The following is a 57,671-nucleotide window of genomic DNA, read 5'->3' on the forward strand; positions in this document are numbered from 1 at the left end:
CGGTATTTTTTGCCATGAAGTAACCTTGGAAGCCTTTAATCTTTTATGAAACGCGGGCAGCCTCATTTTATGAAGTTCAACCTGTGAGGCCCAACCTGTGAGGTCCAACCTACGAGAACCAAATTATATTAGTACTTATACGCTAAAGTGTCGTTGGTCGATTACTTCTTAATTTTTCGTATATTGCTTAGCTAAATAGTGCTGCATTAAGGTGTTCGAAACTATTTGTCGTATTGTCGGTGCTCGCACTATCAGTGTTTAGACTATCTGAGCTAACATTTGTAGTATAAGGCCAACTACGCTGCCTATTGCGAACCCTACCCAGCCATTTTTTGTCATATAGCGAAATAGTGCCGCGCCAAATATGCCACACCATAGCATGGCTGAATATACCGCTATCATGCCCTCACCCGTGCCGCTGTTAGGTAAAAACATCATAACAATGAAGGTAAGTGCCATGGCGCCGCTAAGTAGCACCCACATAATATTTTTGTTATTGGAAAACGCATTGGTGGTTGTATTATCGCTCATGGAAAGTCCCCATGGTGTGAGTTAAAAGCATGCCCTTACTTGTCCCTTTTTCGTAAAAATCGATATTCATTTATTGATATAAACCGATTGTTCTATAAACAGGGTATTAGGTTAACTTAGGCGAGATTAACGCAAATGGGAATAAGACTTCAGGGGGATATAAAAAAGCACTGCGAAGTGGCAGTGCTTTTTAATGAGGCTTTTGAAGCGAATAGATATGTGTAATATCACAAGCGGCTTAATGATGGTCGCTAGCAAATTCCACTTCAAGCAAGGTAACGTTGTCGGTGAAGGTCAGGGTTTTTAAAGGCCCATTACCTTCTACGTTTAACGTATTTACTTGTGTTGGCCACAAATCACGTAAGGCATCGTGACGAATCATCAAACCATCTAATTCTGGCGGTTGAGCGGTTTCTTGGTACACCCAAAAGTGATTACCATCCAACTCAAAACCGACCAAACCTAAATCTAATGACTTTTCCTCACCGTTTAACAACGCAAAATGGTTGCTCACGTAATCAGCGAAGGCTTGTTGGGTTTTCTCTTCTTCCATAATATCGGCGTGCTTATCAAACAGCACTTTTACAGCATGTTCGGCATCGTGCAGATTAAAGCGGTGCATTACTTCAATGTTTTGCGTTCTAGGGTTGAACAACACTGTTGTGATAGCGGCTTTAACTTGGTGCGCGTTAGCCCAAGTACTGAATAAACCGGTACATAAAAAAACAGCCACAAGCAGCGCCGTTAGGCTCTGCTTGTGGTTTTTAGCAGATAACTTAAAAGGCATAACCTTAGTTGTCATCTTCGTCTTCGTCATCGTCATCGTCGGTCTTTAGCTCGGTTTTTACATCGTTCATAAGATCGCGATACTCGTAAGTGTTACGAGGCTTAGACTTGTACGCTTCAATACGTGATGGAATAATTTGACGCGGATAGTGGTTGTTTTCAACATCTACGTCTGCGGTTTCCCAATGTGGGTCAACCGTTACGCTCACTAGCTCTTTGCCTTTTTCAGTGACAATTAGCTTGCTTACCGCTTTCGGTGTACGACGCCAAATTTCAGCAGGAATACGCATCTCTTCTGTAGTGCCGTCTTCGAATGCTAGCTCAAGAATAATCGGCATAACCAAGCCGCCCTTGTTGCTAAAGTCGAGCACGTAGTAGTTTTTGTCCTCACGTACCGCACGTTCAAACGCTTTACGTTCCCAAGGCTCAAGTTTCTTCAAGAAACTACGGTACTTGTTGCGCTCTTTGTTAGTTACCGTGTAACGGTCGTTTTCGTCATAGAAATCTTTGATATCTTCGAAACGGTCTACCCAAAGTTCTTTCCCTTCTTCTTTGTTGCGAATATCGGTAAGTGATTTAGGTTTATCAAGTTCGGCTTCACGCTCACGGGCGAAATCAATATCAGGATCTTCAGTGTTCAAACGAAGCTTGTAAACGCTATCTAGGCTGATATCAACGTGATCGGTAGTGTAAAACCAACCGCGCCAGAACCAATCTAAATCAACACCAGAAGCTTCTTCCATAGTACGGAAAAAATCAGAAGGTGTAGGGCGCTTGAACATCCAACGTTGTGCATACTCTTTAAAGGCGAAATCGAACAAATCACGGCCAAGAATAGTTTCACGTAATATGTTTAGAGCAACGGCTGGCTTGGTGTAAGCGTTGGGGCCTAACCTAAGTACTGAATCAGACTGGGTCATAATTGGCACTTGGGTTTCAGACTTCATGTAGCTAACAATATCACGCGGCTCAACGCCCCACGGAATAGTTGGATCCCATTCGCGTCCTGCAACACCGTCTAGAAAACTGTTTAAGCCTTCATCCATCCATGTCCACTGGCGCTCATCAGAGTTAACCGTCATTGGGAAGTAGATGTGACCCACTTCATGAATAACTACGCCAATCAAAAAGCGTTTTTCAGCCAAAGAATAAGTACGAGAGCCATCGTCGCGAAGCTCGGTACGTGGACCGTTGAAGGTAATCATTGGGTATTCCATGCCGCCAACAGGTCCATTTACTGACTGGGCAACAGGGTACGGATAATCAAAGCTAAAGCGGCTATAAACATCCATAGTATGGATGATAGATTCAGTAGAGTACTTTTCCCAAAGCTCGCCACCTTCTTTCGGGTAGAAAGACATCGCCATGACTAATGGCTGAGTGTCGCCACCTTGGTGGTAGCCACGCGCATCCCACATAAATTTACGTGACGAAGCCCATGCGAAATCACGCACGTTGTCGGCTTTAAAACGCCATGTTTTTTGCTTATTAGTGCCAGCTTTTTCGTTCTCTAGCGCTTCTTCAGCAGTAACCACGAATACAATACGGTCAGCATCTTTAGCTTCTTTTAAACGTTTACGCTGCGTGCTGGTTAGCACGTCGTCCGCGTTTTGTAATTCACCGGTAGAAGAGACGATATGATCGGCCGGAACTGTAATATCAACTTCGTAGTTACCGAATTATAACGTGAACTCACCACGGCCAATAAACTCTTTGTTTGTCCATGCTTCGTAATCGGTGTAAGCCGCTAGGCGAGGAAACCATTGGGCAAGTAAGAAAATATCGTTACCGCCTTCACGTTCGTCATCTGGGAAGTGTTCGTAACCCGCTCGAGCAGAAACGGCATCTTCTTCAACAATGTTAAACGCAAAATCGATATCGAAAGTAACGTTGTTCTTAGGTTGAAGAGGTTGCGCTAAATCTACACGCATTAGCGTACCAACGATAACGTGGTGTAAATCGTTACCTGCACTGTCTTGAACTCGTGAAATGGTGTAACCCAATTCGTTATCGTCAACAAACTGTTGGCGGCGAAGTGCGGCCATGCTCAGTTGTGCAGGTTTACTGCCACTGGCTGTTTTTGTAGCAGGTCCACGATTGCCAATGCCACCAAAAGTGGTGGTAAGGGCAGACATAGAATCGTCGCGGAATTTATTCTGATCCAATTGGATCCATAAATACTTCAACGTATCTGGTGCATTGTTGTGATAGGTAATGGTTTCACTGGCTTCAATACGGCGCGTATCTTCAATCAGCTTAACGTCAATTTTGTAGTCTACTTGTTGTTGCCAGTATTGATGACCTGGCTCACCCGCTGCATTTCGATATACATTGGGGGTAGGAAGAGATTCGTCTAGCTGACGGAACTTATCTTCAAAATCGCCTTTAGTTTGATTTATTGCTGCGTTGGCGAATGGAAGGTAAATCAGCATAGACAGCACTGGCGCAAGCCAGAAAAGATGTCGTTGGTGCTTATTCATGGAGTTTCCCAGTTATTTTTATAATAAAATAAGCGAACTAGTATATAAGCCCTTTTGCTTTTATCCCAGTTTTTGGGCGTAAACTCACCCTATTTTAACGCAAAAAACTGTAACATAACGTTTGTTTAAAAAGCGAAGTGTCGTATTCTTAACCCCCTGTTTTCTTGCATCATCTTCTTATGAACCGTCTCAATTGGCAGCGTGCCGTAATTAAAGTAGGTAGCGCCCTTATTGCGCCAAATGGCGATGAGTGTAGCGCCCGATTTTTGTTAGCACTGGCGCGCTTTATCACGATAAGCCGTGAATCTGGCAAAGAAATTATTTTGGTTTCCTCGGGCAGCGTGGCAGCAGGGCGAAGCAAAGTGAAGATTCGTCACAATGCGTCTATTGCTGAAAAGCAAGCCATGGCTGCCATTGGTCAAACCCAAATGATGGCAAATTGGCAACGCTTTTTCGATTTTCCTTGTGCGCAGGTTTTACTTACTGCCGACGATCTTCGCGACCGCACTCGCTATGTAAATATCAAAAACACCCTTAGAGAGCTGCTAAACCATAATGCGCTTCCCATTGTTAATGAGAACGATACCGTCGCTGTAAACGAGCTGAAAGTAGGTGATAACGATAACCTTGGTGCATATACCGCGCTAGTCGCTCAAGCCGATACGCTGATTATTTGCTCAGATATTGACGGCTTGTACACGGCCGACCCTCGTAAAGATCCAGACGCCACGTTAATCAGTGAAGTACACAATATTGACGAGTCGATTTATAAGTTGGCGGGCGGTGCTGGCACCTCAGTAGGTACTGGCGGTATGCGAACGAAAATTGAAGCGGCTGATAAGTGCACCAGTAGCGGTATTCAAACCATTATTGTGAACGGTAGAAAAGGGGCGTCTTTCGATGCCATGCTAAACGGCTCTATTCCTGGTACCTTATTTCACGCCAGTAATTCCCCTAAAAAAGCACGACGTCTGTGGTTAACGCATACGCTTAAAACGTGTGGCCGTATTCATGTCGATGAAGGTGCGAAAGCTGCTTTGGTTGACCGCGGGGCGTCACTGTTACCTTCAGGGATAACGAGCATAGAAGGTAATTTTAACCAAGGGGAAGCGGTAGATATTTGCTTTGAAAAACAAGTTATTGCAAAGGGCTTAGCCCTTTATAACGCCCGAGACTTAATGCTTATAAAAGGGAAAAAGTCGCAGCATATTGCGGATGTGTTAGGTTATGAAACGACCGACGTAGTTGTACATCGCGACGACTTGGTATTGCTTTAGTTTCCACATTTTTAACTTTTGGGATAACGCCACGCATGACAGACATTACACCATCGCTCAACGATTACCCTTATCACCTTGAAATTGCCACTCGCTGGCAAGACAACGACGTTTATGGCCACATTAACAATGTGATGTATTACAGCTTTTTTGATACCGCCGTAAATCGCTTTTTAATTGACGAGGGCGGCCTTAATATTCAAGAAAGCAGCGCGGTGGCTTATGTAGTCAGTAGCCAGTGCCAATATATTACGCCAGCCGCTTATCCAGAAACGATTTATGTTGGGTTAAGGGTGATAAAGTTAGGTAGAAGTTCAGTGACATACGGTTTGTCGGTTTATGCTGGTGAGGCTAAACGCTGCGTGGCGCACGGTCAGTTTGTACATGTATTTGTTGATAGACTGTCTGACAAAGCGGTGCCTATACCTGTTAATATAAAAACTGCCCTTGAGTCTATTTGCGAGTCTATCGGCGAGGCAGACAATCAAGGAAATGCCGGTGACCAATAGTCAAGCGGCCCAAGCAGGCACTAAAAGCACGAAAAACCTTACTCAGAACAAGCTAACAGGGGTTTTTCTCGATGCTGAAACGTTTAGTGCAGATTTACTGAACTCTGACTCAATAGATACGTCATTGCTTAATAACGTAAATGTTGAGCTAACTTGCTATGACAACACCCTTCCAGAAGAGGTCGTTGCCAGAATAGCGAAAGCCGATATCGTACTTACCAACAAGGTAGTATTAGATAGCGAGGCGCTACAACACGCCAAGTCGCTAAAGTATGTGGGTGTAATGGCCACAGGTACTAACAATGTAGATACTAATTACTGCCAAACGCACAATATTACCGTGCAAAATGTGGAAGGTTATGGCACCGACAGTGTGGCCCAGCATACTTTAATGTTGCTGCTTAATTTGGCCACAGCGTTTCCTCAGTACCATAACGATGTAAACCAAGGTAAATGGACTACATCGCCGCACTTTTGCTTAACCGAGCACCCCATTGTGGAGCTTGCTGGAAAGCACGCGGTTATAGTAGGTCATGGAGAGTTGGGAAAGCGAGTTGAAGCGCTATTTATCGCAATGGGTATGAAGGTGAGTATTGCAGCGCGGCCAGGGGGGCTTTCTACAGAAGAGCTTTATGATAATAAGCGAGACATTCGACCTTCATTAGAATCATTATTACCTAGCGCCGATGTGGTTAGCCTGCATTGCCCACTAACAGACGATAATTATCACCTTTTTAACGAAACCCGGTTGTCGTTGATGCAACCTACCAGTTTTCTTATTAATACCGCCAGAGGTGGGCTAATTGATGAAGACGCACTGGTGTCTGCGCTACAATGCGGGAAAATAGGCGGCGCGGCGGTTGATGTTATATCCCAAGAGCCTCCCCCAGCCGATCATCCATTGCTAACCGGTACTATCCCCAATCTTATTGTTACCCCCCATACGGCGTGGATGGCGAATGAGTCTCGTCAGCGGCTGTTTAACATGGCTATAAACCATCTAATTCAGTTTATAGATGCTCACCCATGAGCAATGGCGTGCTGTTTGCCATTTGTACACTCATTTGGGGTTCAACCTGGATAGCCATTACGTATCAGATAGGGCATACCGCTGAAACCCTGGCCGTAGCATGGCGCTATACGTTAGCTGCACTGTGTTTAGGGCTATTTTGTATGGTGCGCGGCTTGCCGTTTAAGTTACCGCTACACATTCACATTAAAATGGCCGGAGTAGGCTTCTTCCTATATTGCCTCAACTATACCCTGCTATATATGGCGCAGGCGCATATTATCAGCGCGTTACTCGCCCTTATGAGTTCCAGCATTATTTACTTTAATGTGGTTCTTCGACGATGGTGGTTAAAGCAGCCTATTAGATTGGAAGTGGTGGTGGGCGCTACGTTTGGGCTTGCGGGTATTATTTGCTTGTTTGTGCCCGAGTTTTCAAAAGTATCGATGGACGCTGCGTTAGCGGCGGGCCTTTCTATTGCATTTGTTTCTTTTTTTAGTGCATCAATTGGTAACGTGATATCAGAGCGGATCCTCACCTCGGGCACACCGGTTATTCAAATGAATTTTTACGCCATGAGCTATGCCATGGTGATACTCTATGTTACCGCGTGGTTCACAAACGACACCTTGGTCATTCCTACTGCCCCTGAGTTCTATATTTCGTTGCTTTATTTGGCTATTTTCGGTTCGGTGCTGGCGTTTGGCTCTTACATGAAGCTACTAAAGCAAATAGGCGCAGACAAAGCCGCTTATGTGGTACTGGTTTACCCCATTGTGGCGCTTGTTATCTCCACTTTTTTTGAAGGTTATACGTGGAGCTGGCTGTCTGTACTTGGCGTAGTAGTGGTGCTGGTGGGCAACGCCATAGCTATGGGTAAAGTGCCCATTTTTATGCGTCGACCACCCCTAAGTAGCTAAGTATGAAGTAGCTAGCGTTTACTTTAGCGCATTAATTTTTTGATTAAGCTCGTATGCGGGCTCGGTCACTATAGCTTCAAGTGTTTCTACCCGTTCAATCAAGGCCTCAATTTGCTTATCTTTTTTTGCAATAAGCTGTTGTTGCTGTGTCGCTTTGCTAGCAATGAAAGGATTGCTACAGGTGCCGTTCATCCAGTCGTTGAGGCGCCATTGAAACTTGGCATCTAAGTAACTTGCGGCAAGGGCAATAGTGGCAATAAAACCAATAAGTAAAAAAATGCTTAGCGTAGACATAGTGTGCTCCGAGGTAAAGGTGTCGTAACCGATGAAGGTGTTTTCATCACCCTCTTCACCATTACTAGTCTTTGGCTTTCGAAAAAAATTACAGATAGATGTAATTTTTTTCGAAAGCCAAAGACTACACAAAATAAGCACGAATGATTTCTATCATCACATGCATGTAAGAAAAGTAAATGAGTGGCTTTTACCGTCATAGTTGGCAATGCAGCGCAGTTAATAATAAGAAATACTGAGGACGAGAGATTGGGGCAAGGATTTGAAGATGTGTTTGCGCAGTACGGCAGTCTATTAAGCCGTGTCGCAAACAGTTACGAGGCTAACCATGCGCTACAGCAAGAGTTGCTACAAGAAATAGCCATAGCTGTGTGGCAGGGGCTTACTCGTTTCAAAGGCGATAGCAGTGTAAAAACTTATATTTTAAAAATAGCCCATAACCGCGCCGTTACTCACGTGGCCAATCAGGTGAAGCGCATCGATACCGATGAATACAATGATGACGTTGTTGTTGAGCAATCGTCGCAAATTTCCCCTGAAACGGCCACCAGCCAGCAACAATCGCTATCGCGATTACTCGTTAAAGTACGCGCTCTCGCGGTACAGCCACGCCAAGTACTTACCCTTTCTTTAGAAGGCTTATCTTACGATGAGATTGCGGATATTTGCGGCCTCACTAAATCTCATGTAGGGGTTATTTTAAAGCGTGCTAAAGCAAGTGTATTGGAAGGAAACTCTGATGAATGATAATAACAAAAGCACTGATAATAGCCGTGACAACGACCTCAGCGCGCTATGGCAAGCCCAACCCGTCTCGAATGTAGATGTGGATGAGGTAAAAAAAACCTTTAAAAGCCAAACAAGAAAGCAGCGTCTTTACATAATGGTAGATTGTCTCTCACTTATCCCGATGGCATGGATGTTTATAGATTACTGGAATGAATTTCCTCCATTGGTTCGCATACTCAATATTGGCCTCATTGTTTTCATTTTACCATTGCTAGGCTATCAGCTTTGGCTTAGAAGAGTAGCTGCGTTTGGCAGTAATGCGCAAACTAGCAATCATGTACAACAATTGAAAAAGCAGTTTAAAAACAATGCGCGTATTGCTTTTATCAACAAACACTCTGCATGGTTAGCCGTACTTATTGTTATTGCGTTTAATACCATCTTCACCTTGGCTAAGGCGGCTGAAGAAAGGGAGTATGGGGTAGTGCTATTGGTAACGGCAGTCACCGCCGGCATAATGGCGGTGTGGTATGTTTGGGCCCATCGTAGACAAAAGCAATTTGAAAAAAAATTAACGGCATTAAATGATATGAGTGATGGTGACTAGCCTTTCGTGAAAGCTTATTGAATGGATGCCAACCAACAAAGTCCATTAATAACGATAGCCATTTTCTTATTCAGTTAAGGCGTGGCGCACGCTATTGATGAGTAATACTGGGCTGAGCCTGCCGCCCTCGTCAATATTAGTTACCTAATGTATCGCTATTCGCGGCTTTTGGGGTGGCAGCTTCGCCGTTAATGGCATCGCTGCTTGCATCGTTTGCATTGTTTGCGTCGTTCCCGTCCCCTGCCCCGTCCCCGTCCCCGTCCCCGTCCCCTTCATTTTCACTATCACCTTCATCATTATCTTTTTCTTCACCTAAGAAGAATTCATAGTATAAATCTAAGGCGAATTCAGACTGATCTTCAATGGTGGTTTGTACCGCTTCTAAAAATAAACGAGGCAATAAACGGTATCGCAAGGCTAAATCGGGTGGGTCTTGCCTACGACGCAAAGTGCTGCTGGAATCATTATTACTCAATCCCACATCCACATTATATTCAGCCGTTAATCTGTCATTAATCTGGCCGGTTACTGACAGTTTGTTCTCGTTAGTACTTAAGCTGAAATCATCAATACCCAAGGCATTGCCTACTTGACCGGTTAGGGTTTTAGTATTTGAAAGCCCAAAACCTACCAGTAATGCAGCGTAGTTAGGATCTTCGCTTTCAGCGTCAGGCCCCGACCCTGTAAGTAGGTACGAAAGTACGTTTTGCTGATCCATGGCGGGTTCAGAGAATAAATTAATGCTGGGAGAATCGGCTGCCCCGTCTATCCTAATACCGGCAATTACATCATCGTCAGTTTTATCTGGGTCGCGAATGGCTTCAATCAGCAGCATAGGTTGATCGATAGGACCATTAAACTGCACTTCACCCGTTTGAATAACAAGCTGCTGCCCATAGGCGCTATAACGGCCGTTAAGTATTTGCAAATCACCAAAGCCCACCAAGGCGGGTTGGTTATTCACTTTTACACCACCGTGTAAGCTCGCGGTTAAACCAAATGCTTCAAGCTTAACCTCACCGGTTTTAGCCTTGTCGATATTGACCATCACAGACGCATGTACAATATCAAGGGGCTCTTCTTTTGGGGGTTCGCCGCGAAGGTGAACATCTTTAGACGGTGACACCGCGCTTTCAGGTAATGATTCAACTTCAATACGCGCCCACGGTATATTTACACTGCCTGTTACATCAACCTTGTCGGCAGTTGCCGCTACTTTCAAATCTGGCGATATCCGTAAACGCATGTTTGGTTGGCGCACCTCAAATTTGTCACCTTTCAAATTAATGTTCGCGCTTGGTACATCAGACCAATCTAGATCGCCGTTTAGCGCCCCCTTACCACCGCCCAGTAAAAATGTGCCGTCGAAGTTGGCTTGTTGGCCGTTTAACGTAATTGATTGGCTCCAGTTTTCTAATGATACCGGTGTGTCCTGAATATCAATGGCGCCGTTTTCTATTTGTAGTTTTCCGGATAGTTCGGGCGAATCTACAAACCCTGCCAAGGTGATATTTCCATTCATAACACCCGTAAGTGTACGAATGGCAGGAGACAGTGGTTTAAGCGGTGCTACGTCTATATTAACAACCTCAAGATTACCGCTTATAGGTTTGCGGGTTTCAAAGGGAGACGTATTTACATTTAGGGTCGCATTGCCTAAGTCTTCACTGGCAATAAGCGACTGAGACTTAAGTTCTCCTTGCTTAAAAGTACCGGTTGTTTCCACAGAATTAATCGTTATTGCTAGTGGTCGCTCTTTTCCTAACTGCCACGTGGCAGGCGATAAAGAGGCCGTAAAAGTGGCATCGATAGGGTCGGCTTGAGAATATTGCCCTTGGCTTTTCACCGACAAGGTTGCCGGTGCGGCTGCCGCAACCATATCCGGCGCAAGTTCGTGGGCCCATAACCCTACAGGTAATGCTTTGGCCCATACATTCCATTTCGCTTTATTCTCTTGGTAGTTCAAGCTGGTGATGCAAAGCTCGCCTTCTTCCCTAGAGTGCCAGCAGTGTTCGCCCACGCTTGCGCTAAAGGGGGCGGTGCCAAGATTTAGAGTAAAAGGAGAAGAAAGCGCCCATTGCATGTTTGCCAGCTTCAGTTTGCTCTGCTCTACCTGGCCTGACCAAGTGTTGTCTTGCCATTTTCCTGCAACGCTTAGGGCAACACTATGCTCCGGTAAGGTTACATCTAGGTCGGCCTTATGATTTGTGTATGAGCCGTCAATGATAAGCTTGCCGTTGAATTCGCCTTGTTGGGCTGCCGCATTTGAAAGTGAAGGCGACACCGCAAGATTTGAAAAATTAATTGCGCCTTTGGCAACGGGGTTAATCCACGGGCCTGTAGCTTTTATATTGCCAGATATGGCCCCAGCTACTTCAGGGTAAAGGTCGGCAATGGCAGCTACATCAAGGCCGATATCAGCATTAACGTAACGTTTATTAAGTAGTTGACCTACCACATTAATTTTATTTTCGGCTTGTTCAACGGCCAAAGAGGCAACCAATAAATCGCTTGGACCTGAGTACACAAAAGATCCTGCCACCGAGAAGGGTTTGTTTTGCAAGATGCCTTTAAGATCTAATTCCCGAATACTGACTTGGGGGCCTTTTTCTGTGTACTGCATCACACTGGTAAAACCGCCCTCTAATTGCTCTGGCGCGTACTTGGAAAACTGAACCCCTGAGACATTGGTAAAGGTGGTGTTTCCTTCCCAAGAAATAGCCTCATCTAAATACAATGTACCGGTATTACTAATACTGCCTTCCAATGCTTCAATTTTGGCTTCGTTCACGTAGATATTGTGTTCTTTTAGCACCACATTTAGCGCCACAGGCACCTTGCCGATATCAGGTATGGTAGCTGCTGCGCTGCCATCTAATAGGTAGTCGCCCATGGTGCCATTAAGGGTTAGCGCGCCATCGTGCAAGGTGCCGGATTCCATAGTGGGTAGGGGTTGTTCTTTCCATGTTGCGCTAAATGAAATGGGCAGGTTGTCGCTAAGTACATCGGCTGACAAATTCACTTTTGCATTCATCGCCCCTTCAGTTTTAAGGTCAGCTTCAAGCTCTGCTAACGACCCTGATGCTTGAAAGTCTACTTGCTGCTGGCTGTCGCTTATTATACCGCTACCGTTCAGTGAAACTGACAACGGATAGGCACCATCTAGGGTGATGGCAATGTCGCCAATGAGTGTTCCTTGAGGGTGTTCCACATTCAAATTGGCCAAGGACACACTGGCATTCGCAAATTCAAAATCCTCAAAGGCAAATACCGATAAGGTTTGGGCTGAATCGCCTTGATTTAATGTGCCATTGGCCAATGAAAACTCATCAATACTTATTGGAATAGGCGATGAAATCGTCGGCAGTTCTGGGGCGGTGTACGATAGCGAATAGGACTTTGGCAGTGACTTGTTCGTGGCACTATTGTCAGTGCTACTTTCAGAAGCAGCATCATCCTTGTTCGCGTTAGTCGAAGAAGCTGTAGCTTGAGTGGACGCTTCGGTTTGGTGGAGCGTTACGGCCAAATCTTCAAGTGATAACGATGAAATCGCGAGCGTCTCGTTACCCAAGAAATCATCTAAGCTTAATTTTCCTAATTCAACCGTCTGCGCCAGCATTTTTAGCGTAAAGCGCTCAACCTTGGCTTGGTTGACCTCTACAGGTAAAGGCAGCGTAAAACTTCCCGTTTCTTCGGTTGATTCAGTTTCAGGCGCAGCGCTTAACTGCTCAACAACAATATCGTTGGCGTTAACTTCATTTACGCAGACTCTAGGTTCAAAAATACAGCGCCACGTGACATCAAGGTACGCATAATCTGTGTTTACCCGCCACTGCGCATTTTCCCACTCAACGTTTGTAATAGTTAGGTTGTCAGCTAGGCCGCCCTCAATGCTTTCAATACTTAGCCCACTCACTAGGTTATTGGCAACAAGGCGAATGGTTGGCCCACCTAATGGGCTAATTAATAAACCGTAAACAAACACCACGATAAGCACAGGTGTTAGTAAAATAGTTGAAATCGTGCGCTTTCTCATAGCTCAGGCCCCAGCAGAAGGTGCAGCTGCCATGTTTTTTCATCTGGTGCAAAGCCGCGAGCCACGTAAACGCGAACAGGGCCTATGGGAGACAGCCAGTGAAAACCGGATCCCACGCTGTAAGTTAATGTGGTATCTAAATCATTAGTTGCCGTACCCGCATCAGTAAAGGCCGCAATACGCCAATTTGGCGCAATGCGATAGGCATATTCCACGCTAGCAGTGGCTAAGTATTTTCCACCAATAGCATCATTTACTGTTTCACCCGTTTCAGGGTCGATAACGTCTTCAGTGGGAGATATTTCTCGGTAGTCAAAGCCGCGAATGCTTTGGTCACCACCGGCATAAAACCGTAGTGATGTCGGAACTTGCGAAAAGTCATTGGTTTTAATTGCACCAAGTTCGCCGCGAATAGAAAACCGATGTACGTCGGAAAAGGTACGAATGACCATGCCTTCCATTACAGATTTTACGATATTGATGTCAGAGCCAAGATTATCTCGCCCTACTTGGGTCAAAAACTGAAAATAATTGCCGTTGTTAATATTAAGGTCGTTATCTTTGGTGATATAGGTAATAGAGTAGCCCGGCAGTATCAGTGAGGTTGTGGTGTCGTCAGTGTCACCTTGATCGTAGGTTTCTCGTAAATAGGTAATAGAGCCATCGTGTTGCCAAGGCGAATGCTCTTCTTGAAAATATCGGTGAGCCGCAAGTGATAAAGTTTCACTTTCAATCGAGGTATTGCTGTATTCAATAAATTGATAGCCGGCTTCAAAGCTAACGTAATCTTTAGTGATGTTCTGCATCGGAATGCGATAGTCTGCCGTAACCGATTGCTCAGGTTGAGAGATAAAAATATCGGAGGAAATCGAATGACCGCGATCATTTACCCATGGGCGCTCCCAGCCTAAAGTGACTCTAGGGCCGGTATCGGTAGCAGCACCAATAGAGACATCAAACGCATCTCGGGGGCGATGTGATAGCGAAACTTCAATAGGGACATTTAGTCCCTCAGCGTCACTTACTACAGGCCGTGCAATAACACGGTTGAAATACCCTGATTGATTTAACGAACGGTTGAAGTCAGACAATTTTGCTGAAGAATAAGGCTCACCTTCTTCAAACGGAGTTAGTCGTTTAATAATCGCTTTTGCTTTGTCTTCCCCAATAAATTTCAATTTACCAAAGTTATAACGAGAGCCACTTTGGGCTATGAGCAGAATATTAGCTTCTTTTTCTTCTCTAACTAAATCTAACCGCGTGGCCTGCCAATAGAAATCAAAGTAACCATGAGATAGGGCATAATTGAACATCGATGACTTAAACGACTCGTAAACGGGCTGATCAAGTACATCTCCTTCTTTAAGTGAAAACGCATTAAAACGGCTTCTAAAGTCGCTATCTTCTCGGCCTACACCAATAATTTCTCGAGTGACCTTTGATACAAGAAGAGGGTCGCTAAGTGAAACGGTTACAACGACCTCATCGTCCTTAGTGACTTCTACCGTTGCATTGCTATTGTAATAGCCAAAGGGCTGCACAGCGGTGGCTACTGTAGCGATAACTTCATCTTGCCAGAATGGGTCATTCAATAGCTCAGTTTCTACATCTAAATTGTTCAAGTGCAGGCGAATATTATCTTTAAGCTTGTCTTGCTTTACCCCATTGATTTTATAGGTAACTGCATGAGCAGAGGCGATAAAAATTACCAATAGGCACAGCGATAAAAATCGAAGAGCGTACCCTTGGTTGCGCCGGGCTTTAATACCCGTTAGCAGCGTTTTTAAAGAAGATATAAAGCACAGTGGCATTGAAAAATGCGATTCCTTGTAGCAAAAAAAAGAGACGGCGCGGTTTCAGCCTTTACGAAAAAGGGGGCGCTAATATGATACGAGATAAGCAACACAGCATCGACAATGCCGATAATACCATACCCCTTTGTATACTGTGTATTGAGTAAAAAAGCACAACTAAAGTACATGTTAATGTTAAGCACTTTTTAGTGTAGTGTTTTGTCTGAATGTAACCAATTATTACAATTGAACTTTCTTTTTAAATTATAAAATGTTGTATAGTGGTCTTCGAGCTAATCACAGGATGAATAGTTCGATAAGGGTTTATTAATAAGCAAAGGAAAATATATGCGCTGTCGTTTGTTCTCGTGTATTCACTCAGTTACCTCTTTAGTGGTTCTATTTTTATTCAGCTTAGTCAGCGCTTGTGCACTAAGTGACGAAAATACCGCCGAGCCAGCAGAAACTGTTTCACCGCCTCTTCCTTACACCGTATTTAGTGCCCTACCCGCTTACCGAACTCCTGCGCTGTCGCCCAAAGGCGATAAAATTGCGTTTGTGAAAAACGTTAATGAACCTGACGAACTATCGGTGTTAGCAACCTTTGACCTTACTACAGGTAAAATTCACTATCTTCTTCATTCCGATAATGAAAAAGTTAAGATTAATTGGTACCGGTGGGTTAACGATGAGCGAATAGTTGTTAGTGCTCGTTATGAAAGTCGTCGCGGTAACACACGGGTTTATGATACTCGTCTACTCGCTATGAACTTCGATGCGCAAGGCGAAAAACCTAAACACCTTTTAGATTGGCGAAGACTGAAACGAAGAGCGGCAGACCCTAATCGTGTCCCCCAATTTCAAGACAATGTGATTGATTGGCTACCTGATGACCCTGAACACATCTTAATGGCCATCGATGTAGAAGTTTTCGCCCTTCCCTCTGTATTTAAAGTGAATGTCTATACTGGCAGCACTACAAGATTGGAGCGTGGGAAGCGCAGTATCAGAGACTGGGTAGTTGATCGACAGCATAATGTTCGCGTTGGCATCACGCTAGATTATGACAGCGGTGAGCGCCACGTATTACTTAAAGAAGATGATAGTTGGCGTACCCTGTTTAGTTACAATGCCATGAGTGAAAAAGGTGAAATGCCTCTCGGGTTTGGTCTTGATCCCAACATTCTTTATTATCGCGGTTACAAGGGAGACTACAAAGCCTTGTTTACGCTTAACCTTGAGACCAATGAGCATACAGAAATTTTCTCAGATGAAGGTTATGACGTAGATGGTAGTCTAATCTACTCTCCTGTTACCAACGATGCTATTGGTATTCGTCACCTTGGAAGACATTACTGGGATGAGCGCTACGTGGCGCTTCAGAATGGGCTAGATCAGGCGTTAGCCGACTACAGCAATACGTTAGTTAGTTTCAGTCGTGATGAAAACAACTATATTGTTTACTCCGAGTCAGACACTATGCCAGGTGCTTACTTTATTGGTAACCGCGAGAAAGGTTCTCTGGACTATTTGTTTCAGCAATACCCTAAAATTGAAGAGGGCATGTTAACCGAGCATAACCTCATAACTTACACTGCTCGTGATGATATGGAAATTGAAGCCTACTTAACCTTACCTAAAGGTGATGGGCCGTTTCCCACGATTATTCATCCACACGGTGGGCCAGGTGCGCGAGATTTTAGTGGTTTCGATTACTGGACATCGTACTTTACCAATAAGGGCTACGCGGTACTTCGCCCTAACTTTAGAGGTTCTCAGGGTTACGGCTTCGACTTTGCGCAAAGCCAGATGAAAAGCTGGGGATTGTCGATGCAAGATGACATTACCGATGCAGCAAACTGGATGGTTGAGCAAGGCTATGCCACTAAAGACAATATGTGTATTGTTGGCGCGAGCTATGGTGGCTATGCTGCGTTAATGGCAGCGGTGAAAACCCCTGAATTGTTTCAATGTGCAGTCAGCTTTGCCGGTGTGAGTTCGTTAAAGCATATCGTTATACACGCCAGACGGTTTGTAAATTCAGACTTGGTGAAAGACCAAATTGGTGATGACTTTGACGACTTGGAATCGCGGTCTCCTTATTACAATGCAGAAGGGATAAAAACGCCTATTTTATTGGTTCATGGCGAAGAAGATCGCATCGTTAGACCACTGCAAAGCCGTTACATGGCTGACGAACTAGAAGATTTAGATAAAACATTTAAATATGTCGAACTAGAATCGGGCGACCATTACTTGTCTATACAGGGTAATCGTCATCGCTTCTTTGCTGAAATGGATGCATTCTTAGATAAGTATTTGAAAAAAGAATAAACCTTTTTTCACACTGTACGCTTAAAAAAGCCAGAGCCGCCAAGTTCCACGACCAAATAGCGTGAAACTGGCGGCTTTTTGTTCATCTTTACGTTACACTTCTGCCCATTCAGCGTGCAATTATGATGCACTAACGTGGCAATCATCACCCTGAGCAACACAACTTATACCCCCTTCTTCGTTAAATAGAGAAATTATGTCCCATTCAAGCGAGACCGCGCCTAATGCTGGCCAGCCTCAAGGAAAGCCCCCTTTAGGGTTAATTGAATTTGTAGCACTGATGGCTACCATGACATCGCTGGTGGCGTTAAGCATTGACGCTATGCTGCCTGCACTACTGCAAATAGGTGAGACGCTAAACGTAGACGAGCCGCACCATACCCATCTTATTGTGACTGTTTTCTTTATGGGAATGGCCTTTGGGCAGATGTTCTTCGGTCCATTTGCAGATAGTCGTGGTAGAAGGCTTACCATTTTGATCGGGCTGTTTATTTTTGCGATTGGCACTTTTGTGTGTATGTCGGCCACTAATTTAGAGACCATGCTGGTGGGTCGTGTGATACAAGCCTTTGGTGTCTCAGGACCGCGTATTGCCGCTATGGCGATTATTCGCGATTTGTACGTGGGTGATGCAATGGCACGGGTGATGTCATTTATTATGATGGTGTTCATCCTTGTGCCTATGATAGCGCCTATGGTGGGCCAAGCAGTAATGGCTTTTTTTGGGTGGTTTCATATATTCACCCTATTTTTGATAGTGGCAACCTTAGCGGGTACATGGTTTTTCAGTCGTCAAGGCGAGACTTTGCCGCGGCATAAACGCAGGCCGTTTTCGTTTAAGCAGTTTTACTTGTCATCAAAATTTATCCTTACTCATGCAACGGTAATGGGTTACACCTTCGCAATGGCGGGTATTTTTGGTTCGTTTCTGGCGTATTTGAGTGCCTCACAAACCATTTTTCAGGTGTATTACGGTGTGGGCGATATGTTTCCTTATATATTCGCAGTGCTGGCATTTTCGATTGGTTTAGCATCTTATTTCAACGGCACCATGGTAATGAAATTCGGCATGCGACGCTTGTGTCGCTTTGCCCTTAAAGGGGTTAACGGGTTTGCTGTTGTCTATCTTGGGTTATTACTCGCTTATGACGGGTTACCGCCACTTGTGCTTACCGTTGTTACCATGTTCGTTGGTTTCTTTTTTGTGGGTATTTTATTCGGTAACTTAAACGCACTTGCTATGCAGCCATTAGGGGATATGGCAGGGCTTGGTGCTGCTATAATCGGTTCTCTCTCAAGCCTGTTTTCTGTGCCCATTGCGCTGTTCGTAGATAGCTTTTTAGACGGTAATCTATACCCCATAGGCATTGGCTTTTTTGTCTTCTTCGTATTGGCTTATTTTGCGGTGAGATATGCAGAGCGGGTTCGCGAATGCGGGGAATAGGTAAAAACAAGCAGGCATAAAAAAGCCCGACCAAATTGGTCGGGCAAGAGGGCTTATATAAAGCACCTAACGACAGAAACTGTCCTAACCGATGATGGCTTTCATGTCAGTCATGTAGCCACGCAGGGTCTTACCTACTTGCTCAACACCGTGAGTGCGAATAGCTTCGTTAATATCAACAAGGCGCTTGTTTTCAACCTGATTAGAGGTTTCTGACAATCCCTTACCAATAACTGAAGTATCGATAGTAGGCATAAATTTCTCACGCAAAATTGGAATTGCTGCATTCGCAAACAAATAGTTTCCATATTCTGCCGTGTCTGAAATTACCACGTTCATTTCATACAGACGCTTACGCGCGATAGTATTCGAGATAAGTGGTGTTTCATGCAGTGATTCGTAGTATGCAGACTCAGGTAAGATACCCGCTTCAACCATTACGTCGAAGGCTACTTCTACACCGCACTTGATCATGGCAACTAAAAGGATGCCGTGGTCAAAGAATTCTTGCTCGCTGATTTCACCTTCGTAGACAGGTGCGTTTTCAAAACCAGTTTCACCGGTTTCTTCGCGCCATCTAAGTAGGTTAGCATCGCCGTTTGCCCAATCTTCCATCATAGTGCGAGAGAACTCACCGCTAATGATGTCGTCTTGATGCTTTTCAAATAGTGGGCGAAGCAAGTCAGTAAGTTGTTCTGACAAATCGTACGCTTTCACTTTAGCTGGGTTTGATAGGCGGTCCATCATGTTGGTTACGCCACCAATTTTAAGTGCTTCAGTGACAGCTTCTAGGCCGAACTGAATAAGTGCACCAGCATACGCTGCGTCAATACCGTCAGCGGTCATTTTCTCAAAGGCAAGCACTGCAGCAACTTGTTGCATACCACATAGAATGGTTTGCTCGCCCATAAGGTCAGATTTAACTTCAGCTACGAACGAAGACTCAAGTACACCTGCACGATCGCCACCTGTTGCACTTGCTAATGCTTTAGCAGTATCCCAACCCTTGTTTTCAGGGTCGTTCTCAGGGTGAACGGCAATCAGAGTTGGTACACCGAAACCGCGCTTATATTCTTCACGTACTTCTGTACCTGGGCACTTAGGTGCACACATAACCACCGTAATATCGCTACGGATTTGTTGGCCTTCTTCAACAATGTTGAAGCCGTGTGAGTATCCAAGTGTTGCGCCTTTTTGCATTAACGGCATTACCGCTTCTACAACGCTTGCATGCTGCTTATCAGGCGTTAGGTTGTACACCAAGTCAGCACTAGGAATTAGTTCCTGATAAGTGCCAACAGTGAAACCATTGCTAGTAGCACGTTTGTAAGAGTCACGCTGCTCTTCAATGGCTGCTTGACGCAGCGCATAAGAAACATCTAACCCAGAGTCACGCATGTTCAAGCCTTGGTTAAGACCTTGAGCACCGCAGCCTACAATGACAATCTTCTTGCCTTTTAAGAACTGACAACCGTCAGCGAATTCTTCGCGTGCCATGAAGCGGCAGCGGCCAAGCTGATCTAGCTGCTGGCGTAGCGATAGGGTATTGAAATAATTAGCCATAAAAATTCCGAACAACATTCATTTTCGTCATTATCAACAACCAACCGTGGCGTTGACGACCTCGTCTATGACGACTTGCTACGCAGATTAAGGGATTTCTTTTGTTTTGGAAAATGATATATTTGCAAGATAATATTGCAATAAGTGAAACACTATGGATTTTCGTAGCCTTCAATTGTTTACGCATCTTGCCACCAGCCTACATTTTGGCGATACCGCGCAAGCCATGTATGTGTCGCCTTCTACGCTAAGCCGCGTTATACAAAGGCTAGAGGATGAATTGGGTTGTACCTTGTTTAAACGCGACAACCGTAAAGTGGCGCTTACTCATAGTGGTCATAAACTGCTTTCATTCTCTACCCAGTCTTTAAAAGACTGGCAACAATTGAAGGTAGACTTGCGAGAAGACAGTAATTCGTTGCAAGGTGAGATAAGCTTGTTTTGTTCTGTAACGGCCAGTCAAAGTCATTTGCCTGCTATATTGCGTCAGTTTAGGGCACAGCATCCTGGTGTGGATATTCGCTTAATTACCGGCGACCCTGCACTAGCGATAGATAAGGTAAAGCAGAAAGAATGTGACTTATCGATAGCTATTTATACGCCTGACTTGCCTACAGACTTACATTTTTCCCCTTTAGACAATGTGCCTTTGGTGCTGATTGCGCCGCGAGATTGGCGGTTAACCCAGTTGACGCAGGTAGATTGGACTAAGCATCAGGTGATCATGCCAGAGCATGGGCCTACCAGGCGCATTGCTTACCACTGGTTTGCAGAGCATGGTATTAGGCCAAATGTGTATGCTTCGGTAGGGGGTAATGAAGCCATTGTCAGCATGGTGGCGTTAGAATGCGGTGTGGGTTTTGTACCTAAAGTGGTGCTTGATCATTCCAGTATGGCTAGCTTGGTAACCCAAATTCCAGTAGATGATATCGAGCCCTATGGACTAGGGCTATGTTGCTTGCAAGATAAGCAAAACGAACCACTTATCAACGCGTTTTTACAATTGGAAATGGCTCCCTTATCTAATTAATGATGAGTTGTTTAGACATTTAAGCTGGATTAAAAGCTAAAAGCATTAAGCTTTCATGCTACTTGCTGTTGAGTATCACCTAATGGGCTACTGACTACTTAGCTGCTTAATTAAGGTATCCAATGCGCGGTAACCTAGCGCTTCGGCTAAATGGGCGCGAGTAACCGTAGGCTGTTCTGACAAATCTGCCAGTGTCCTCGCTACCTTAAGGGTACGGTGGAATACCCGCATCGACAAATTTAATTGCTTAGCAGCTGCTTGTAAAAAGCGTAAATCGCTATCGGTTAGCTGGCATAAATCAGCAAGCTCCCCCGCGGCAAGCTGTGCATTGGGCTTCCCTTGCCTATGAAGTTGCACTTCTCTTGCCCGTAATACGTTATCCCTGGCTTCTAACATGGAATCAGATTCAGAATTTACCGGTGGCGATAAATCGTAACTGGCAAGCCTGGGTACCTCTACTTGTATGTCTATTCTGTCTAATAAGGGGCCCGACAAGCGATTTAAATAACTTAGCTGCTGTTGTGGAGTTAAGCGGTTGTCGTCAATATCGCCAGTAGGACTAGGGTTCATGGCCGCTATTAATTGAAAATTGGCAGGATAGGTAGCGCTCGCCATCGCCCGCGATATATGCACATCACCGGTTTCTAATGGCTCTCTAAGTACATCTAATGCGCGGCGGCCAAATTCGGGTAATTCATCTAAAAATAATACCCCGTTATGGGCTAACGATATTTCGCCAGGTACAGGCTGCGACCCGCCGCCGGTAAGCGCTACAGCAGAGCTAGTATGATGTGGGCTGCGCATGTGGCGCTTTAAAAACCGCTCTACATTTAAATTTTCCCCTTTTACCGAATGAATGGAGGCTACTTCCAGAGCTTCCTGTTCAGTCATGGGGGGTAATAGGGCAAGTAACCTACTGGCTAGTAAACTTTTACCCGTGCCTTGAGGGCCTACCATCAACAGGTTATGGCTACCCGCTGCGGCAATGGTTAATGCACGCTTGGCTTGTGTTTGGCCAATAATATCATCCCAACCCATACTACTAGTAGAGGAAGAACACGAGCTAAAGGGCTGACCTTTATTGAGTTTTTTATTATTCGCTAGGTGTTCGTAAACCGATAAAAGATCAAACGCTGGGTAACGAGTGGCGTAGGATACTAACGAGGCTTCTACATCGTTAACCCCCGGAAAAACAAGGGGGGTGTCATCGTCGGCTGCTGCAATTAAAACAGGAACTAGGCCACTTACTGGCTTAATTTCACCGTTTAACCCGAGTTCGCCCACAAAGGCGATGTTGAGTACGCTAGTGTCAGGGAGATACCCTGATGCCACCAAAATACCTACTGCAATGGGTAAGTCGAAACGCCCACCATACTTAGGAATATCAGCGGGGGCTAAATTTACGGTTATACGTTTAGCGGGAAAATCGAAACCGCTGTTTATGAGCGCACTGCGCACCCGCTCTCGGGCTTCTTTTACACTGGTTTCTGCCATACCTACCAACTGGAACGCTGGTAAACCATTGGCCAAGTGAATTTCTACTGATACCTCGGGGGCTGCCACGCCCTGCCCCGCAAAGGTTTTAACTACTGCCATGCTCATACTTTGTCGCTCTTGAAGGAAGTCCCCTAAGAGGCGTACTTTAAGTGAGCATGATAAAAGCTGAAACTGTACTTAGGGCAAGAAGAAGGACTAATTTTCGTTATAGAAGACCGGCATTTCCCAGTGCCAGCGCAAAGCGCCTAGCCGCATTAATACTGTGGTTGCAAGGGCAACTGCACCGCACCACTGGGCCTCAAAGCCCAGATACATGGCGAGACCGTAGGCCATTCCCCCCACAATACAGGTCGTTGCGTAGAGTTCCCCGCCTAAGACTAATGGTACTTCTCGACATATAACATCACGTAACAAACCACCAAATACCCCTGTAATGGTGCCCATGGCAATCGCCACTGCAATGCCAGTATCGTTAGCTAATGCTTTTTCTATGCCTACCACGTTAAATAACGCTAACCCAAACGCATCAGCAATAAGCAAATAATGATAAGGAAAGCGTGGGCTTAATCGTAACCAAATAATAGGGATGAAGGCAGCAATCAGTGTGGTGTACAGGTAATCGTTATCGGCAATCCAAAATACGGGAACGTCCAGCATCATGTCGCGCAGTGTTCCACCTCCTATAGCAGTGGCACTTGCCAATACAATAACGCCAAACCCGTCCATCCTTTTTTGGTACGCCATCAGGGTGCCAGAAATAGCACACACCGCTACCCCTGCTAAATTTAACCAGTGAAACCAGTCTACCATTGTATTGCGATACCCTTTTTTATCTGACGAAAACAGCGTTTGAACCGCAAAATACTTGATTTCGGCAACGGTTTCATGCTATTTCTTTGCGCATATTAATCGTGTAACGGCCAATTCACGTTTAATTGGGGTGAAAAGCCATAGCCCTATCGTACAACCATTCATTTTAGCATTCATCCAAGGAACTGGGTGTTGCTCGTCAATTAAATCTTAAAATTCAATGGCATAAGCTCATTGTATTTATTAGATGTCCTTTGTTTTCACGACAAACGACAGTGTTTCAATGTCAGTGATAAAGCACAGATGCGTAAATTTATGTGTCCGCGCGTCGCGTATTGCATCCAGCGTATTGGGCGCTCGCGCACTGTCATGTATCATTCGTCTCGGTATTAATATTTCCGCAAAACGCGGTTCGGGCTTTACGCTCAATTTTTGAAGGATTACTCATGGCTAAGCAACCTGCCGAACATATTTGGTTTAATGGCGAATTGAAACATTGGAAAGACGCTACTGTTCACGTAATGACGCATGCTATTCATTATGGTTCGTCTGTATTTGAAGGTGTGCGCGCATATAACACGCCGGATCAAGGCACTTGTGTTTTTCGTTTAAACGATCACAACCGTCGCTTGTTCGATTCAGCGAAAATCTATCGTATGACCATTCCATACACGCTAGATCAAATTAACCAAGCTACCCTTGATATCATTCGTGAGAACAAATTGAAATCAGCGTACATTCGCCCAATCGCGTTCTACGGTGATATTGGTATGGGACTTCAAGTGCCGTTTGGTACAGAAGCTGAAGTTGCCATTGCTGCATTTGAGTGGGGCGCTTACTTAGGTGAAGAAGCCCTTAAAAATGGTGTAGATGCGGGGATTTCTTCTTGGAACCGCTTAGCAGCTAATACCATGCCGACTGGTGCAAAAGCCGGTGGTAACTACTTATCTTCACAGCTGATTTCGATGGAAGCCCGTCGTCATGGCTACGGAGAAGGTATTGCCCTTGATACAAACGGCTTCATCAGTGAAGGTGCGGGCGAAAATATTTTCGTTATTCGCGACGGCATTGTGGTTACCACACCAAAAACTGCCGCTATTCTTCCAGGCATTACTCGTGATACGTGTATCACGCTACTTAGAGACAAAGGCTACGAAGTTCGCGAAGAAAATATTCCTCGTGAAGCTATGTATCTAGCTGATGAAGTCTTCATGTGTGGTACAGCGGCAGAAGTGACGCCAGTACGCAGTGTAGATGGAATTGAAGTAGGTGCGGGCGGCCGTGGCCCAATCACCAAAGAAGTGCAAGATATGTTCTTCGGTCTTTTCAACGGTACTACTGAAGACAAATGGAACTGGTTAACACCGGTTTACAAGTAATTAATTTAGCTATTTATTAAACGGGAAGGATTTTATGCCCAAGTTACGATCTGCAACGACTACGCAAGGTAGAAATATGGCCGGCGCACGCGCTCTATGGCGTGCAACGGGAATGAAGGATTCTGATTTCGGTAAACCTATTATTGCTATTGCTAACTCTTTCACGCAGTTTGTGCCGGGGCATGTGCATCTAAAAGACATGGGTCAATTAGTGGCACGAAGCGTTGAAGCCGCCGGTGGTGTAGCAAAAGAATTTAATACTATCGCGGTAGATGATGGTATTGCTATGGGCCACAGTGGCATGCTTTACAGCTTACCTTCCCGTGAAATTATTGCTGATGCAGTAGAGTACATGGTGAACGCGCACTGCGCCGACGCCATTGTATGTATTTCAAACTGCGACAAAATTACGCCAGGAATGTTAATGGCGTCATTGCGCTTAAACGTACCTGTTGTGTTTGTATCAGGCGGTCCGATGGAAGCGGGTAAAACCAAGCTTTCTGATCAAATCATCAAACTCGACTTAGTGGATGCCATGGTAGCCGCTGCCGACGATAAAGTGAGTGACTCTGATACCGACGAAATCGAACGTTCTGCATGTCCTACCTGTGGCTCATGCTCAGGTATGTTTACTGCAAACTCAATGAACTGCTTAACGGAAGCACTCGGTTTATCGCTTCCGGGTAACGGTTCAATGCTAGCCACCCACGCTGACCGTGAAGGTTTGTTTAAAAAAGCAGGTTCGCAAATCGTAGAGCTGTGTAAACGTTACTATGGCGACGATGACGAAAGCGTCTTGCCACGTAATATTGCTAACTTCAATGCCTTTGAAAACGCCATGAGCTTAGACATTGCCATGGGTGGTTCAACTAACACCATTTTGCATTTGTTAGCAGCAGCAATGGAAGGTGAAATACCTTTCACTATGAACGACATCGATAGACTGTCACGTAAGGTTCCCCACCTTTGTAAAGTGGCACCGTCTACCCCGAAATACCATATGGAAGACGTACACCGTGCAGGTGGCGTATTAGGTATTTTAAATGAATTAAACAAAGGTGGCTTACTGCATGGTGATGCAAACCATGTATTAGGTAAGTCACTTACAGAAGTCATTGCAGACTGGGATATCACCAACCCAGACAATACCGACGCGATTAAATTTTTCCGTGCAGGCCCTGCCGGCATTCGTACTACCCAAGCATTCAGCCAAAGCTGTCGTTGGGATGAAGCAGATAGCGACCGTGAAAACGGTTGTATTCGCTCAGTTGAAAATGCCTTTAGCCAAGAAGGTGGCCTAGCCGTGTTATACGGTAATGTGGCAGAAGATGGCTGTATTGTTAAAACCGCTGGTGTTGATGAATCTATTTTGAAGTTCACCGGTACTGCACGTATTTACGAAAGCCAAGATGATGCCGTAGCCGGTATTTTGGCTGACGATGTGAAAGCAGGCGATGTGGTATTCATTCGTTACGAAGGCCCACGGGGCGGACCGGGTATGCAAGAAATGCTATACCCCACGTCATACCTGAAGTCGAAAGGCTTAGGTAAATCCTGTGCGCTCGTTACCGATGGCCGTTTCTCTGGTGGTACTAGTGGCCTATCGATTGGTCACTGCTCGCCAGAAGCTGCCAGTGGCGGTGGTATTGGTTTAGTTGAGCACGGCGATAAGATTGAAATTGATATTCCAAATCGTAGCATCAACATTGCTATTAGCGATGAAGAGCTAGCAGAGCGCCGCGCGAAAATGGAAGCCAGCGATAAGCCTTGGCGCCCTAAAGATCGCGTTCGTGAAGTATCAACATCATTGAAAACTTTTGCTGCATTGGCCACCAGTGCGGATAAAGGTGCAGTACGTGATGTATCGAAACTGGAAAATCTATGACCGTTAGCGATCACGACTATTTAAAGAAAATTCTATTAGCCCCTGTTTACGACGTAGCTGTAAGCAGTGAGCTTTCTTACATGTCGTTGTTGTCTGCCGAATTAGGCAATGAAATATTCTTAAAGCGTGAAGACCAGCAGCCGGTTAAGTCATTTAAGTTACGCGGCGCTTACAACCGAATAAGTTCGTTAAGCGAAGCACAGCTTAATGCCGGCGTTATCGGTGCTTCAGCTGGTAATCATGCACAAGGTTTGGCGTACAGCGCTAGGCGCAAGGGCATTCAGGCAACTATTGTGATGCCTGAAACGACCCCTGACATCAAAGTGGATGCAGTACGTCGTTTTGGCGGCGACCATGTAAACGTTGTCCTGCATGGCACGAGTTTCGATCAAGCCAGCGGCCACGCGAAAGCGCTTTGTGCAGAACATGGTTATACCTTTGTGCCGCCCTTCGATGACCCTGACGTAATCGCGGGTCAAGGAACGGTTGCTCGTGAACTGCTAGAGCAAAACCCTAACCTGGATATTTTGTTTGTTGCGGTAGGTGGTGGCGGTTTAGCGGCCGGTATTGCGGTTTACTTAAAGCAATTAAAGCCAGAGATTAAAATTGTTGCCGTTGAATCGGAAGAGTCTGCCTGTTTTGCCTTGGCGCAAAAAGAAGGTGCACCTGCTGCACTTGAAAACGTAGGCATTTTTGCCGATGGCGTTGCCGTTAAGGTCATGGGTCAGGAAACCTTTAGGCTGTGTAATCGCTTGATTGATGAAACCATGACGGTAACCAACGATGAAATATGCGGTGCCATTAAAGATATTTTTGATGACACCCGTGTTATTGCTGAGCCTGCTGGTGCCTTGTCTGTGGCTGCTATTCGAAAGTATGCCAAGCAGCACGACCTTACCGGCAAGAAGCTAGGCGGCATTTTATGCGGCGCTAATATTAACTTTCATACTTTGCGTTATGTGTCTGAACGCTGTGAACTGGGCGAGCAAAAAGAAGCCGTATTTGCAGTGAAAATACCTGAGCGCAAAGGGGCATTTAAGCAGTTTTGTGAATGTGTTGGCGCAAAAGCGATTACTGAATTTAATTATCGTTATGCTAATGACGACGAAGCCCATATTTTCGTTGGGGTTAAATTAAAAGGCGGCCAGCAAGAGTTCTTAAGCCTGCAAAGCGACTTAGAAGCTAAAGGCTACCAATGCTTTAACTTAACCAATAACGAATTAGCCAAACTACACGTTCGTCACATGGTAGGGGGAAGACCTCCGGCGATATTGAACGAGCAAGTGTTCAGTTTTGAATTTCCAGAGCGCCCTGGCGCATTGCTAACCTTCTTAAACACCTTGGGTGAATCGTGGAACATTACCTTGTTCCATTACCGTAACCACGGTGCGGCAGAAGGCTTAGTGTTAGTTGGGTTTGATATTGCGCCAGAAAGCCGAGACGCTTTCAATGAGCATGTTATCGAACTTGGCTACAAAGTAGATGAAGTAACACAAGATCCTGCCTATAAGTTCTTCTTGTCACAACCATCTAAGTAAAGAGCAAACCGTTTTCGCTTTACCTCGCTTCAAGTTAAGCACGGCTTACCTTGGGGCGAGGTAAAGCGTATTCCAAATCAATAAAAAAGCCGAAGCGTTGTATTTCAACGTTTCGGCTTTTTTGTGGCATCGATAACAGTCTCTTCAGTGTGCAGCGCTGTAACTAGTAACTAGCTGCAAACACACTGACGAAGTATAGGCTAGTTATGCAATACCACGTTCTCTAAATGTTGGGTCATTTCAGGCCATACTAGCGCCATCACGTCTTCCCGAAGTGCTTCACACTCTTCAGAGTATTTCAGGCTGCCATCTTCTGTAGAGTCTAACCAATGGTTATCTTTTAAGGCGCTGATAAAGCTAGAAAGTACGTTCTTATCGTAAAACTCAGGTGAGCTTAGCCCATAAAGGGTAGATAAGCGTTCCGCCACTTGGCGGCTAGTGCGTTCAAGTGCGCCGCGACTAATCACTTTCTCTTTGTCTAAAATAGTCAGTACTACCGCATAACGCTGCAAGGTTTCTTGCATACAACGGCTTAACAACCATGCTGAATGAAATTGTTTTTGCTGAGCATCAGGTGGAAGTAAATCACCCTCTTTAATGCGCAGTAAGCCTTGGTCAACTAATGCATCGATAAGTGCATCTGTGTGTGCAAGGGCTTCATCTTGAGACAAGTGTAAAAATAGCTCACGCTGAAGTAGTGGGTATAACGCAGCAATTAACTGGAATACTGTGGCTTTACTTGTGCCTTTATGAGCAAATACACAGGCCATAATTAAGCCCGGCAACGCGAATAAGTGCAAAATATTATTGCGATAGTAGGTGAGGTAAACCGCTGACTTAGGTTTGGGGCTAATTAATCGACCATAATCGTCTTCCTCAACCACAAACTTGCCAAGCTTTAAGGTATCGTCGAACAATTCCTTCGCGCTGGCATCAGGGATGGTGGCATCGGCACTGAAAGGCACGTTTTTAAACAAACTGATAAAGTCGCCCATGGCTTGTTTAAGCTCAGACTCACTCATAGTTTGTGTTTTTGATGACAGTAAACACAGCGATGTTAACGCCATGCCATTAACCGCTGCTGCGCGATTAATACGTGTCATAACATTATTGGCCAACTCGTTTACCGCCGGCGTTAACCATGCCGGCTTTTTCTCTGGCTCAGCATCACGGCAGTCACGCCAATTTGGCACATGGGTTTCCAAAAATTGATTCAGCTGAATAGGCTCACCAAAGTTTACATAACCATGACCGTAGTTTCTAAGCTTGCGAATAGCCGAGAACACTTGCCAGTTCGATTCTTTTTGCTTCTTAGTACCCTTAAGCTCATTCAGATAGCTTTTCACTTCCATCACGTTTTCGTAGCCAATATAGACAGGTACCAAGCTAACAGGCCTATTCACACCCTTCAACATGGCCTGAATGGTCATGGCTAGCATGCCTGTTTTGGGCGGAATAAGACGACCAGTGCGGCTGCGGCCACCTTCAGGGTAATACTTAACTGAATAGCCTTTATTGAAAAGTAACTCTAAATATTCGCGGAACACGGCGGTATATAGCTTATTACCAGCAAAGCTTCGGCGTAAGAAAAAGGCACCACCACGGCGGAAAATCTTACCCACCGGCCAGAAGTTTAGGTTAATACCGGCGGCAATGTGAGGGGTTACCATACCTTCATGATAAATCACGTAGGTCAGCAAAAGGTAATCCATATGGCTGCGGTGACAAGGCACGTAAACAATCTCATGGCCGTTTGCGGCAAGCTCTCGAATACGTTCGGAGTGGCCAACACTTATACCATTGTAAATTTTGTTCCAAATACGAGTAAGCAGTCGATCGCCAAAACGTATAAGTCCTTCGCGGTAATCTGCGGCTATTTCGGTAACGTATGATTGCGCTCTGTCTTTAGATGCGTCATGGGTAATTTTTTTACTGCGAGATTCTTCAGCCATAGCACGGCGCACGGCATCAGAACCTAGTACACTGTTGTTCAACTCTTGGCGCTCTAACAAGGTAGGGCCGGTCATACTTTGGCGTTTACGCTGAAAGTGAGTACTTGCTACACGTACTAACTTGTGTGCAATGCTTTTATCACTGCCATGTTGATTTGACATGGCGCGAGCCGATACCGCTTTTGAGTAATTAATAAAGTTATCGCGGCCTAAAAACATCACGATAAAGAGTTTTCTTAGCCAACTTGGCGCTGCATTGTCGGCAATAAGATCGGCTAACCCTGGGGTTCCTCGGCCAGGCGCTCGGCCCCAGGTTACAAACACCGGAACCACTTGAAGATCTAATTGGTGATGATCTCTGTGCAAATGAAACAAGTCAGTAAATACATCTTCAATACCCGTATCGTCTGCTTGTGAACGAAATATCGGCTGGGTTTTACGCAAAAACAGCGTAGAAGGGTATTCTCTGCCCGCCAACGTAAGCGTATCAGTCGGGCTCGGTAGGCCTAGTGCTTCTGTTGACATTCTAAGCGCTAATTGATCGGTTACCGAGTTTGCTGGAAGCAAGTAAACGATGGGCTTCGACTTATCAATGCCAAGCTCAGTTTCTACGTTTACGGGAATGCTGTGGGCTTTAACCAGCAACTTAACAGGATAATGAAATAGCGACAAAAGGGCTTTTCGCATCCACGACATGAATTCTGTAATCCTATGAAATTAAAACGGGAGAAGTGTACCACATCTCATGCAAAGTCTTGCAGAGGGCGTGGGGCTGTTTGAAAGCATCATTAGTATAAATCGTCGCCATAGCATATTGATTGAGCGTCTTTTTACTCACCCATCAGTTGGTGACAGTACCTTTATAATACATTGCCACGTCGCAGCGTTCATAAGCACAACCAAATTTTTGCATGATTTCTTCACAATGAACAAAGCCATTTTTTTCGTAAAGATGAATGGCGGCTTCGCACTTCTTATTGGTTAAAAGAAATAGTGTATTAAAAGCAATGGCAGGGGCGTGATTCAACACATGCTGTAACAAGCCTTCCCCTACTTTTAATCCTCTGGCTTCACTGACCACTCCCATCTTAGTAAGTTCGAATACTCCTTCTCCTTTTTTCATTAATGCACATGTACCTACAATGCCAAAGTCGGGATGTTCAGCAAACCAAATGTACCCACCTTTATCGATAATGCTGCGCTGTGGGTAACCAATAACAGCCTCATCAATGCTCTCTAAATGAAACATTTTGGTTATCCACTCTCTATTTATGCGGTCGAAATGGGGAGCCAACTCGGGGGTATAGTCGAGGTAATTCAACATGATGGTATTAATACTCTGATTAAGCATAGCTAGAAGAAGGTTTACTTTATGCCTTAATAGCAAACTTGTCATCTTGACGTAAATTCCATTGAAGGTACTGAGCCCATTCGAAAGGTCGGTTTCAATAAACTGTCTCGTTAAGCTGACGGAGGCATTTATAACAAAAGTTTAATTTTTATTAATACACCTTTTAATTACCAATAAACCTGACTAGAATCCGTCCTAAATAAGAATATCTATCATTTTCAATACTGTTTGGATTATCACTCGAGGAGACTTGCTTGAAACTTGGTAAAGCAACTATTTCTACTGCTGTTCTATTAGCACTTTATGGCACATCTGTTTTGGCTCAAGAAAATATAACTGAGTCAGAAGGAAGTGTTGAGCGTATTACCGTACGCGGCGCATTCTTTGGTCAACAAGTCGCCACAGCGGTTAAAACCCCTACATTATTAGTTAACGTGCCGCAGTCAGTATCTGTTGTAAGCGCAGCACAAATTTCAGAACAAGCATTGTTTAGCATTGCTGATGTTATGCAATACACCCCAGGGGTGAGCATTGGATTGGGTGAAGATCATCGCGATCAAGTGACTATTCGTGGTCAGAACACGACTGCGGATTTCTTTGTTGACGGTCTTCGTGACGACGTTCAGTACTTTCGCCCGCTATATAACTTAGAGCGCGTTGAAATATTGCGTGGCGCGAACGCGCTTTTATTTGGCCGTGGAGGTGGCGGTGGCGTGGTTAACCGTGTGACTAAAGTGGCCAGTAGCGCTGAAGATTTCACTACGCTGTCAGCAGGTATTGATACCTTTGGTGCAGGTTCTATTAGTATAGATACCAATAAAGCCATAGATGCGAACAATGCTTTTCGTTTTAATGGTGTGTTTGACAGTATTGATAATCATCGTGATTTTAAAGATGGTGAACGTTACGCCATTAACCCCACCTATACATGGATGGCTAACGACGACACCACGGTGGTTGCATCTTACGAATACGTAAACGATGACCGTTTAGTCGATAGAGGTATACCTTCATTAGATGGTGCGCCGCTAGAAGGCTATGACGACACCTACTTTGGTGATCCAGATTTCAACAATACTACCCTTGAAGCACATATTGCCCGTGTTCGTGTTGATCATGCACTATCGCAGAGTTGGAACTTGAACGGTACCGTTCAGTTTGCTGACTATGACAAAGCTTATCAAAACTTGTACCCCGTTAATTTTGACGCTGATGCAGGTACGGTTACGTTAGACGGTTATCGCGATACCACTACTCGTGAGAATGCGTTGGTTCAATTGAACCTTATCGGGCAATTTGCGACAGGTGATATCAACCATACCTTACTAACAGGAATGGAGTACGGTAGCCAAGATACAGAAAATACTCGTCGTGATGCATTTTTTGCAGACAGCCAAGACGACCAAGTATCCTTTGTGTTTAGCGACCCATTGGTTATTCCTTCAATGACGCTGACGGACCCAGTAAGAGATCGTGCGTCAGACGTCACCTTTACCTCAGCGTTCGTGCAAGATGAAATTAAGCTTAACGAGAATTGGATTGTGGTTGCCGGTCTTCGCTACGATAATTTTGATATCGATGTGGTAGACAGTATTGAAGTAGCTAACGGTGCTGACGATGGTAACAGTGGTTTTCTTTCGAGCTCTGATTCACAAGTGTCTCCTCGTGCAGGCCTAATTTACAAGCCTGCAGAATCAGTTTCGATTTACGCCAGTTACAGCAAATCGTTTTTACCTCGTTCAGGTGATCAATTCCTTTCCCTGTCGCTTACAAGCCAAGCGCTGGAAGCTGAAGAATTTGAAAACAAAGAAATTGGCGTTAAATGGAATTTCTCTGACTCACTTAGCGTAACCGCGGCGGCATTTGAAGTTGAACGTGAAAACGGCACAGCGCAGGATCCTAACAACCCAGAAGCGTCTATTTTAACTGGCACCGAAACCAAAGGTTTTGAAGTGCAGGTGGTGGGCAAGCTTTCAGAGCGTTGGGTAATAAATGCTGGGTATAGCAACCTTGATGGCGAAGAAATGGGCCGCATTGTAGACGGCGCACTGGCAAATCGCGACTTAGCACAGCTACCAGAACACATGCTGACGTTATGGAACCAGTATGAAGTTAACGATAAGTGGCGTGTTGCATTAGGCGTGATTTATCAATCTGAGCAGTATGCCTCTTTAAATAATACCGTTGAACTACCTGACTTTGTTCGCGTAGACGCTGCAGTGTATTACGATTACAGCGAAGACGTTAAAATTCAGCTAAACGTGGAAAACGTATTCGATGAAGACTATTTCCCGTCAGCACACAACGACAACAATATTGCTACCGGCGAGCCGCTTAATGCGCGTGTGAGTTTGCAATATAAGTTTTAATACGAACAATTAAAGTCAATACTCAAAGCGGCCCAATGGCCGCTTTTTACATTAAATTTACCTCATTTCGAAGTTTTTAAGCATATTTTTATTGTTCAAATAATATCACTAGGGTATTTTTACCCCCGAAAAATAAAAATCAAGGACGATAAAAAGTGAATAAACTTGTCTGTATTTCTGTGCTTGCTTCAAGCTTACTAGCAATTACTGCCTGCGGTGGTGGAGGTGGTTCAGATTCCAACCCTTCAGTTACGCCAACTCCGCTGCCAGCACCTATTACTTCCATAGAAAAAATTCAAGATGCATCTAACTACACTTCTAGTGAGTTGCAAAGTGCTGCGGTTTCTATCGCTAACGAAGACTATGCCGGTAGTAACGTAAGCCCAGAAATGACTCCTTCCATAGCCGAAGAAGCTTATTCCCTATTATTTGGCGAATCTCAGTTGGTCATTCCCAATATAGGGGAAGAAGACTTTTCTGATGCAATAGATGCTAACGGAAATGTAGATGCTACCTACCAGTGTGGTGAAAGAGGAACGGTAAGGTATCTTGGTAAGATAGAGAGCAACGAAACAGTTAAGCTTTCGCTAACATACTCAAATTGCCAATATTATGACGACGATGTGACCCTAAATGGTCGTGCAGCGCTTGATATATTGTCATTAAGTGAAGATAACTTCCATTTCGTAACGTATTTTGGCGATCTCCAGTGGGCGTATGATGACGTTATTACGACGTTATCTGGTTACGCATCTTATAAAAATACTGGAACCGATTATGAAACTGGCTATAGCGATACTTTTGAAAACTACATTACCGCGAGAATAGGCGACAAAAGCTACAAAATCGATACAACGTCGAATGAGACCTATAGCTACTACTCGAATGCTGTTTCAATGGAAGGTGATATTTATATTGGTGATGTGGGAAAAGTTAGCATTTTACTAGATGTTAATGGCGAATATCCTCCTTATCTGTATGAGACTACATTTTTTATGGAGGGCGCGAATAAAGCCGCATTTATTTTCGAACAGGGACCAGTCAAATTTGTGGTTGATACTGATGGCGATGAAGTCTTCGATATGGGTGTTTATTACAATGACGTTTACGAGTTACTGTATGGAAACAACGACAAAACACTATTACCGATAGATGAACTCTCGCTACCCCCATATGTTGGCACGCCGTATTTGCTAGACCCTTGGTGGGACGAGGTGTACACAACCTCAACTATTATGGTCGAACCAACCGAATATTATGATCCAGATAATACTAACGAAGAACTGACTATTAGCTACCGATGGTATTTGAATGAGGTGCTTTTAGACGATTATACAGAAGCCACCTTACCTCCCAATGTGGCCGTTTTTGGCGATAAGTTACAAGTATCAGCCGTGGTGTCAGACGGTGTTAACGTTGTGGAGTCATGGCCACTAGAGATTGAACTTCAAGACAGTCCTGCAGAGGTTGTTATCGACAATCTGCCCGACGAAATCCAAGCCGGCGATTATGTAGAATTTAGTGTGCTAATTAACGACCCAGACACTGGAGAGTCTTCAACTGGAGCTGGTTTAATAGCTGGACCTGATGGAGTAACGTTATCTGATAATGGTGTAATTAGCTGGCAAGTCCCTAATGAACAGCTATTTCCTGTGCAGTATTTTACATTTACTTTTTCTGATAACAGTTCAGATCCACAAACGTATATTGAGCGTGATGTGGCCGTTTTATCAGACAGAGATATCACTCTTGCTCGCTCTGGATTGCTAGTACCTAGTCAAAATAATGCTATGCATGTAGCAGATATAACCGGGGACGGTAACAACGAGTTAGTGTCTACAGACTCTAATTCCAATGTATTCACACTTTCATTGATTAATGGGCGCTACCAGCAAACTTGGTTATATCCATATATGCTCCCAACCGACGGATTACTTCGTCAGGTATTGATTAGCGATGTGAATAGCGATGGTAAAGACGATATTCTCGTTGTGACAGAATATGGCGTATCGGTAATTACCGACACAAATAAAATGGCTGAAAGTCTGATCGAAAGTGATTTGGAAATTAAGAGCGCTATCCTTACCGATATCGATGGCGATGGTATCGAAGAGCTTATTTATCTCGTTGCTGCTGAATATTATAGCGATGATACCACGGCCAATGTTATTGCCTTAGATTCACCAGAAACTACGCTATTTAGTTTTAATGTTGGTAATGCAAAAGAAATCGCTGTCGCCAATGTTGATGATGATTCAGCACTGGAGCTTGTCGCTAATAGTGGTTTCGTTTATGACTTAGCAACTGGTGAAAATCAGTGGGTCAAAAGTAATGGTTTCGGCGATGCGCATATTGCGGTTCCTGACTTTGACGGGGATGGTGTGAGTGAAATCGTGGGTGCTGATTATTGGGGCTATATTGAGGTGTACTCAGCGATTACCAAAGTGCAGCTGGATAATTTTGATAACTTCAACACATGCGATATCAATGATGCAGTTTTGTCTGGACAATCTGTCCTCCTTGTCGGCGATTGCCAATGGGGAGACGTTACTGCCTACACAATGATCGATGATAAATTGAGTGAGCTATGGCGAGTGAGTTCACAAGACCATGGTGTATCATCAATTACAGTAGGTGATATAGATAATGATGGTTCAACAGAGGTGTTGTGGGGAACCGGTGTTTCGAGTACTGGCGCTGATGAACTTATCACCGCAGAACTGAATGGCAGCACAATTACTATCAAAGAAAATACAGCAGAAGTACAGTTAGATAGCTTTTCGTCAGCTGGTTGGGCAAATGTCATCGACAATGATGAGCGTGCAATATTCTTTATTTCTTCAACTGAAAGTGGCTATGGCTCGTCACGCTATATCATGTTGGATAAAGAGGGAAATATAGAACTAAGTGATACTGTTTCAGAGAACTGGGGCGCAGGCACTAATTCTATAGCAACCGACTTTAACAATGATGGTGCAGGTGATTTGTTTACATCGACAACCAATTATTACGATGGAAGCTTCGCCGCTATCCAGCTACACAATGGTGAGGTTCACTGGCAGTATGATTCAAGTAGTAATAGCAATATTGGCATAATTGAAGCCTTAGACATGAATTTCGATGGCTTCACTGACGCATTAGTAATGATTGGGACTGAACTGAATATTTTTGATATTCAAAACCAATTGATTATTGCTAACTATAATATCGGTCATGTCACGCACCTCGCTCCCTTTATTTCAAACGGAAGTGCATTTGTAGCGTTGACAACTAACGAGTCTGGCATGGAAGTATTAAAGATAACCGATGCAGGATTATCACAAGCCGCGTCGGTGGACGGTATATGTGATCAGCTAATTACTATTAATGCAGACTCAGATGAGCAGCCGGAATTAGCGTGTACGAATTATGATGATGAGCTGATTGTTTATGACTTTTCTGGTGAGGCGCTTACCGAGAGCTTGCGTGCGAGCATACCTGCAGATATCTCTAATATTCAAGCTGATGTAACTACTGAACAAAACCAGAATCTTATTGGCGTTAGCCATAATACAGCCGATTTCTCACTTAACATTTATAGCCATCTTGTTAGCTTTGGAACCGATGGCTTTGTAAGGTGGCGCGGTCCTGCGTTTGCAAGTCGGCAAGGTCAAGATTACGGAAATTTGAAAGTGCGCAAAGCTGATTCAGGGAACCTTGAAATACAAACGTCTACCTATTCTAGCGCTATATGGGTGCATTAGTAGACGTTTGCAGAGAGCTCTACTAAGGTAGGGCTCTTTTTTTATGGCAAGTGTTCGAAGCATGTAAATAGCATCCAATGCTTGTCATTTCCTTTTAGGTGTATATACTTACAGGAACTGTATAGACAGACAGGTCTTTTATGCGCCCACTCACAGCAAGACAAACAGAAGTTCTCGAGCTTATAAAAACAACGATGCTCGAAACTGGCATGCCGCCTACCCGTGCAGAAATTGCCCGTCATTTAGGTTTTCGTTCTGCGAATGCCGCTGAAGAACATTTAAAAGCGTTGGCCCGTAAAGGCGTCATCGAAATCCTTCCAGGCACTTCTCGTGGTATTAAGTTGAATATTCCACTTGAAGATGAAACCCCTGAAGAAGAAGGTCTTCCTCTTATTGGCCGAGTGGCTGCGGGCGAGCCGATTCTAGCGCAAGAGCATATAGAGTCTCATTATAAGGTCGACCCTGCCCTGTTTCAGCCTCACGCTGACTTCTTACTTCGTGTAAGCGGTATGAGTATGAAAGACATTGGTATACTTGATGGTGACTTGCTAGCCGTGCATCGTACTACGGATGTCCATAATGGGCAGGTGGTAGTGGCACGTGTCGATGAAGACGTTACTGTTAAACGCCTTGAAAAGCGTGGCCGCGAAGTATTACTTCACGCTGAAAATGATGAATTTTCACCTATTAAAGTCGACTTAGCGTCAGAGCCTTTCTCCATTGAAGGGATTGCCGTTGGTGTTATTCGAAATGCTGACTGGATGTAACCTTTTAGCTATTTAGTAAAGAAAGCGGCTTATAGGCCGCTTTTTTGTATGTTTACCATACCTTGCTTACACAATAATCGTATTTAAGCCTAAGAAATCTCTTAAAAGCCACCAGATACCGCTCCCACATATTTTCTTCTATTTATGTCACCCTTTTCAGTGCTAGCTAGCGCTATTTTTGTCACCTATTTTGTTTGAAAAACAATCAAAATTACGCAACTAGCTTTTGATTATAAGAAACTTATTGGCAGCTTCTATTTGCCTATCTCGTTCAAAATGAGCGTTTCAAACAAGCTCACTAATTACCGCTACAGCATCCATACGCTGTTGTATGTGTCATTTCTCTTACATACAACTTTTGATTAAAAATTCAACGCTGCAATTGTTTTTTCTTAGAAAAGACTAGACTTGTGCGTTTTATTGAGCAATTCTTATACTGTATTTAACAAAATAATAACAATAGATGTAACTTTGGTTTACAACTAAGGCTAGATAGTTAAGTTAAAAGTTGGATTTCGGGTATCAGTTGCCAGAAGCGCAGCGCAACCAGTGCGTCAATGCTTCTGTTATAACGGAGGTGTTGAGTGAAACGAGTAACGACACAAGCGGCGACACAAGTGACAAAGTGGCTTTACGGGCTTCCACTTTTGCTTACCTCGCCACTACTGTTTGCTGATGCAGCAACGGGCGAAGGCTCTTCCATAAATTTGCGCCGAGGCGCAACAGACATAAGTGGTCAAGTTTACGACCTGCATATGTTGATGTTCTTTATCTGTATCGCAATTGCTGTTGCGGTTTTCGGGGTTATGTTTGCCTCCATGTACTTGCACCGTAAATCCAGAGGCGCTAAGCCCGCTCACTTCCATGAAAATGTAAAAGTGGAAATTGCATGGACGGTCGTGCCTTTCATCATTCTTATTCTTATGGCTATTCCTGCCGCTAAAACCCTTATAGCGATGGAAGATACCAGCGAACCCGATCTTACCGTTGTCGTTACTGGTTCCCAGTGGAAGTGGCACTACCGGTATATGGACAGGGACGTTGAGTTCTATTCGTTAATGGCGACGCAGCGAGAGCAAATTGAAAACAAATTCGAAAAAGGCGCGAACTATCTGTTGGAGGTCGACCGTCCGTTGGTCATCCCCACAGGGCAAAAAGTGCGCTTTCTTATTACTTCTGATGACGTTATACACTCGTGGTGGGTACCGGACTTTGCAGTGAAAAAAGATGCTAACCCTGGGTTTATTAACGAGTCTTGGGCAAAGGTAAATGAGCCTGGTGTTTATCGTGGACAGTGTGCCGAGCTATGCGGCAAAGATCATGGCTTTATGCCGGTTGTGGTCATTGCTAAAGAGCCTGCTGAATTTGATGCTTGGATAAACGAACAAGAAGAAGCCGCTCGCCAAGCGAAAGAAGAAGAGCAGCGTTTACTGTCGATGAATATGTCGATGGATGAACTTATGGATGAAGGCAAGCGGGTTTATAACGCCACTTGTGCGGCTTGTCATATGCCTAACGGTGAGGGGCTACCCGGCGTTTTCCCTGCGCTTAAAGGCAGTGAGATGGTACTTGAAGACCAAACTGCACATATTGATATTGTGTTGAACGGTAAAACCGGCACGGCCATGCAGGCGTTCGGAAAAATGTTAAGCCTAAAAGACATTGCGGCTGTGGTGACCTACGAACGAAATGCGTGGGGCAATAACACGGGTGATATGGTGCAGGCCAAAGATGTTAACGCCGTTGTTAATGGGAACTAGGAGTGCGTAATGAGTAAAGCAACTGATGTCATTGCGCCGGATACCTCGGCGCATCACGAAGATCATGACCATCATAGCCATATTCCAAAAGGAATAACCCGATGGTTGTTTACCACTAACCATAAAGATATAGGCACTTTATATCTATGGTTCGCCTTTATTATGTTTTTGATTGGTGGTGCCATGGCCATGGTGATCCGTGCTGAGCTATTTCAGCCTGGATTACAGATTGTTGAGCCAAACTTCTTTAATCAAATGACGACTGTGCACGGTCTTATCATGGTATTTGGTGCGGTAATGCCAGCCTTTACAGGGCTTGCCAACTGGCTAATTCCTATGATGATAGGTGCACCAGACATGGCTCTGCCGCGAATGAATAACTGGAGTTTTTGGATATTACCTGGCGCCTTTCTTATTCTACTTAGCTCGCTATTTTTAGAAGGTGGCGGCCCTGCATTTGGTTGGACCTTCTATGCGCCACTTTCTACCACCTATAGTGGTGACTCAACCGCATTGTTCGTGTTCTCGGTACATATCATGGGTATTTCCTCCATTATGGGCGCCATTAACGTCATCGTGACCATATTCAACATGCGAGCTCCTGGTATGACATGGATGAAAATGCCCTTATTCGTATGGACTTGGCTTATCACTGCTTTCTTGCTTATTGCAGTAATGCCGGTGTTGGCCGGGGCGGTTACCATGGTGCTGACGGATAAGTTCTTCGGCACCAGCTTCTTTGATGCAGCAGGTGGCGGTGACCCCGTTATGTTCCAGCATATCTTCTGGTTCTTTGGGCATCCTGAGGTGTACATCATGATATTGCCAGCCTTTGGTATTATCTCTCAAATTGTGCCTACGTTTTCCCGTAAGAAGCTGTTTGGCTACGCATCAATGGTGTATGCAACCGGCTCTATTGCGCTGCTTTCTTTTGTTGTGTGGGCTCACCATATGTTTACCACCGGCATGCCGGTGTATATGGAAATGTTCTTCATGTTTGCCACTATGCTTATCTCGGTGCCTACAGGCGTGAAGGTCTTCAACTGGGTGGCGACTATGTGGCGGGGCTCTCTAACCTTTGAAATGCCCATGATGTTTGCCATTGCGTTTATCGTATTGTTTACCATTGGCGGCTTGTCAGGATTAATGCTGGCTATCGTGCCGGTGGACTTCCAATACCACGATACCTATTTCGTGGTCGCACATTTCCACTACGTACTGGTCACCGGCGCCATCTTCTCAATCATGGCTGCGGTGTATTACTGGTTACCAAAGTGGACAGGCAAAATGTACGACACGGGGCTAGCAAAATGGCATTTCTGGTGCTCACTAGTGTCGGTAAATGTGTTGTTCTTTCCTATGCACTTTGTGGGGCTGGCTGGAATGCCACGTCGTATTCCTGACTACGCCTTACAGTTTGCCGACTTTAATAAGTGGATAAGCCTTGGCGGCTTTGCCTTTGGGCTGTCTCAGCTCATCTTCTTAGCATTGTTAATTAAGGCCTGTAAGAAGCAAGGTGAGCCAGTATCCGCTCAAGTGTGGGAAGGTGCTGAGGGACTAGAGTGGGAAATTCCTTCTCCTGCGCCCTATCACACCTTTGAAACACCGCCGGTTGTTAAGTAGGAAATAAGACAAGCAGCACAGGTAATGAAAGCAAAGCAGGCAAAGTAGTCGCTAAATTGTGGTGATGTATCAGCACAAAAAGTAGGCACGGGAGGTAACCATGACACAAGCAAATGCAAACAACAAAATGGTGATAAAACTCGTCGTTATAGTGTTTGGCATGTTTGGTTTTGGGTTCGCTCTAGTGCCACTTTACGACGTATTTTGCGATGTTACCGGTATTAATGGAAAAACCGAAAATACCGCAGCGGTATATGAGTCTGTCGAAATAGATGAAAGCCGTGAGATAACGGTGGAATTTATCACCCGAACGAATACCGGTATGCCGTGGGAATTTCGTGCGCAAACTAGCCGTATGAAAGTGCATCCAGGGGAGCTTAATACGGTGTCGTTTTACGTAAGAAATCCGGCATCTAACAATATGATGGCGCAAGCTATTCCATCGGTGTCGCCGGGTATGGCAGCGCTATATTTAAATAAAACGGAATGCTTTTGCTTTAACCAGCAGCCTTTAAGCGCTGGTGCCGAGGCTTATATGCCGATGCAGTTTTATGTCGACCCACAGCTTCCAGAAGATATTAGTTATTTTACTGTGCAATACACCCTGTTTGATGTGACCGCGCGAGCGAGTGACATGAAAACAAAACCGAATCCCTACATGGTCCCTCAACCTGAAAGTGGTAAATAACAGGTATTGGGATAAGGAGAGAGTAATGCAGCAAGAATATCAGAAGTACCCTGAATATCAGAAGTATTATGTACCAGCACAAAGCCCGTGGCCTATTGTAGGTGCGGTGGCGTTATTTTTAATTGCCGTTGGCGCGGGCAACTTCGTGATTGAAGCCACTAAAGGAGAGTCCGGCTATGGCGGGCACATACTCCTAGCAGGGATTGTAGTGCTAATGGTGATGCTTGTGGGCTGGTTTAAAAACCAAATTGATGAGTCTATGTCAGGGCTATATAGCGACCAATTAGGACGCTCATACCGACAGGGCATGAGTTGGTTTATCTTCTCTGAAGTTATGTTCTTTGCCGCCTTCTTCGGGGCACTCTATTACGCCCGATTCATTTCAGTGCCTTGGTTAGGCGGTGCATCGAATAATGCGATGACTAACGAAGTGCTATGGCCCACATTTGAAGCCATGTGGCCGCTAGTATCTACCCCTGGGGGCATCACTACACAAGAAATGAGTGCAGTTGGTCTACCCACCATTAACACGGTTATTTTGCTTATATCGTCAATTACATTGCATTTTGCCCATGTAGGTTTGGAGCAGAACAAACGCAAGCAACTCACCGTCATGTTAGGCATCACTATCTTGTTGGGAATTGGGTTTTTATTCTTACAGGTGGAAGAGTATGTTCACGCCTACCGTGACTTGGGACTAACGCTACAGTCAGGCATTTACGGCAATACCTTTTTCATGCTGACGGGCTTTCACGGTATGCACGTTACCCTTGGTACCATCATTCTTATTGTCATGTTTTTTAGAGTGCTAAAAGGACATTTTACACCGCACAACCACTTTGCTTTTCAAGCTGGGAGTTGGTACTGGCACTTCGTTGATGTGGTGTGGGTCATGCTTTATATCTTTGTTTACGTTTTATAAAAGCGCCGCCAAGCCTAGTATGGTCGAGGGTTTGGCGTAATTAAACCGGTGCCAATTGCCACTAAAATTAAAATCACAATGATGGCAGAAGTGAGCACCCTGCGACCGATGTATTTGCTCATAGGACCGTCTTTGGGATCGTTTTTCATCATGACACGCATGGCCATAAAAAGGTTAACGATCATGAAAAGTACCAACGCAACCAAGATTATTTTTATCAACATATAAACCTCAATAGTAGTGTGCAGGTTGGCCAAATGAATCAGGTGAGAGCATCCAAATTAATCGCTATCGTCATTACGAGTTTATCTGTAATGGCGATGTGTAGCTTGGGGTTCTGGCAACTAGACCGAATGGCACAAAAGCAACAACGCATCGTTAGCATAACCGAAAAACAGGGGAAAGAAAGCTTGTCGCTCATCGATGCCCTTTCAATGAAAGCGCCCGAAGATCGAACCGTTTCTTTTGAAGGTACGCCAAACGGCGACAAGGTGTTATTGCTCGATAACCAAATACATGAACAACGAGTAGGTTACGACGTACTGGCGCCAGTGCAAACCAACGCAGGGTGGGTTTTGGTTAACTATGGTTGGTTGCCTGCACCAGATTTATCGCGCTCGCTACCGGCTGTGACAATTAGCCACCACTCACAACAATTTGAAGGGGTGGTGAGTCAGCCCAGTCATAACCCGTTAGTAAAAGAAACGCTTACATCAGCATCACGCTTTCCGGCACGTATTCAGCAAATTTCAATCAGTACCGCCAGTGAATTGCTATCACTTAACTTATTACCCTATGTCGTAGTACTTACGGCAAAGAATGACCTTTTTGTTAGGCGTTATAACCGTGTTGTTATGCCTCCTGAAAAGCACTTGGGTTATGCCATTCAATGGTTTGGTCTTGCTATCGCAGCCGCCTTGATTGGCGGTTTCGCAATTATGAAAAAAGGACGTCAATATGAGTAATCCGGCCTCGAAGAAAACCTTAATTGTTATGGTCGCCGTGTTCGTGCTACCCGTTATTTTAGCTAAGCTTGCGTTAGAAAATGACTGGTTCAACCAAGGTGCTACCAATAAAGGTGCGTTGCTGCAGCCTACCATTGATGTTTCATCGCTTTTAGAAGGCACAGAGCCAAAATGGCGCTTGTTGTATGTCTTGCCGGAAAATTGTGATGCCATTTGTGAAAATGCATTGTTTAGCATTAACCAAGTGTGGCTGGCCTTAGGCAAAGAGTCTGACAGGGCACAAGCGTTAGTTTTGTTCACTGGAAAAAGTGACGTAACAGCACTAGAGCAACTATCTGAGTACGCCAACGTGCATACCTTGAGCGTCAGCGATGCCCCTATCACCAACCTTAAACAGCAAAGTGTGTATATCGTTGATACCTTAAATAACGCCATGTTGTATTACCAAATAGACAGTGACAGAAGCACGGCTGTAATGGAAAGCCGAAGCATGCTGGCTGACATTAAAAAGCTCTTGAAACTGTCTCGAATTGGGTAGGAGGTGCTATGAAAAAACTGGTGCTGTTTAGCCTTTTTCTTGCCGCAGTAGTTATCATTTTAGGGGCTTACACACGCCTTACTGATGCTGGCCTTGGTTGCCCTGATTGGCCGGGATGCTACGGTAACCTTACCGTGCCGTTAAGTGATGAGAAAGTTGCTGCGGCCAATACCGCGTTTCCGGAGCGCCCAGTAGAAGCGCATAAGGCATGGAACGAAATGATTCACCGCTATTTTGCAGGGGCGTTAGGGCTATGTATTTTGGCGATTGCCATTATCGCGGTAAGGCAGCGCCATAAAGGCACACCCGTTAAGCTGCCTTTGTTGCTGCTCGGTCTTGTAACTTTTCAAGCGGCGCTTGGCATGTGGACCGTCACTCTTAATTTATTACCTGTGGTGGTTATGGGGCATTTGTTAGGAGGCTTTACGGTACTAAGTTGTTTATTTTTACTTTATTTACGCCTTAGAAAACACAGCTCTGTTAGCGTGCAACAACCTAAAAGCAATACGGCGCTACCGTTACGCGAGGGGGCCCAATACCCGAGTAAGAACAACAAGCTGACTGCAATGGCATTTTTAGGTATGGCGATTTTAGTAGGGCAAATAGCCTTAGGCGGCTGGACATCAGCCAACTACGCTGCCCTCGCCTGTACCGATATGCCTATTTGTGAGCCGGGCTGGCAGCAGCGGTTAGATTTTCAAGGCGCGTACAGTGTGCCCGAAGCACAAAACTATGAGTTTGGCGCACACAATTACGGTGAGCGAGCCACCATGCATATCGTGCATCGGTTCGGCGCTGTAATTACCTTTATTTACCTTACGGTATTAGCTTTCATGTGGTTACGAAGCAGTAAGTTGTCAACGGCGGTGAAAAAAGGGTGTGTACTCATGCTTGGGGTGTTATGCGTACAAGCGGCGCTTGGTCTAAGTAACGTTTTGTTTAGTTTACCTTTGTTTATCGCGGTATCGCACAATGCGGTTGCCGCCATGCTGTTACTCACATTGATATGGCTGACGTGGTCAGTTGCTCCTTCAACCTCTTCTTTCTCCTACTCTACTGGAGGTCATCATGGCTAAATCTATCCCTTTGAATAACGCTGTTGCAGGTAAGCAGTCGCCAAGCCCGCAAGTAAAGAGCCGCTCGCACGCAAAGATCAGCTGGCGCGACTATTACGAAATGACAAAACCTAATGTGGTGATGCTACTTTTACTCACGGCGTTAGTGGGGATGTGCTTAGCCTCGCCGGGCTGGGTAGACGCAACCGCGTTGGTGTGTGGATTACTGGGTATTGGTATGTTGTCGGCATCGGCCGCAGTGATTAATCATGTGGTCGACCATAAAATCGATAGCCAAATGGCACGTACTTTCAATCGGCCTGTGGCTAAAGGCAAAGTGAGTATCGCCAAAGCATCTTGGTTTGCAGCGGCCCTTGGCGTTATGGGCTTTGTTGTATTGAGCATATGGGTGAACATGCTTACCGCTTGGCTTACCCTTGCTAGCTTGGTGGGCTATGCCGTGGTGTATACCATGTTTTTAAAACGGGCTACGCCGCAAAATATTGTGATTGGTGGTATCGCAGGTGCTGCACCACCGCTTCTCGGCTGGACTGCTGTCACCGGGGAAATTCATGCGCATGCGTTGTTGTTAGTACTCATTGTATTTACGTGGACTCCCCCGCATTTTTGGGCGTTGGCGATTCATCGCGAAAAAGATTATGCGAAAGCGAAAGTGCCCATGCTGCCGGTTACCCATGGAATAGAATTTACTAAAACCTCGGTGCTACTTTATACCGTGTTGCTTAGCTTGGTGTGCCTATTGCCTTACTTGGTGGGCATGAGTGATTTAATTTACCTTGTTGGCTCGTCACTTCTTAACGTTGGTTTTATGTATTACGCGGTAAAACTGAAATTTGCGGCCACTAGCCAAACCGCGATGAAAACTTTTAAGTTCTCAATTGTTCATCTCATGGTATTGTTTGTAGTATTGTTATTCGATCACTACGTACCACTGAGTTTATGAACCGACGGATTTTTGTAGGCGTTGTTGCATTATTAGCATTATTGACTGGTGTGTTTGGGGCAATTTATTTGTCGCCAACGGGGCAGTCTAATGGCAGTTCTCCCGAATATTTTCAGGCTTACCCTGAGCCTCGTGCTATTGCGCCTTTTTCGCTGACCGACAGCAAAGGTAATGAATTTAACCAAGCTTCGCTAGAAAATCAGTGGAGCTTGTTGTTTCTTGGTTATACGTTTTGCCCCGATATTTGCCCTACCACGATGGCCGAACTGAACAGCATTTACCCGCAAATGCAGGCCATTGAGTCTGAATTTCCTATAAAAGTGGTGTTTATTTCTATTGATCCTAATCGTGACTCAATAGATCGGCTCGACGAATACATTAGCTACTTTAACCCCAATTTTATTGCCGCGACCGGTGAGCATAAAGCCTTATTCCCCTTCGCTCGAAACTTGGGCATGATGTACGCAATTGCTGAAAGTACAGATAATCCTAATTATCTTGTCGATCATAGTGCGTCGGTAGTGCTTATTAATCCTAAAGCACAGGTGATAGGGCGTTTTAAGCCAAAACGTGAGCCTGGCAAGTTGTCGATTAGTGACGCACAGCAAATACTTAATGACATGCCAGTGATTACATCATCATTTAGTTCAAATTCGGCACTATAGGTGAGTATGGGAGGCATGGATATAAAAATCCGACAAGGTCTTGTGTCTGATGCTGGCCAAGCGGTTCCCTTATTATTAAGTGCCGCTGAAGATCTATTGGTTTCCGTTTTTGGCAATGGCGATACAAGCCATACTCTCGATTTTTTAACCCATGCATGGAAAGGTAAGTATGGGCAATATGGCTGCAATAATCACTGGGTTGCGGTAGTCGATGACGTTGTTGTAGGTGTCATTACGGCGTGGCATACCAAGTTGGGGCCCGTATTTGACCGTGCTTCGTTAGACAGCATTACCACCTTCTACAATCTCGATGATGCAATGGCAGTGCTAATGCGCAATCAAGCGGTTGCTGTAGGCTTAACGCCGCCAAGTGCAACAGAACTTATGCTAGGTCACGTGGCGGTAGATAGCATTGCTCGGCGCGGCGGAATCGGCAAGGCTATGATTGCCCACATGCGTGATTACGCCATAGAACTTAAAAAGCAGGCATTGGTACTAGACGTACAAATTAGTAATGTTGCTGCCATTCGGTTTTATCAAAACGTTAATTTTAAAGAGCAATCAGTGAACGGCACCTTCGTGCGTTTTGTTCATGCACTTTCAGCTTAACTAATCTGGATAATTTCCGTTTTTATCTGCCACAAAAAATGGCTGAGAATACCAATAATACCTTCCTGATTGAGAGTTGCTCGGAGCGGTACAATTTACTCGCGAACGGCCTACAGGAAGTGCTTGAGCAATACTGAAGGTAACCGCATTGCCTTCAACCCTCGTTTCAACTGGTGAGCCAGAAAAGAAGCAATTTACTTGGCGTAAACGTACATCATCGCCCTTAATCGTTAGCGTAATAGGGGGGAGTCTCGATTCGTCACTAGCGCCTTGCACCTCTGGGATATGCTCACCTTCAAAGCTGGTCGATAATACCGGCATAGCAATACTGTTTAATTTGGTTTTTAGTGTTTCTAAGTTGGCATAAGGGCCAGCTGCAGGGAAGCGAGGTAATGCTTGAAAATTACTGTGAGGGCCTATAGCGCCTGAGTGTTGTCCGAACGCAATGTAACCCTCTTGCGCCAGCTTATCTGCTAGCTTTTGGTTGAACTCACCAAAGGGGTAGGCCAAATATTTAAGTGATTCGCCAATTTTGCTATCAATAATAGCCTCGGCTTCAGCAACATTCTGCCATACCTTTTTAAGCCATGCTTCGTCATTAGTTCCGCTATCAGCGCCGTTAGAAGAAACTCTGCCATCCAGCATATGCAAGTGGTCAAGTGTATGGTTAGCGAAAGTAACGCCGTCGTTATGCATTGCCTCAACTTGTGCCCACGTGAGTTGGCTTCTATTGGTACCAATTTCCCCTGGGTTAATAAATATTGTGTATGGGAAGCCCATATCAACCATAATGGGGTGGGCATTTTTAAGGATGTTTTCGTACCCGTCGTCAAAGGTTATCACCACAGTGTTGGAAGGAAGAGGTGTTTTACTTTGGATAGCATCAACGACCTTTGCTAAAGGCAAAACTGTGTGATGTTGCTTTAAATACGCCATATGTTGTTTGAACATCTCAGGCGATATACTGGTGCTTTTCGGCGTGTTGTCAGACACATGATGGTAAAGCAAAATAACACCATTTTGAGTAAGAATTTCACGGGTAGGCTGCCTAGTGTTATCAGTAGCAGCCAGGCTATAGCCAGAAAAACAAACAAGAAAGAAAAGTGCTAACCAGTGTGGTCGGTTGCCTTTCATTTGCGCCAATATAGCGTCACATTTAATCCACGAAATGACATTGAAAGGCATGATAAACTTCATGTTTTCTCCGAGTTGAAATTGATTTAATAGCAGTGCTTTATACTGCGTGTCAGCGCGGCGTTCTACTAATGCAGAGACTATAATTAATGCAAAAGCGAGTGCAAGAAGATAAGCAATCTCTACGCCAATCTGAGACGTTTTGGCACGATCATACACGCTTACTCACATTAGCGCTGCCCATGATATTGGCCAATATTACCACTCCTTTGCTAGGTTTGGTGGATACGGCTGTTTTAGGGCATATGTCGGCGCCCGCCATGTTAGCCGGTGCGGCAGTGGGGGCGCTTATACTTACCCAAATTTACTGGGTGTGTGGTTTTCTGCGCATGTCTTCAACAGGCTTAAGCGCACAGGCAAGAGGGCATAAAGATGCAACACTTTCCTCTGCCAAAGTGCTTTGGCAGACCCTTGCTGTCGCCTCCATCTTAGGGCTGGGTTTACTCATATTACAAGCGCCTATACTTACAGCAGGACTGGCATTGGCGAGCCCATCAGATGCAGTGGCGGTGCATTTGACGGAGTATTATCAGGTTAGAGTATGGGGCGCGCCCGCTGCTATGCTTAATTTAGCGCTTATCGGTTATTTGGTGGGCCAGCAAAAAACGCGCACGGTGATGATTATTCAGATAATCGGCAACCTCGTGAATGCAGGATTAGATATTACTTTCGTTTATGTGCTGTCTATGTCGGTGGCTGGAGTTGCCTTAGCCAGTCTTATTGCTGAATATTCCATGGCGTTTATGGCGATGTATGTTGCCTTAAAGCAAGTGAGAGGTATTACTCCACAAGCAAGCTGGTTCAACCGTGCAGCGCGTAAAATACTGATGAAGCTCAACACTGATATGCTATTGCGTAATTTGGCGCTACAAGCCTGCTTAGCGTTTTTGACGATACAAGGCGTACGTTTCGGTGAAATGCCGGCGGCAGTGAATGCTATTCTGCTGCAGTTTTTCGTATTAATAGCGCTAGGATTAGATGGGGTCGCCTACGCAGTAGAAGCGCTGGTGGGTGAAGCCAAAGGCGCAAACAATGCGTCAGAAATAAAACGCAGAACGTACCAAGGGTTATTTTGGTCATCGCTTTTTGCAATAGGCTACAGTGCTATCTTCTATTTTGGCGGTCACGGTATTATAAGCTTACTAACTGAACATCAAAATATTGTAAGCGCAGCATTAACCTACCTTCCTTTAATGGTTATTCTGCCACTGCTGGCACATTGGTGCTTTTTGTACGACGGTGTATTTGTTGGCCTTACAAAGTCATCTTCTATGCGCGACACCATGATTATTAGTGCTATCGCAGTATATTTCCCTGTATGGTTTTTTACTCAGTCTCTCGGCAATATCAGCTTGTGGTATGCATTGCTGGCGTTCTTACTTGCTCGTGGTATTACGCTTGGATGGAGCTTCGAACGGCTAAGTCAGCGCAATGCATTGTGCGACAGCTAATCTAAACCAAATTAAGCCTAGCCAAAGGAAAAGGCCACATCACTTAGCAATCTCGATAGGCAGAAATACATCGGTAACGGCTTCATGTGCGGCTACGTCGGGGAAAAAGCGAATACGCTCTAAAAAAATAGGAAAGTCTCTTAGTTCAAATTGTGTATCAGGCAACCACTGGTGATATAAATCGTGCACCACCGCCCCTAACGCTGCATCGGTGCCAATATGGCGGACTTTAGCGCAGTAACCTTCCGGTATGGTAGTGGTGATGACGTTAGCGTGATTGGTAACTGTAGACTGCTGCGTGGCGATAGGGTCGCTTGTTTTTGCGGGCTGGCTACTTGGCGCAGGAATTGACCCAGTAATAGGCGCAAAAATTTGGCACGCCACACCAAACCGGTAAAACTCATGTGGGGTGTTGTCAGGGTCATCATACAGTAAGTTGAAAGTGCGGTTGGTGGATGGAGGAAGCTTGTTTTCTCTGCGCCACGTAATAAATTCACCTACCGTGCTCATAATGCGGCTAGGTGGGCCGACATGCATCATCATCGCAATCTCTAGGGCTGGAAATTGAACCACTGACACATCGAGTTGATGATTTTCAGAAGCGCTATTTACGTTATGTGAAGCGTTCTTAAGTACCGACGTTCCTTTTTCGTTTGCGTTTAATAGCGAGGTGACGAGCGTGCCTTGATGTAGCGCTTCAATGTTAGGTGTTTTTCGAAAGCTTGAAGGCGTCAGGCGATAATGTTTTTTAAAGGCTTTGGCATAGCCTTCATGGGAACTAAATCCCGCTTCTATTGCAATATCCAATATGCGTTTTTGTGGCCGAAACGCTAATTTATACGCGCTTTCGTGCAACCGAAGCTGTCTAGCGTAGTCGCCAATGTTAATACCAAACTTTGCGTTAAATGCGCGATGAAGATGGTACTCAGAGGTACACGCGAGGGAGGCAAGTTGACTAAGATCACTGGCACGCTCGGGCGCTTTTGTAATGGCGTCGGCAACCTTATCAAGGCGAAGATATAAAGGGTTCATACGTTACTAGCGTTATCTAAGTTAAGCAAACAATACAAAGTTGAATAAAATAATACCCGACTATTTTTGCGGTATTGCCTTTTGCACCACAAAATAGGTATGAAACTCGGGCAGCTGCTCGTATTCAATATGCCGAATAAAGCAGTCGGCTTCGATAATTTGGCGCACATAACCGTTGATACCTAGTGAAGCGTAATAAACTTCAGGCCCCATGATGGTATTGGTATGTTCGCCGGGTTCATCCACACCGCCACAACTAAATATCAATACGCCACCTGGCTGTAGTGCATGGCAAAGTTTGGTAATTAGCGCCGCTTGGCTGTGAAGTGGTACGTGCCACAGGCAGTCCCAAGCGCTGATAAAACGATACTGATGGGGCAAGTTGAAGGTGCAAATGTCACCAAAATAAAACGTGTTGTTAGGGTGCCTTTCTCTGACTAACGTCAGCATCTCACTTGAGATATCTATGCCCTCTACAACAAACTCGTTGTCATGCAGTAAATCAATAAATCTACCCGTACATCCGCACCCTACATCAAGGGCTAAGGGCGGAAGATTTGAGGTTGCTCGGGGGGAGTCATGTTCTGACGGAAATACGTCAAGAAATGATAATGCGACCTTATGCTGAGCAATACCATTGTTACGATTAAACTCTGGGCGAGTCCAGCGCTGGGTAATTTGATCGTAAGCAAGCCCGGTTTCTACTGGTGTCATGGTCGCTTACCTATTTTGACTAATCGCTCGCCAGTGTAGCACTGACGAGCTTATCGTAGATGTTTATAAGCTCAAGGCTGTTTGTAAGCTCAAAGCTGTGTAAAAACTCTCGGCTATTTCTTAACGAAGTGAGTTGCGCATAGTTTATTGCCAGAAGGGTCGCGTAAATACGCAAGGTACAACTGGCGTTCTTCGGTACCACGAATACCGGGAGGATCTTCACAAGGAACACCTCCGTTGGCTGCGCCCACTTTATGCCATTCATCAACAAGCCCAGGGTTTGCCGCCGCAAGACCAATCGTTGAACCATTCCCGTGGGTAGCGGCTTCGCCGTTAATTGGCTTGGTAAGGGCTAATACACCTTTCGGGGTGAAGTAGAAAACACGCCCGTGTTCATCGTAAACACCTTCATCGTATCCAAATACAGCAAGAGAGGCATCGTAAAATTTCTTCGAGGCTTCAATGTCGTTCGCGCCAATCATTACATGACTAAACATAGCATTTCCTTTTATAGGCAAAATATTGTTATCTGATTATTCTAGCGCCATTTTCACAGCCTCAGCAGCATGAAGCGCTGTGGTGTCGTAAAGAGGCATATCAGTGTCTGACTGCTTTACCAACAAGGCAATTTCGGTACAGCCTAAAATAACGGCCTGTGCACCTTGCGCCTTTAGTTTGTTGATAATATCAATATACGCGTCACGGGATTTTTCACAAATAACCCCTTTGCATAATTCCTCATAAATAATTTTATGTACGGCTAATCTGTCGTCACTATCTGGCACGACTACATCTAAATCAAACTGTTGCGCTAATCGTTCGCTGTAAAACGCCTGTTCCATGGTGAATTGGGTGCCTAACAAGCCCACTTTTTTGACCGAGTTTTCACACAGGGCCACGCCGGTGGCATCGGCAATATGCAACAAAGGAATGGCTACTGCGCTTGCTACCTGTGCAGCGACCTTATGCATGGTGTTGGTACATATAAGTAGAAAGTCGGCGCCGGCATCCTCTAATGACTGGGCGGCATGCTTCAACGCATCGGCAGCTTTATCCCACTCACCGCTACGCTGGAAAGCTTCTATCTCGGCAAAATCAACCGAGTAGAGGCATATTTTTGCACTGTGTAGTCCCCCAAGTTGGCTATTCACCAGCCGGTTAATTACTTGGTAATAGCTAACCGTTGATTCCCAACTCATACCACCAATAAGCCCAATGGTTTTCATCTAAGCCCCCTTTAATAAGCACGACAAAAAACGTATGCAAAACCGTCACAAACATGACGTTAAGAACAACCAATGTAAGGTTATAAATACTAGACTACGTGCAATCAGCGGCCCAGTACAAGGTCATTGAACGTGAGAATTAGCAAAAGTATGTAAGAAAACGTATGAGTGAAAAAACGGAAGGTAAACGACTAATCGTCTTTAAAACTAGGGGGGATTTTCTTGTCTTTTAAAAAGGCGAAACGCTGCATGAAAATGCCTATATAGCCAGACATGGCAATGACAAAGCCTACCAGCAAGGTGGTAACAGAATAATAGTAAAGGAAGGTGCTTAAGTGGCTTAACGTGAAAAGCTGCACAACGCCAGCAACGAACAAGGCAAGGCCTAATTTAAATCGTCGCCAGCTTTTGTGCACATCAAACATAGTTGAGATACAACATCTTAGTAGTAAGAATGCTCACCGGCTTCATGTTCAGTAGCGTCACGAACACCGTTTAGTTCCCCAGCAAATTGCTCAAGCATTTGCTTTTCAATGCCGTCTTTCAACGTGACATCAACCATAGAACAGCCATTACAGCCGCCGCCGAATTGAAGAATAGCAAAGCCATCTTCGGTAAGTTCAGCCAACATGACTTGGCCGCCATGGCTAGCAAGTTGAGGGTTGATTTCAGCTTCAATCATGTACCTTATGCGTTCAGCCAAAGGCGCATCATCAGCGACTTTGCGTGCTTTAGCATTTGGCGCTTTAAGCGTAAGCTGAGATCCCATTTGATCGGTGACATAATCAATTTCTGCTTCATGTAAAAATGGAACACTTTCTTCATCTACCACTGCATTGAAGCCATTGAACTCTAAACGAGTATCAGTTTCTTCAACGGCATCTGGCGGACAATAGGACACGCCACACTCGGCGCTTGATGTGCCCGGATTTACGACGAATACACGAATATTTGTGCCAGTCTCTTGTTTATCCAACAGTTTTACGAAGTGAGCCTGGGCTTCTTCTGATATAGTAATCATCAGTAAGTCCTATTAATTTAAAATTTGGTTTATGATAACAAATTTACCTGACTAAAACAGTCAAGTATTGACTAGTTTCGATGTAACCGCATAACGACAAGACGGATATCACTATGCTCGCAACTTTGGTTCGCACCGCCTCAAACTCGAATTTTCAAAAATGGCTTGCGCCATTTGTAGTGTTAACCGTCTTGTGCGTATGTGCTTCGGCAAATGCCAATATGGTCACTCTTGATAAGGGCGGTAAACCGGTTCATGCCTATTTACCAACCGATGTGACATATAATCCAGATATTCCGACGCCAGAATCAGTACTGGGTGCGAATATTGGTCAATGGCACGTACGTCACGATCAACTTACACACTACATGCGTGTATTGGCCGATCATTCCGATCGTATCTCATTAGAAGTCACCGGCAGAACCCATGAAAATCGTGAGCTATTGCTACTTACCATTACTGCACCGTCGAACCGCCCTAACATAGAAAGTATGCGTACCGCGCATATCGATGCCATGAATTCAGGCAATAAAGTAAAAGCGGGTGCGCCACTTATTTTCTATATGGGTTACAGCATTCACGGTAATGAGCCTTCAGGCTCCAATGCTGCATTAGCCCTAGCTTACTACTTAGCCGCTGGGCAAGGTACGCGAATCGATGCGTTACTGAACAACAATATTGTGCTGTTAGACCCATCTTTCAACCCCGATGGGTTATCTCGTTTCGCGCAATGGGCGAATATGCACAGAGGAAAGCAACTTGTTGCAGATAGTAATACCCGTGAGCATGATGAAGGCTGGCCATCAGGGCGCACAAACCACTATTGGTTTGACTTAAATCGCGACTGGTTGTTGTTGGCTCACCCTGAGTCCCAAGCGCGTATAAAGCAATTTCACCGCTGGCGCCCGCATATTCTTACCGACTTTCATGAAATGGGCACCGATAGTACCTACTTTTTTCAGCCAGGTGTACGCTCGCGTAAAAACCCAATTACGCCGGATGGGAACGTAACCTTAACCGAAGCGCTGGCGGCTTATCACGCCAAAGCCTTTGATAAACAAGGGAAGCTGTATTTCTCGGAAGAGGCATTTGACGACTTTTACGCCGGTAAGGGCAGTACCTACCCTGATTTACATGGCAGCATAGGTATTTTGTTCGAACAAGCGAGCTCTCGCGGACATTTACAAGAATCTATCAATGGGCCATTGGCATTTTCTACCACCATCGCAAATCAAATTACAACGTCGTTAAGTACTTTTGAAGGCGCCCTTGCCAACAAACCGGCTATTTTAGATTATCAGTCTGCTTTTGTTAAAGACACGCAAGCACTAGCAAAAGACGGTGATATTAGCGGTTACATTGTGGGTGAATCGAATGATAGCGGCAGATTTAACGCCATGTTGTCGCTGCTTAAGCAGCACAACATTAAGTTCGAGGTGGTAAGCAAAGATTCTGAAATAGGCAAGCAAACCTTTCGCGCTAATCGTGCTATCTATATTCCTGCCGCGCAGGCCCAGTATCGACTCATCACGTCTATATTCTCAACCCAAACCTCGTTTGAAAATAACACCTTCTACGACGTGTCATCGTGGAACATGGCGATGGCGTTTAATCTACCGTTTGAGGTGGTTGAAAAACGGGATTTTCGCGACGTAAAAACGGCTGCCAATGCACAATTAGCAATGCCTGTACTTAGCGATTCGTTACCTGCCAATGCCTATGCATACGCCTTTTCATGGAACGATTACTACGCGCCAGCCTTGCTTCAATCGTTATTAGAAGCAGGGGTAAGTGTAAGAAGTAGCGAAAATGCGTTTGAAGCTAAGCTGGTTAATAATCAGCGTCATACGTTTACCTCGGGAAGCATTGTTATTCCTACGGACTTAGCACAACCTGATAACTTACTTAACCTGTTGACAGAACAGGCTAGCGCTTTAAAAATTCCGGTTTACGCACTGGCAAGTGGGTTAACGCCTACAGGCAGTGATATAGGAAGCCGCTCAATCCAGCCCATTTCAGCGCCTAAAGTATTGCTAGTGGGGGGCGAGGGCGTAAGTGAATATGAAGTGGGAGAAATGTGGCATTATTTCGACACCCGAGTGGGGTTGCCGGTTAGTATTGTGGAGCAACAAAAGCTAGGTAATGCGCTACAGTCAGGTTATACCCATATTGTGTTTGCCAGTGGTCGCTATTCGCTATCGAATGATACGATAGACGCACTATCTACTTGGGTTAAAAATGGCGGTGTGTTGATTGGACAAAAATCTGCCCTTCGTTATTTTGCAGCCAATGAATGGTTAAACGTCGATATAGTAGATAGAGAAGAAATAGACAGTAAGTTTGATGAAGACAAACTAACGTTTGGCGATAAATCGGCGTTATATGCAAGAAAGTTGGTGGCTGGCGCGGTTTATGAAGCTGAAATTGATATTACCCATCCACTTTTTTACGGTTATACCGACACCACCCTGCCTATGTTTAAAACCAGTAATATGGTGGTGAACAATTACTACACGCCATTTACTACGCCAGCGCGTTATACCTCAGCGCCGTTGCTGGCAGGATTCAGTGATGAAAAGCTGGTGAAACTTATTGCCGAAACGCCTGCTGT

The 57,671-nt window shown here is 44.9% G+C and carries 45 protein-coding genes and 1 pseudogene (1 of these 46 running past the window's edge); 27 read left to right on the top strand and 19 right to left on the bottom strand.

Annotated elements, in window-relative coordinates; all coding sequences use genetic code 11:
* Window positions 1-258: 258 nt before the first annotated feature.
* The 3 genes and pseudogenes from AAC006_RS04365 to AAC006_RS04375 form a co-directional block, all read right to left on the bottom strand.
* On the bottom strand, window positions 259-531 hold the full coding sequence (locus AAC006_RS04365; RefSeq protein ID WP_126871512.1) for a hypothetical protein: 273 nt from the start codon (window positions 529-531) through the stop codon (window positions 259-261).
* Between the two features lie 238 nt (window positions 532-769).
* Window positions 770-1,333 carry a DUF6702 family protein gene (locus tag AAC006_RS04370; protein ID WP_013786761.1) on the bottom strand — a complete coding sequence of 188 codons (564 nt, stop codon included), beginning with the start codon at window positions 1,331-1,333 and terminating at the stop codon, window positions 770-772.
* Window positions 1,323-3,797, bottom strand: a pseudogene (locus tag AAC006_RS04375) (M1 family metallopeptidase). Before AAC006_RS04375 ends, AAC006_RS04370 begins: the two are co-directional and overlap by 11 nt.
* Window positions 3,798-3,976: 179 nt before the next feature.
* Here AAC006_RS04375 and proB point away from each other — a divergent pair.
* From proB to AAC006_RS04395, 4 genes are read left to right on the top strand one after another with little or no spacing between them, the layout of a single operon-like run.
* A complete protein-coding gene (gene proB, locus AAC006_RS04380; protein ID WP_126871511.1) occupies window positions 3,977-5,074 on the top strand; it encodes a glutamate 5-kinase in 1,098 nt (365 codons plus the stop codon).
* Window positions 5,075-5,109: 35 nt separating this feature from the next.
* Window positions 5,110-5,583, top strand: a complete 474-nt coding sequence (locus AAC006_RS04385) for a thioesterase family protein (protein WP_339890752.1) — start codon at window positions 5,110-5,112, stop codon at window positions 5,581-5,583.
* Window positions 5,567-6,613 carry a D-2-hydroxyacid dehydrogenase gene (locus AAC006_RS04390; RefSeq protein WP_339890754.1) on the top strand — a complete coding sequence of 349 codons (1,047 nt, stop codon included), beginning with the start codon at window positions 5,567-5,569 and terminating at the stop codon, window positions 6,611-6,613. Before AAC006_RS04385 ends, AAC006_RS04390 begins: the two co-directional genes overlap by 17 nt.
* Complete coding sequence (locus AAC006_RS04395) at window positions 6,610-7,512, top strand: EamA family transporter (RefSeq protein WP_208804674.1); 903 nt, start codon at window positions 6,610-6,612, stop codon at window positions 7,510-7,512. Before AAC006_RS04390 ends, AAC006_RS04395 begins: the two co-directional genes overlap by 4 nt.
* 18 nt (window positions 7,513-7,530) lie before the next feature.
* Here the strand turns inward: AAC006_RS04395 and AAC006_RS04400 are convergent, their stop codons facing one another.
* The gene (locus tag AAC006_RS04400) at window positions 7,531-7,806 is read right to left on the bottom strand and encodes a hypothetical protein (RefSeq protein WP_041453216.1); all 276 of its coding nucleotides are present in this window, start codon (window positions 7,804-7,806) and stop codon (window positions 7,531-7,533) included.
* Between the two features lie 249 nt (window positions 7,807-8,055).
* On the opposite strand from AAC006_RS04400, the gene AAC006_RS04405 reads away from it, so the two are divergent.
* Together AAC006_RS04405 and AAC006_RS04410 are read left to right on the top strand one after the other, a co-directional pair.
* A complete protein-coding gene (locus AAC006_RS04405; RefSeq protein ID WP_041453215.1) occupies window positions 8,056-8,553 on the top strand; it encodes a sigma-70 family RNA polymerase sigma factor in 498 nt (165 codons plus the stop codon).
* Window positions 8,546-9,142: a hypothetical protein gene (locus AAC006_RS04410; RefSeq protein ID WP_013786753.1), complete on the top strand. Its 597-nt coding sequence runs from the start codon at window positions 8,546-8,548 to the stop codon at window positions 9,140-9,142. Before AAC006_RS04405 ends, AAC006_RS04410 begins: the two co-directional genes overlap by 8 nt.
* 136 nt (window positions 9,143-9,278) lie before the next feature.
* On the opposite strand, the gene AAC006_RS04415 is transcribed toward AAC006_RS04410, so the two are convergent.
* Window positions 9,279-13,178, bottom strand: a complete 3,900-nt coding sequence (locus AAC006_RS04415) for a translocation/assembly module TamB domain-containing protein (RefSeq protein WP_339890757.1) — start codon at window positions 13,176-13,178, stop codon at window positions 9,279-9,281.
* On the bottom strand, window positions 13,175-14,989 hold the full coding sequence (locus tag AAC006_RS04420; RefSeq protein WP_339890759.1) for an autotransporter assembly complex family protein: 1,815 nt from the start codon (window positions 14,987-14,989) through the stop codon (window positions 13,175-13,177). The genes AAC006_RS04415 and AAC006_RS04420 overlap by 4 nt, the downstream gene beginning before the upstream one ends.
* 330 nt (window positions 14,990-15,319) lie before the next feature.
* On the opposite strand from AAC006_RS04420, the gene AAC006_RS04425 reads away from it, so the two are divergent.
* Together AAC006_RS04425 and AAC006_RS04430 are read left to right on the top strand one after the other, a co-directional pair.
* The gene (locus tag AAC006_RS04425; RefSeq protein WP_013786750.1) at window positions 15,320-17,305 is read left to right on the top strand and encodes a prolyl oligopeptidase family serine peptidase; all 1,986 of its coding nucleotides are present in this window, start codon (window positions 15,320-15,322) and stop codon (window positions 17,303-17,305) included.
* Between the two features lie 196 nt (window positions 17,306-17,501).
* Window positions 17,502-18,749: a multidrug effflux MFS transporter gene (locus AAC006_RS04430; protein WP_126871505.1), complete on the top strand. Its 1,248-nt coding sequence runs from the start codon at window positions 17,502-17,504 to the stop codon at window positions 18,747-18,749.
* A gap of 84 nt (window positions 18,750-18,833) precedes the next feature.
* On the opposite strand, the gene ilvC is transcribed toward AAC006_RS04430, so the two are convergent.
* Entirely contained in the window at window positions 18,834-20,312 is a 1,479-nt protein-coding gene (ilvC, locus tag AAC006_RS04435; protein ID WP_013786748.1) for a ketol-acid reductoisomerase, read from the bottom strand.
* A 154-nt stretch (window positions 20,313-20,466) separates the two neighbouring features.
* Here ilvC and ilvY point away from each other — a divergent pair, with 154 nt between their 5' ends.
* Window positions 20,467-21,342, top strand: coding sequence for an HTH-type transcriptional activator IlvY (ilvY, locus tag AAC006_RS04440; protein ID WP_126871504.1), 876 nt, complete (start codon window positions 20,467-20,469; stop codon window positions 21,340-21,342).
* 87 nt (window positions 21,343-21,429) lie between these two features.
* Here ilvY and AAC006_RS04445 read toward each other — a convergent pair whose 3' ends face one another.
* Both AAC006_RS04445 and AAC006_RS04450 read right to left on the bottom strand, forming a co-directional pair.
* The gene (locus tag AAC006_RS04445) at window positions 21,430-22,944 is read right to left on the bottom strand and encodes a YifB family Mg chelatase-like AAA ATPase (protein ID WP_126871503.1); all 1,515 of its coding nucleotides are present in this window, start codon (window positions 22,942-22,944) and stop codon (window positions 21,430-21,432) included.
* 90 nt (window positions 22,945-23,034) lie between these two features.
* A complete protein-coding gene (locus tag AAC006_RS04450; protein WP_013786745.1) occupies window positions 23,035-23,649 on the bottom strand; it encodes a trimeric intracellular cation channel family protein in 615 nt (204 codons plus the stop codon).
* A 446-nt stretch (window positions 23,650-24,095) separates the two neighbouring features.
* On the opposite strand from AAC006_RS04450, the gene AAC006_RS04455 reads away from it, so the two are divergent.
* The 3 genes from AAC006_RS04455 to ilvA are packed head-to-tail and all read left to right on the top strand — an operon-like array spanning window position 24,096 to window position 28,451.
* Complete coding sequence (locus tag AAC006_RS04455; RefSeq protein WP_126871502.1) at window positions 24,096-25,028, top strand: branched-chain amino acid transaminase; 933 nt, start codon at window positions 24,096-24,098, stop codon at window positions 25,026-25,028.
* Window positions 25,029-25,062: 34 nt separating this feature from the next.
* Complete coding sequence (ilvD, locus tag AAC006_RS04460; protein WP_339890763.1) at window positions 25,063-26,913, top strand: dihydroxy-acid dehydratase; 1,851 nt, start codon at window positions 25,063-25,065, stop codon at window positions 26,911-26,913.
* Window positions 26,910-28,451 carry a threonine ammonia-lyase, biosynthetic gene (ilvA, locus tag AAC006_RS04465; RefSeq protein ID WP_339890765.1) on the top strand — a complete coding sequence of 514 codons (1,542 nt, stop codon included), beginning with the start codon at window positions 26,910-26,912 and terminating at the stop codon, window positions 28,449-28,451. The genes ilvD and ilvA overlap by 4 nt, the downstream gene beginning before the upstream one ends.
* A gap of 200 nt (window positions 28,452-28,651) precedes the next feature.
* Here ilvA and plsB read toward each other — a convergent pair whose 3' ends face one another.
* Both plsB and AAC006_RS04475 read right to left on the bottom strand, forming a co-directional pair.
* A complete protein-coding gene (plsB, locus tag AAC006_RS04470; protein WP_339890766.1) occupies window positions 28,652-31,099 on the bottom strand; it encodes a glycerol-3-phosphate 1-O-acyltransferase PlsB in 2,448 nt (815 codons plus the stop codon).
* 145 nt (window positions 31,100-31,244) lie between these two features.
* Window positions 31,245-31,799, bottom strand: coding sequence for a GNAT family N-acetyltransferase (locus AAC006_RS04475; RefSeq protein WP_339890767.1), 555 nt, complete (start codon window positions 31,797-31,799; stop codon window positions 31,245-31,247).
* 209 nt (window positions 31,800-32,008) lie between these two features.
* Here AAC006_RS04475 and AAC006_RS04480 point away from each other — a divergent pair, with 209 nt between their 5' ends.
* The 7 genes from AAC006_RS04480 to AAC006_RS04510 all read left to right on the top strand — a co-directional run bounded on the left by AAC006_RS04480 (window position 32,009) and on the right by AAC006_RS04510 (window position 43,626).
* Window positions 32,009-34,123 (top strand): TonB-dependent siderophore receptor, encoded by a 2,115-nt coding sequence (locus AAC006_RS04480; protein WP_288389443.1) that lies wholly within the window; start codon window positions 32,009-32,011, stop codon window positions 34,121-34,123.
* Window positions 34,124-34,278: 155 nt separating this feature from the next.
* The gene (locus tag AAC006_RS04485; RefSeq protein ID WP_339890770.1) at window positions 34,279-37,866 is read left to right on the top strand and encodes a VCBS repeat-containing protein; all 3,588 of its coding nucleotides are present in this window, start codon (window positions 34,279-34,281) and stop codon (window positions 37,864-37,866) included.
* Window positions 37,867-38,006: 140 nt separating this feature from the next.
* Window positions 38,007-38,633: a transcriptional repressor LexA gene (gene lexA, locus AAC006_RS04490; RefSeq protein ID WP_013786738.1), complete on the top strand. Its 627-nt coding sequence runs from the start codon at window positions 38,007-38,009 to the stop codon at window positions 38,631-38,633.
* A 647-nt stretch (window positions 38,634-39,280) separates the two neighbouring features.
* Complete coding sequence (coxB, locus tag AAC006_RS04495) at window positions 39,281-40,393, top strand: cytochrome c oxidase subunit II (RefSeq protein ID WP_256771107.1); 1,113 nt, start codon at window positions 39,281-39,283, stop codon at window positions 40,391-40,393.
* Window positions 40,394-40,402: 9 nt separating this feature from the next.
* Window positions 40,403-42,016 carry a cytochrome c oxidase subunit I gene (gene ctaD, locus AAC006_RS04500; protein ID WP_129740469.1) on the top strand — a complete coding sequence of 538 codons (1,614 nt, stop codon included), beginning with the start codon at window positions 40,403-40,405 and terminating at the stop codon, window positions 42,014-42,016.
* A gap of 100 nt (window positions 42,017-42,116) precedes the next feature.
* A complete protein-coding gene (locus tag AAC006_RS04505) occupies window positions 42,117-42,704 on the top strand; it encodes a cytochrome c oxidase assembly protein (protein ID WP_129740468.1) in 588 nt (195 codons plus the stop codon).
* A gap of 25 nt (window positions 42,705-42,729) precedes the next feature.
* Entirely contained in the window at window positions 42,730-43,626 is an 897-nt protein-coding gene (locus tag AAC006_RS04510) for a cytochrome c oxidase subunit 3 (protein WP_126872141.1), read from the top strand.
* 14 nt (window positions 43,627-43,640) lie between these two features.
* Here AAC006_RS04510 and AAC006_RS04515 read toward each other — a convergent pair whose 3' ends face one another.
* Complete coding sequence (locus AAC006_RS04515; RefSeq protein ID WP_057795172.1) at window positions 43,641-43,850, bottom strand: DUF2909 domain-containing protein; 210 nt, start codon at window positions 43,848-43,850, stop codon at window positions 43,641-43,643.
* A gap of 33 nt (window positions 43,851-43,883) precedes the next feature.
* Between AAC006_RS04515 and AAC006_RS04520 the strand changes: the two genes are divergently transcribed.
* From AAC006_RS04520 to AAC006_RS04545, 6 genes are read left to right on the top strand one after another with little or no spacing between them, the layout of a single operon-like run.
* Window positions 43,884-44,591: an SURF1 family protein gene (locus AAC006_RS04520; protein WP_339890774.1), complete on the top strand. Its 708-nt coding sequence runs from the start codon at window positions 43,884-43,886 to the stop codon at window positions 44,589-44,591.
* Window positions 44,584-45,129 (top strand): hypothetical protein, encoded by a 546-nt coding sequence (locus AAC006_RS04525; RefSeq protein WP_339890776.1) that lies wholly within the window; start codon window positions 44,584-44,586, stop codon window positions 45,127-45,129. Before AAC006_RS04520 ends, AAC006_RS04525 begins: the two co-directional genes overlap by 8 nt.
* 8 nt (window positions 45,130-45,137) lie before the next feature.
* On the top strand, window positions 45,138-46,205 hold the full coding sequence (locus tag AAC006_RS04530; protein ID WP_339890778.1) for a COX15/CtaA family protein: 1,068 nt from the start codon (window positions 45,138-45,140) through the stop codon (window positions 46,203-46,205).
* Entirely contained in the window at window positions 46,198-47,148 is a 951-nt protein-coding gene (gene cyoE, locus AAC006_RS04535) for a heme o synthase (protein WP_126872137.1), read from the top strand. Before AAC006_RS04530 ends, cyoE begins: the two co-directional genes overlap by 8 nt.
* On the top strand, window positions 47,145-47,813 hold the full coding sequence (locus tag AAC006_RS04540; protein WP_339890779.1) for an SCO family protein: 669 nt from the start codon (window positions 47,145-47,147) through the stop codon (window positions 47,811-47,813). The genes cyoE and AAC006_RS04540 overlap by 4 nt, the downstream gene beginning before the upstream one ends.
* A gap of 15 nt (window positions 47,814-47,828) precedes the next feature.
* Window positions 47,829-48,422 carry a GNAT family N-acetyltransferase gene (locus tag AAC006_RS04545; RefSeq protein ID WP_013786727.1) on the top strand — a complete coding sequence of 198 codons (594 nt, stop codon included), beginning with the start codon at window positions 47,829-47,831 and terminating at the stop codon, window positions 48,420-48,422.
* Here AAC006_RS04545 and AAC006_RS04550 read toward each other — a convergent pair whose 3' ends face one another.
* The gene (locus AAC006_RS04550; RefSeq protein ID WP_288389451.1) at window positions 48,423-49,619 is read right to left on the bottom strand and encodes a polysaccharide deacetylase family protein; all 1,197 of its coding nucleotides are present in this window, start codon (window positions 49,617-49,619) and stop codon (window positions 48,423-48,425) included.
* A 179-nt stretch (window positions 49,620-49,798) separates the two neighbouring features.
* Here AAC006_RS04550 and AAC006_RS04555 point away from each other — a divergent pair, with 179 nt between their 5' ends.
* Complete coding sequence (locus AAC006_RS04555) at window positions 49,799-51,067, top strand: MATE family efflux transporter (RefSeq protein ID WP_244360156.1); 1,269 nt, start codon at window positions 49,799-49,801, stop codon at window positions 51,065-51,067.
* Window positions 51,068-51,106: 39 nt separating this feature from the next.
* On the opposite strand, the gene AAC006_RS04560 is transcribed toward AAC006_RS04555, so the two are convergent.
* The 6 genes from AAC006_RS04560 to nfuA all read right to left on the bottom strand — a co-directional run bounded on the left by AAC006_RS04560 (window position 51,107) and on the right by nfuA (window position 55,060).
* Window positions 51,107-52,099 (bottom strand): GyrI-like domain-containing protein, encoded by a 993-nt coding sequence (locus tag AAC006_RS04560; RefSeq protein WP_339890782.1) that lies wholly within the window; start codon window positions 52,097-52,099, stop codon window positions 51,107-51,109.
* 60 nt (window positions 52,100-52,159) lie between these two features.
* Window positions 52,160-52,813, bottom strand: coding sequence for a class I SAM-dependent methyltransferase (locus AAC006_RS04565; RefSeq protein ID WP_339890784.1), 654 nt, complete (start codon window positions 52,811-52,813; stop codon window positions 52,160-52,162).
* Between the two features lie 113 nt (window positions 52,814-52,926).
* The gene (locus tag AAC006_RS04570) at window positions 52,927-53,310 is read right to left on the bottom strand and encodes a VOC family protein (protein ID WP_013786722.1); all 384 of its coding nucleotides are present in this window, start codon (window positions 53,308-53,310) and stop codon (window positions 52,927-52,929) included.
* A 36-nt stretch (window positions 53,311-53,346) separates the two neighbouring features.
* Window positions 53,347-54,039, bottom strand: a complete 693-nt coding sequence (locus AAC006_RS04575; protein ID WP_129740458.1) for an aspartate/glutamate racemase family protein — start codon at window positions 54,037-54,039, stop codon at window positions 53,347-53,349.
* Window positions 54,040-54,230: 191 nt separating this feature from the next.
* Window positions 54,231-54,464, bottom strand: a complete 234-nt coding sequence (locus AAC006_RS04580) for a hypothetical protein (protein WP_013786720.1) — start codon at window positions 54,462-54,464, stop codon at window positions 54,231-54,233.
* A 17-nt stretch (window positions 54,465-54,481) separates the two neighbouring features.
* Window positions 54,482-55,060 carry a Fe-S biogenesis protein NfuA gene (gene nfuA / locus AAC006_RS04585; RefSeq protein WP_013786719.1) on the bottom strand — a complete coding sequence of 193 codons (579 nt, stop codon included), beginning with the start codon at window positions 55,058-55,060 and terminating at the stop codon, window positions 54,482-54,484.
* 113 nt (window positions 55,061-55,173) lie between these two features.
* Between nfuA and AAC006_RS04590 the strand changes: the two genes are divergently transcribed.
* Window positions 55,174-57,671, top strand: the 5' portion of a protein-coding gene (locus AAC006_RS04590; RefSeq protein WP_339890788.1) for a M14 family metallopeptidase. Its footprint extends 127 nt past the window's final position; 2,498 of the gene's 2,625 nt are visible here — the first part of the coding sequence; its start codon is at window positions 55,174-55,176; the stop codon falls past the right edge of the window.

It is taken from the genome of uncultured Alteromonas sp. (assembly GCF_963976965.1).
Lineage (GTDB): Bacteria > Pseudomonadota > Gammaproteobacteria > Enterobacterales > Alteromonadaceae > Alteromonas > Alteromonas naphthalenivorans.

Bases quoted from the DNA above. Each gene is read 5' to 3' on its own strand.
- AAC006_RS04415 (WP_339890757.1), bottom strand. From the start codon at position 13,178: ATGAGAAAGCGCACGATTTCAACTATTTTACTAACACCTGTGCTTATC.
- AAC006_RS04395 (WP_208804674.1), top strand. From the start codon at position 6,610: ATGAGCAATGGCGTGCTGTTTGCCATTTGTACACTCATTTGGGGTTCA.
- AAC006_RS04540 (WP_339890779.1), top strand. From the start codon at position 47,145: ATGAACCGACGGATTTTTGTAGGCGTTGTTGCATTATTAGCATTATTG.
- AAC006_RS04445 (WP_126871503.1), bottom strand. From the start codon at position 22,944: ATGAGCATGGCAGTAGTTAAAACCTTTGCGGGGCAGGGCGTGGCAGCC.
- ilvD (WP_339890763.1), top strand. From the start codon at position 25,063: ATGCCCAAGTTACGATCTGCAACGACTACGCAAGGTAGAAATATGGCC.
- AAC006_RS04560 (WP_339890782.1), bottom strand. From the start codon at position 52,099: ATGAACCCTTTATATCTTCGCCTTGATAAGGTTGCCGACGCCATTACA.
- AAC006_RS04505 (WP_129740468.1), top strand. From the start codon at position 42,117: ATGACACAAGCAAATGCAAACAACAAAATGGTGATAAAACTCGTCGTT.
- lexA (WP_013786738.1), top strand. From the start codon at position 38,007: ATGCGCCCACTCACAGCAAGACAAACAGAAGTTCTCGAGCTTATAAAA.
- AAC006_RS04550 (WP_288389451.1), bottom strand. From the start codon at position 49,619: ATGAAGTTTATCATGCCTTTCAATGTCATTTCGTGGATTAAATGTGAC.
- AAC006_RS04390 (WP_339890754.1), top strand. From the start codon at position 5,567: ATGCCGGTGACCAATAGTCAAGCGGCCCAAGCAGGCACTAAAAGCACG.
- AAC006_RS04430 (WP_126871505.1), top strand. From the start codon at position 17,502: ATGTCCCATTCAAGCGAGACCGCGCCTAATGCTGGCCAGCCTCAAGGA.
- AAC006_RS04565 (WP_339890784.1), bottom strand. From the start codon at position 52,813: ATGACACCAGTAGAAACCGGGCTTGCTTACGATCAAATTACCCAGCGC.
- AAC006_RS04450 (WP_013786745.1), bottom strand. From the start codon at position 23,649: ATGGTAGACTGGTTTCACTGGTTAAATTTAGCAGGGGTAGCGGTGTGT.
- AAC006_RS04515 (WP_057795172.1), bottom strand. From the start codon at position 43,850: ATGTTGATAAAAATAATCTTGGTTGCGTTGGTACTTTTCATGATCGTT.
- AAC006_RS04570 (WP_013786722.1), bottom strand. From the start codon at position 53,310: ATGTTTAGTCATGTAATGATTGGCGCGAACGACATTGAAGCCTCGAAG.
- AAC006_RS04410 (WP_013786753.1), top strand. From the start codon at position 8,546: ATGAATGATAATAACAAAAGCACTGATAATAGCCGTGACAACGACCTC.
- AAC006_RS04530 (WP_339890778.1), top strand. From the start codon at position 45,138: ATGAAAAAACTGGTGCTGTTTAGCCTTTTTCTTGCCGCAGTAGTTATC.
- cyoE (WP_126872137.1), top strand. From the start codon at position 46,198: ATGGCTAAATCTATCCCTTTGAATAACGCTGTTGCAGGTAAGCAGTCG.
- ilvY (WP_126871504.1), top strand. From the start codon at position 20,467: ATGGATTTTCGTAGCCTTCAATTGTTTACGCATCTTGCCACCAGCCTA.
- AAC006_RS04520 (WP_339890774.1), top strand. From the start codon at position 43,884: ATGAATCAGGTGAGAGCATCCAAATTAATCGCTATCGTCATTACGAGT.
- AAC006_RS04525 (WP_339890776.1), top strand. From the start codon at position 44,584: ATGAGTAATCCGGCCTCGAAGAAAACCTTAATTGTTATGGTCGCCGTG.
- plsB (WP_339890766.1), bottom strand. From the start codon at position 31,099: ATGTCGTGGATGCGAAAAGCCCTTTTGTCGCTATTTCATTATCCTGTT.
- AAC006_RS04475 (WP_339890767.1), bottom strand. From the start codon at position 31,799: ATGACAAGTTTGCTATTAAGGCATAAAGTAAACCTTCTTCTAGCTATG.
- ilvC (WP_013786748.1), bottom strand. From the start codon at position 20,312: ATGGCTAATTATTTCAATACCCTATCGCTACGCCAGCAGCTAGATCAG.
- nfuA (WP_013786719.1), bottom strand. From the start codon at position 55,060: ATGATTACTATATCAGAAGAAGCCCAGGCTCACTTCGTAAAACTGTTG.
- ctaD (WP_129740469.1), top strand. From the start codon at position 40,403: ATGAGTAAAGCAACTGATGTCATTGCGCCGGATACCTCGGCGCATCAC.
- AAC006_RS04385 (WP_339890752.1), top strand. From the start codon at position 5,110: ATGACAGACATTACACCATCGCTCAACGATTACCCTTATCACCTTGAA.
- AAC006_RS04580 (WP_013786720.1), bottom strand. From the start codon at position 54,464: ATGTTTGATGTGCACAAAAGCTGGCGACGATTTAAATTAGGCCTTGCC.
- ilvA (WP_339890765.1), top strand. From the start codon at position 26,910: ATGACCGTTAGCGATCACGACTATTTAAAGAAAATTCTATTAGCCCCT.
- AAC006_RS04510 (WP_126872141.1), top strand. From the start codon at position 42,730: ATGCAGCAAGAATATCAGAAGTACCCTGAATATCAGAAGTATTATGTA.
- AAC006_RS04400 (WP_041453216.1), bottom strand. From the start codon at position 7,806: ATGTCTACGCTAAGCATTTTTTTACTTATTGGTTTTATTGCCACTATT.
- AAC006_RS04420 (WP_339890759.1), bottom strand. From the start codon at position 14,989: ATGCCACTGTGCTTTATATCTTCTTTAAAAACGCTGCTAACGGGTATT.
- AAC006_RS04425 (WP_013786750.1), top strand. From the start codon at position 15,320: ATGCGCTGTCGTTTGTTCTCGTGTATTCACTCAGTTACCTCTTTAGTG.
- AAC006_RS04455 (WP_126871502.1), top strand. From the start codon at position 24,096: ATGGCTAAGCAACCTGCCGAACATATTTGGTTTAATGGCGAATTGAAA.
- AAC006_RS04545 (WP_013786727.1), top strand. From the start codon at position 47,829: ATGGATATAAAAATCCGACAAGGTCTTGTGTCTGATGCTGGCCAAGCG.
- proB (WP_126871511.1), top strand. From the start codon at position 3,977: ATGAACCGTCTCAATTGGCAGCGTGCCGTAATTAAAGTAGGTAGCGCC.
- AAC006_RS04575 (WP_129740458.1), bottom strand. From the start codon at position 54,039: ATGAAAACCATTGGGCTTATTGGTGGTATGAGTTGGGAATCAACGGTT.
- AAC006_RS04555 (WP_244360156.1), top strand. From the start codon at position 49,799: ATGATATTGGCCAATATTACCACTCCTTTGCTAGGTTTGGTGGATACG.
- AAC006_RS04365 (WP_126871512.1), bottom strand. From the start codon at position 531: ATGAGCGATAATACAACCACCAATGCGTTTTCCAATAACAAAAATATT.
- AAC006_RS04370 (WP_013786761.1), bottom strand. From the start codon at position 1,333: ATGACAACTAAGGTTATGCCTTTTAAGTTATCTGCTAAAAACCACAAG.